General features: G+C 66.6%; 55 protein-coding genes (2 of these 55 cut by a window edge). 24 read left to right on the top strand and 31 right to left on the bottom strand.

Annotated features, from left to right (window positions below; translation table 11 throughout):
* The 8 genes from METLW4_RS0100805 to METLW4_RS0100770 all read right to left on the bottom strand — a co-directional run.
* Nucleotides 1–451 carry the 5' portion of an HK97 family phage prohead protease gene (locus METLW4_RS0100805; RefSeq protein ID WP_018264295.1) on the bottom strand. It extends 152 nt beyond the left edge of the window, so the window shows 451 of its 603 coding nt (coding positions 1–451); its start codon is at nt 449–451; its stop codon lies off the left edge, out of view.
* Nucleotides 451–621, bottom strand: a complete 171-nt coding sequence (locus METLW4_RS27500; protein ID WP_018264294.1) for a hypothetical protein — start codon at nt 619–621, stop codon at nt 451–453. The genes METLW4_RS0100805 and METLW4_RS27500 overlap by 1 nt, the downstream gene beginning before the upstream one ends.
* On the bottom strand, nt 622–807 hold the full coding sequence (locus tag METLW4_RS0100795; protein WP_018264293.1) for a hypothetical protein: 186 nt from the start codon (nt 805–807) through the stop codon (nt 622–624).
* A 61-nt stretch (nt 808–868) separates the two neighbouring features.
* Nucleotides 869–2,035 (bottom strand): phage portal protein, encoded by a 1,167-nt coding sequence (locus METLW4_RS0100790; RefSeq protein ID WP_018264292.1) that lies wholly within the window; start codon nt 2,033–2,035, stop codon nt 869–871.
* A gap of 75 nt (nt 2,036–2,110) precedes the next feature.
* The gene (locus tag METLW4_RS0100785; RefSeq protein ID WP_051079650.1) at nt 2,111–3,409 is read right to left on the bottom strand and encodes a DNA-packaging protein; all 1,299 of its coding nucleotides are present in this window, start codon (nt 3,407–3,409) and stop codon (nt 2,111–2,113) included.
* The gene (locus METLW4_RS0100780) at nt 3,393–3,938 is read right to left on the bottom strand and encodes a hypothetical protein (protein ID WP_018264290.1); all 546 of its coding nucleotides are present in this window, start codon (nt 3,936–3,938) and stop codon (nt 3,393–3,395) included. The genes METLW4_RS0100785 and METLW4_RS0100780 overlap by 17 nt, the downstream gene beginning before the upstream one ends.
* Nucleotides 3,939–3,989: 51 nt before the next feature.
* Complete coding sequence (locus METLW4_RS0100775; protein WP_018264289.1) at nt 3,990–4,400, bottom strand: hypothetical protein; 411 nt, start codon at nt 4,398–4,400, stop codon at nt 3,990–3,992.
* A gap of 118 nt (nt 4,401–4,518) precedes the next feature.
* Nucleotides 4,519–5,016 (bottom strand): YcgN family cysteine cluster protein, encoded by a 498-nt coding sequence (locus METLW4_RS0100770; protein ID WP_018264288.1) that lies wholly within the window; start codon nt 5,014–5,016, stop codon nt 4,519–4,521.
* A 154-nt stretch (nt 5,017–5,170) separates the two neighbouring features.
* Here METLW4_RS0100770 and METLW4_RS23560 point away from each other — a divergent pair, with 154 nt between their 5' ends.
* From METLW4_RS23560 to METLW4_RS0100755, 3 genes are read left to right on the top strand one after another with little or no spacing between them, the layout of a single operon-like run.
* Nucleotides 5,171–7,363 (top strand): transglycosylase domain-containing protein, encoded by a 2,193-nt coding sequence (locus METLW4_RS23560; RefSeq protein ID WP_018264287.1) that lies wholly within the window; start codon nt 5,171–5,173, stop codon nt 7,361–7,363.
* Nucleotides 7,364–7,373: 10 nt separating this feature from the next.
* Nucleotides 7,374–7,946, top strand: coding sequence for a DUF1214 domain-containing protein (locus tag METLW4_RS0100760; RefSeq protein WP_018264286.1), 573 nt, complete (start codon nt 7,374–7,376; stop codon nt 7,944–7,946).
* Nucleotides 7,943–8,536, top strand: coding sequence for a DUF1254 domain-containing protein (locus METLW4_RS0100755; protein ID WP_018264285.1), 594 nt, complete (start codon nt 7,943–7,945; stop codon nt 8,534–8,536). Before METLW4_RS0100760 ends, METLW4_RS0100755 begins: the two co-directional genes overlap by 4 nt.
* A 63-nt stretch (nt 8,537–8,599) precedes the next feature.
* On the opposite strand, the gene METLW4_RS0100750 is transcribed toward METLW4_RS0100755, so the two are convergent.
* A complete protein-coding gene (locus METLW4_RS0100750; RefSeq protein WP_083919166.1) occupies nt 8,600–10,849 on the bottom strand; it encodes a TonB-dependent siderophore receptor in 2,250 nt (749 codons plus the stop codon).
* Nucleotides 10,850–11,247: 398 nt separating this feature from the next.
* Between METLW4_RS0100750 and METLW4_RS0100745 the strand changes: the two genes are divergently transcribed.
* On the top strand, nt 11,248–11,541 hold the full coding sequence (locus METLW4_RS0100745) for a hypothetical protein (protein WP_157234738.1): 294 nt from the start codon (nt 11,248–11,250) through the stop codon (nt 11,539–11,541).
* Between the two features lie 116 nt (nt 11,542–11,657).
* Here METLW4_RS0100745 and METLW4_RS0100740 read toward each other — a convergent pair whose 3' ends face one another.
* A complete protein-coding gene (locus METLW4_RS0100740) occupies nt 11,658–12,740 on the bottom strand; it encodes an alkene reductase (RefSeq protein WP_018264282.1) in 1,083 nt (360 codons plus the stop codon).
* A gap of 121 nt (nt 12,741–12,861) precedes the next feature.
* Between METLW4_RS0100740 and METLW4_RS0100735 the strand changes: the two genes are divergently transcribed.
* Genes METLW4_RS0100735 through METLW4_RS0100725 form a run of 3 tightly spaced genes read left to right on the top strand, consistent with a single transcriptional unit; the run spans nt 12,862 to nt 14,839 of the window.
* A complete protein-coding gene (locus METLW4_RS0100735) occupies nt 12,862–13,803 on the top strand; it encodes a polyprenyl synthetase family protein (protein WP_026191141.1) in 942 nt (313 codons plus the stop codon).
* Between the two features lie 8 nt (nt 13,804–13,811).
* Complete coding sequence (locus METLW4_RS0100730; RefSeq protein ID WP_026191140.1) at nt 13,812–14,519, top strand: DUF1345 domain-containing protein; 708 nt, start codon at nt 13,812–13,814, stop codon at nt 14,517–14,519.
* Nucleotides 14,516–14,839, top strand: coding sequence for a plastocyanin/azurin family copper-binding protein (locus METLW4_RS0100725; protein ID WP_018264279.1), 324 nt, complete (start codon nt 14,516–14,518; stop codon nt 14,837–14,839). The genes METLW4_RS0100730 and METLW4_RS0100725 overlap by 4 nt, the downstream gene beginning before the upstream one ends.
* A gap of 17 nt (nt 14,840–14,856) precedes the next feature.
* Here METLW4_RS0100725 and METLW4_RS26155 read toward each other — a convergent pair whose 3' ends face one another.
* From METLW4_RS26155 to METLW4_RS0100690, 7 genes are read right to left on the bottom strand one after another with little or no spacing between them, the layout of a single operon-like run.
* Nucleotides 14,857–16,074, bottom strand: a complete 1,218-nt coding sequence (locus METLW4_RS26155; protein WP_018264278.1) for a BatD family protein — start codon at nt 16,072–16,074, stop codon at nt 14,857–14,859.
* Complete coding sequence (locus METLW4_RS23550; RefSeq protein WP_018264277.1) at nt 16,074–16,949, bottom strand: tetratricopeptide repeat protein; 876 nt, start codon at nt 16,947–16,949, stop codon at nt 16,074–16,076. The genes METLW4_RS26155 and METLW4_RS23550 overlap by 1 nt, the downstream gene beginning before the upstream one ends.
* The gene (locus METLW4_RS0100710) at nt 16,946–17,857 is read right to left on the bottom strand and encodes a vWA domain-containing protein (protein WP_018264276.1); all 912 of its coding nucleotides are present in this window, start codon (nt 17,855–17,857) and stop codon (nt 16,946–16,948) included. The genes METLW4_RS23550 and METLW4_RS0100710 overlap by 4 nt, the downstream gene beginning before the upstream one ends.
* Complete coding sequence (locus METLW4_RS0100705) at nt 17,854–18,813, bottom strand: VWA domain-containing protein (protein WP_018264275.1); 960 nt, start codon at nt 18,811–18,813, stop codon at nt 17,854–17,856. Before METLW4_RS0100705 ends, METLW4_RS0100710 begins: the two co-directional genes overlap by 4 nt.
* Nucleotides 18,810–19,259, bottom strand: a complete 450-nt coding sequence (locus tag METLW4_RS0100700; protein ID WP_018264274.1) for a DUF4381 family protein — start codon at nt 19,257–19,259, stop codon at nt 18,810–18,812. The genes METLW4_RS0100705 and METLW4_RS0100700 overlap by 4 nt, the downstream gene beginning before the upstream one ends.
* Nucleotides 19,243–20,160 carry a DUF58 domain-containing protein gene (locus tag METLW4_RS0100695; protein ID WP_018264273.1) on the bottom strand — a complete coding sequence of 306 codons (918 nt, stop codon included), beginning with the start codon at nt 20,158–20,160 and terminating at the stop codon, nt 19,243–19,245. The genes METLW4_RS0100700 and METLW4_RS0100695 overlap by 17 nt, the downstream gene beginning before the upstream one ends.
* The gene (locus METLW4_RS0100690; protein WP_018264272.1) at nt 20,157–21,149 is read right to left on the bottom strand and encodes an AAA family ATPase; all 993 of its coding nucleotides are present in this window, start codon (nt 21,147–21,149) and stop codon (nt 20,157–20,159) included. Before METLW4_RS0100690 ends, METLW4_RS0100695 begins: the two co-directional genes overlap by 4 nt.
* Nucleotides 21,150–21,516: 367 nt before the next feature.
* On the opposite strand from METLW4_RS0100690, the gene METLW4_RS23545 reads away from it, so the two are divergent.
* From METLW4_RS23545 to METLW4_RS26150, 3 genes are read left to right on the top strand one after another with little or no spacing between them, the layout of a single operon-like run.
* A complete protein-coding gene (locus METLW4_RS23545) occupies nt 21,517–24,927 on the top strand; it encodes a response regulator (RefSeq protein ID WP_018264271.1) in 3,411 nt (1,136 codons plus the stop codon).
* Nucleotides 24,924–25,754 carry a CheR family methyltransferase gene (locus METLW4_RS0100680; RefSeq protein WP_026191138.1) on the top strand — a complete coding sequence of 277 codons (831 nt, stop codon included), beginning with the start codon at nt 24,924–24,926 and terminating at the stop codon, nt 25,752–25,754. The genes METLW4_RS23545 and METLW4_RS0100680 overlap by 4 nt, the downstream gene beginning before the upstream one ends.
* Nucleotides 25,751–27,361: a hybrid sensor histidine kinase/response regulator gene (locus tag METLW4_RS26150; protein WP_018264269.1), complete on the top strand. Its 1,611-nt coding sequence runs from the start codon at nt 25,751–25,753 to the stop codon at nt 27,359–27,361. Before METLW4_RS0100680 ends, METLW4_RS26150 begins: the two co-directional genes overlap by 4 nt.
* Before the next feature lie 16 nt (nt 27,362–27,377).
* Here METLW4_RS26150 and METLW4_RS0100670 read toward each other — a convergent pair whose 3' ends face one another.
* Nucleotides 27,378–28,358, bottom strand: a complete 981-nt coding sequence (locus METLW4_RS0100670; protein ID WP_018264268.1) for an LLM class flavin-dependent oxidoreductase — start codon at nt 28,356–28,358, stop codon at nt 27,378–27,380.
* A 152-nt stretch (nt 28,359–28,510) separates the two neighbouring features.
* Between METLW4_RS0100670 and METLW4_RS0100665 the strand changes: the two genes are divergently transcribed.
* Both METLW4_RS0100665 and METLW4_RS0100660 read left to right on the top strand, forming a co-directional pair.
* Nucleotides 28,511–29,107: a nucleotidyltransferase family protein gene (locus METLW4_RS0100665; RefSeq protein ID WP_157234736.1), complete on the top strand. Its 597-nt coding sequence runs from the start codon at nt 28,511–28,513 to the stop codon at nt 29,105–29,107.
* Between the two features lie 95 nt (nt 29,108–29,202).
* Nucleotides 29,203–30,144 (top strand): hypothetical protein, encoded by a 942-nt coding sequence (locus METLW4_RS0100660; protein WP_157234734.1) that lies wholly within the window; start codon nt 29,203–29,205, stop codon nt 30,142–30,144.
* On the opposite strand, the gene METLW4_RS0100655 is transcribed toward METLW4_RS0100660, so the two are convergent.
* Both METLW4_RS0100655 and METLW4_RS0100650 read right to left on the bottom strand, forming a co-directional pair.
* Nucleotides 30,094–31,185, bottom strand: a complete 1,092-nt coding sequence (locus tag METLW4_RS0100655) for a glycosyltransferase family 4 protein (RefSeq protein WP_018264265.1) — start codon at nt 31,183–31,185, stop codon at nt 30,094–30,096. The genes METLW4_RS0100660 and METLW4_RS0100655 overlap by 51 nt on opposite strands.
* Nucleotides 31,185–32,030: a UDP-2,3-diacylglucosamine diphosphatase gene (locus METLW4_RS0100650; RefSeq protein ID WP_026191137.1), complete on the bottom strand. Its 846-nt coding sequence runs from the start codon at nt 32,028–32,030 to the stop codon at nt 31,185–31,187. The genes METLW4_RS0100655 and METLW4_RS0100650 overlap by 1 nt, the downstream gene beginning before the upstream one ends.
* Nucleotides 32,031–32,195: 165 nt before the next feature.
* Here METLW4_RS0100650 and METLW4_RS0100645 point away from each other — a divergent pair, with 165 nt between their 5' ends.
* Together METLW4_RS0100645 and METLW4_RS0100640 are read left to right on the top strand one after the other, a co-directional pair.
* Nucleotides 32,196–32,813 carry a helix-turn-helix domain-containing protein gene (locus tag METLW4_RS0100645; protein ID WP_020493697.1) on the top strand — a complete coding sequence of 206 codons (618 nt, stop codon included), beginning with the start codon at nt 32,196–32,198 and terminating at the stop codon, nt 32,811–32,813.
* Between the two features lie 4 nt (nt 32,814–32,817).
* Nucleotides 32,818–34,068, top strand: coding sequence for an MFS transporter (locus tag METLW4_RS0100640; RefSeq protein ID WP_018264262.1), 1,251 nt, complete (start codon nt 32,818–32,820; stop codon nt 34,066–34,068).
* A gap of 70 nt (nt 34,069–34,138) precedes the next feature.
* Here the strand turns inward: METLW4_RS0100640 and bfr are convergent, their stop codons facing one another.
* Nucleotides 34,139–34,615 (bottom strand): bacterioferritin, encoded by a 477-nt coding sequence (gene bfr / locus METLW4_RS0100635; protein ID WP_018264261.1) that lies wholly within the window; start codon nt 34,613–34,615, stop codon nt 34,139–34,141.
* A 34-nt stretch (nt 34,616–34,649) separates the two neighbouring features.
* Entirely contained in the window at nt 34,650–34,886 is a 237-nt protein-coding gene (locus METLW4_RS0100630) for a (2Fe-2S)-binding protein (RefSeq protein ID WP_018264260.1), read from the bottom strand.
* Between the two features lie 288 nt (nt 34,887–35,174).
* Here METLW4_RS0100630 and METLW4_RS0100625 point away from each other — a divergent pair, with 288 nt between their 5' ends.
* Both METLW4_RS0100625 and METLW4_RS0100620 read left to right on the top strand, forming a co-directional pair.
* A complete protein-coding gene (locus tag METLW4_RS0100625; RefSeq protein WP_018264259.1) occupies nt 35,175–36,059 on the top strand; it encodes an alpha/beta fold hydrolase in 885 nt (294 codons plus the stop codon).
* Nucleotides 36,056–36,913, top strand: coding sequence for a patatin-like phospholipase family protein (locus METLW4_RS0100620; protein WP_018264258.1), 858 nt, complete (start codon nt 36,056–36,058; stop codon nt 36,911–36,913). The genes METLW4_RS0100625 and METLW4_RS0100620 overlap by 4 nt, the downstream gene beginning before the upstream one ends.
* Here METLW4_RS0100620 and METLW4_RS0100615 read toward each other — a convergent pair.
* A complete protein-coding gene (locus tag METLW4_RS0100615) occupies nt 36,898–37,338 on the bottom strand; it encodes a nucleoside deaminase (protein WP_018264257.1) in 441 nt (146 codons plus the stop codon). The two genes, METLW4_RS0100620 and METLW4_RS0100615, sit on opposite strands and share 16 nt — an antisense overlap.
* Before the next feature lie 157 nt (nt 37,339–37,495).
* A complete protein-coding gene (locus METLW4_RS0100610) occupies nt 37,496–38,797 on the bottom strand; it encodes a UDP-N-acetylglucosamine 1-carboxyvinyltransferase (RefSeq protein WP_018264256.1) in 1,302 nt (433 codons plus the stop codon).
* Between the two features lie 182 nt (nt 38,798–38,979).
* Here METLW4_RS0100610 and METLW4_RS23535 point away from each other — a divergent pair, with 182 nt between their 5' ends.
* From METLW4_RS23535 to METLW4_RS0100580, 5 genes are all read left to right on the top strand, one after another.
* Nucleotides 38,980–41,322, top strand: a complete 2,343-nt coding sequence (locus METLW4_RS23535) for a pseudouridine synthase (protein ID WP_020493696.1) — start codon at nt 38,980–38,982, stop codon at nt 41,320–41,322.
* Between the two features lie 3 nt (nt 41,323–41,325).
* Nucleotides 41,326–41,880, top strand: coding sequence for a 16S rRNA (guanine(966)-N(2))-methyltransferase RsmD (gene rsmD, locus METLW4_RS0100600; RefSeq protein ID WP_020493695.1), 555 nt, complete (start codon nt 41,326–41,328; stop codon nt 41,878–41,880).
* A 114-nt stretch (nt 41,881–41,994) separates the two neighbouring features.
* Nucleotides 41,995–44,211, top strand: coding sequence for a TadE/TadG family type IV pilus assembly protein (locus METLW4_RS0100590; protein WP_157234730.1), 2,217 nt, complete (start codon nt 41,995–41,997; stop codon nt 44,209–44,211).
* Nucleotides 44,208–44,696 carry a TadE/TadG family type IV pilus assembly protein gene (locus METLW4_RS26145; protein ID WP_018264254.1) on the top strand — a complete coding sequence of 163 codons (489 nt, stop codon included), beginning with the start codon at nt 44,208–44,210 and terminating at the stop codon, nt 44,694–44,696. Before METLW4_RS0100590 ends, METLW4_RS26145 begins: the two co-directional genes overlap by 4 nt.
* Nucleotides 44,693–45,223: a TadE/TadG family type IV pilus assembly protein gene (locus METLW4_RS0100580; RefSeq protein WP_018264253.1), complete on the top strand. Its 531-nt coding sequence runs from the start codon at nt 44,693–44,695 to the stop codon at nt 45,221–45,223. The genes METLW4_RS26145 and METLW4_RS0100580 overlap by 4 nt, the downstream gene beginning before the upstream one ends.
* 21 nt (nt 45,224–45,244) lie before the next feature.
* On the opposite strand, the gene METLW4_RS0100575 is transcribed toward METLW4_RS0100580, so the two are convergent.
* The 5 genes from METLW4_RS0100575 to METLW4_RS0100555 all read right to left on the bottom strand — a co-directional run bounded on the left by METLW4_RS0100575 (nt 45,245) and on the right by METLW4_RS0100555 (nt 48,422).
* Complete coding sequence (locus METLW4_RS0100575; protein WP_043331608.1) at nt 45,245–45,877, bottom strand: DUF1134 domain-containing protein; 633 nt, start codon at nt 45,875–45,877, stop codon at nt 45,245–45,247.
* Nucleotides 45,878–45,995: 118 nt separating this feature from the next.
* Nucleotides 45,996–46,820 (bottom strand): 3'(2'),5'-bisphosphate nucleotidase CysQ, encoded by an 825-nt coding sequence (gene cysQ / locus METLW4_RS0100570; protein WP_018264251.1) that lies wholly within the window; start codon nt 46,818–46,820, stop codon nt 45,996–45,998.
* A 5-nt stretch (nt 46,821–46,825) separates the two neighbouring features.
* Nucleotides 46,826–47,113: an acylphosphatase gene (locus METLW4_RS27335; protein ID WP_018264250.1), complete on the bottom strand. Its 288-nt coding sequence runs from the start codon at nt 47,111–47,113 to the stop codon at nt 46,826–46,828.
* On the bottom strand, nt 47,110–47,976 hold the full coding sequence (gene panC / locus METLW4_RS0100560) for a pantoate--beta-alanine ligase (RefSeq protein WP_018264249.1): 867 nt from the start codon (nt 47,974–47,976) through the stop codon (nt 47,110–47,112). The genes METLW4_RS27335 and panC overlap by 4 nt, the downstream gene beginning before the upstream one ends.
* Complete coding sequence (locus METLW4_RS0100555) at nt 47,973–48,422, bottom strand: gamma-glutamylcyclotransferase family protein (RefSeq protein WP_018264248.1); 450 nt, start codon at nt 48,420–48,422, stop codon at nt 47,973–47,975. Before METLW4_RS0100555 ends, panC begins: the two co-directional genes overlap by 4 nt.
* A 735-nt stretch (nt 48,423–49,157) precedes the next feature.
* On the opposite strand from METLW4_RS0100555, the gene METLW4_RS0100540 reads away from it, so the two are divergent.
* From METLW4_RS0100540 to METLW4_RS0100530, 3 genes are read left to right on the top strand one after another with little or no spacing between them, the layout of a single operon-like run.
* Nucleotides 49,158–51,515 carry an Orn/Lys/Arg decarboxylase N-terminal domain-containing protein gene (locus METLW4_RS0100540; RefSeq protein WP_018264245.1) on the top strand — a complete coding sequence of 786 codons (2,358 nt, stop codon included), beginning with the start codon at nt 49,158–49,160 and terminating at the stop codon, nt 51,513–51,515.
* Complete coding sequence (locus METLW4_RS0100535) at nt 51,512–52,081, top strand: GNAT family N-acetyltransferase (protein ID WP_018264244.1); 570 nt, start codon at nt 51,512–51,514, stop codon at nt 52,079–52,081. Before METLW4_RS0100540 ends, METLW4_RS0100535 begins: the two co-directional genes overlap by 4 nt.
* 38 nt (nt 52,082–52,119) lie before the next feature.
* Complete coding sequence (locus tag METLW4_RS0100530; RefSeq protein ID WP_018264243.1) at nt 52,120–52,869, top strand: phosphodiester glycosidase family protein; 750 nt, start codon at nt 52,120–52,122, stop codon at nt 52,867–52,869.
* Nucleotide 52,870: 1 nt separating this feature from the next.
* Here METLW4_RS0100530 and METLW4_RS0100525 read toward each other — a convergent pair whose 3' ends face one another.
* Both METLW4_RS0100525 and METLW4_RS0100520 read right to left on the bottom strand, forming a co-directional pair.
* Nucleotides 52,871–53,182: a hypothetical protein gene (locus tag METLW4_RS0100525; RefSeq protein WP_018264242.1), complete on the bottom strand. Its 312-nt coding sequence runs from the start codon at nt 53,180–53,182 to the stop codon at nt 52,871–52,873.
* A 108-nt stretch (nt 53,183–53,290) separates the two neighbouring features.
* On the bottom strand, nt 53,291–53,577 hold the 3' end of the coding sequence (locus METLW4_RS0100520) for a histone deacetylase family protein (protein ID WP_018264241.1). It continues 676 nt past the right edge of the window; the window shows 287 of its 963 coding nt (coding positions 677–963); its start codon lies off the right edge, out of view; it ends in the stop codon at nt 53,291–53,293.

Below are 53,577 nucleotides of genomic sequence, written 5' to 3'. Positions count from 1 at the left end.
CAGGAAAGGTGACGATCGATATTTCGATGAGATCGATCTCGAGCAATCGTCGCGCGCCACTCTCGGCGTCGCTGGCTGCGCGAAGCGTGCGAAAGCCGATCGACAGGCCGTCGAGCGCGCCCGCGCGGATCAGCGACAAGGCCTCGCGCGCCCGCACGACCGAAAGATCGAGCCGACCGCGCACTTTCAATCCGCGCGCGTCTTCGGCGATCTCCGTCCATACGCCGATCGGCTCTTCGGCGCGATGCTGCCACAGCATTTTGACGCTTGCGGCGCCGCGTCGGCGCAGGCTCGCGGCGAAGGCGCCGCGCTCGACGATATCGCCGCAAGCGTCCCGCACGCCGAAGAGGCTCGCATATCCGTCGAAGGCGCCGTCGGCGCCGATCGCCGCGGGAAGCGGCGCGCGCTTCGTCTCCAGCCTCGGCTTTGCAATGCGAATGTCTCGCGCCATCAGGCCGTCTCCCGCGTCGCGCCGATCGCGGCGGGACCGCCGCCGCGCTGCGGCTCACGCAGGCGCTGCAAGGCCCGCACAAAAGTCTTGAACACGACTTCGGGCTCGAGGCGCGGCGGCTTGCGCGCGCGGCGCTTCACGAAGCGGAGAGGCGACACGGACTGGCTCATTCATTCGCTCCCATAACGGCGGTTGAAGCGCGCGAGCTCGCGGACGAAGGCGTCGAGCCGCCGCGTCGCGGCGCCCAGCTCGCGCAAGGCGCGCAGCGCGAAGGCGGTCGCGGCGCTCGCCCAGAGAAACAGCGCGAGATGGGCGAGATCGCCGCGCTCGATAATGGAGGTGACGATCTCGGACATTGGACGCCTTTCAGAGGCGATTGCGCGCAGGGATTCGTTCGATGCTTTGCCGATCCGGCGACTATTTCGCGGGCTTGCCCATCGGGCCGTAGCCCGCGGCCTCGCGCTGCTCGTCGACGGTGAGAAAGGCGGCGCCGCCGATGCGGCTCCACTCCACCGCGCGCTCTTGCGCCAGCGCGTCGATGCGATCGGCGTCATAGTCGAAGCGGAAGGGCGCGAAGCCCGGCTGCGCCCAAGCGTGAAACGCCTTCTGCAAGCGCCGCACGAGCGGAATGATCGTCTGGCGCCAGAAGGCGCGATTGGCCTCCTCGTAATTGCGAAAGGTGTTGTCGCCCGGCAGGCCGATCAGCAATGGCGGCACGCCGAAAGCGAGCGCGATCTCCCGCGCGGCGGAGGCTTTCGTCTCGGAAAAATCCATGTCTTTCGGCGAGAGCGACAGCGCCTTCCAGTCGAGCCCGCCTTCCAGCAGCAGCGGGCGGCCGGCGTTGAAGGCGCCGGAGAAATTCTCCTCCAATTCTTGCTTCAAGCGCTCGAACTGCTCATCGGTGAGATGTCCGCCCTCCGGCCCGGCATAGACGAGCGCGCCGGAGGGCCGCGCGCTATTGTCGAGCAGCGCCTTGTTCCAGAAGCTCGCGGCGTTATGCGTGTCGACCGCCGTCTGCGCGGCGGCGAGCGGCGCGAAGCCGTAGATATCGTCGAGCGGATTGAACAGGCGAATATGCAGGATCGGCTCGATGCCGCGCCCCTGAATGTCATAGCGCACGCTGTCGCCGGCGACGGAATAGACATAGGCCGAGGGCCAGCCATTGCGTCCCGCGACGACGCTCATCCGGTCGGGACGCAGACAATAGGCCTCGCGCAAGAGCCCATCGACGGAAGCGCCTTCCACATAGGCGTCGCCATAGAGCAGCAGATTGGAGATCAGCGCCTCGAGAAAGGAGACGCTCGTGTCGGAAGGATTGGGGCGCTCGATCAGGCGCAGCAGCGGATGCTCGGGAGTCTCCGCACGACCTTCATAAGCGAGCCAGGGCACGGAGGCGGCGCCTTCCGCCACCATGCGCACGGCGCGATAGCAGACCGCGTTGCGCTCATAGCCGGCGCGGGTGAGCGCGACATTGTTGCGCGCGGTCCATTGCGGCGCGGCCATGGACTGCAGCGAGAGCATGGCGCGCGAGGATTTGCGCTCCGGCGCGCGCGCGCCGAGGAGACGGGAGAAGAAAGAGGGCATGGGATGTCCGTTGGAAAGGCAAGAAGCGAGTAGCGAATAGCAAATAACGAATAGAGGCCGGAGGCTCTCTGCTCGCTACAATCGTCGCATGCGCGGCTCGCTCGCGCGCGGCGCCAGCGTCAGCGAATGGATCGCCCAGACCAGCGCGTCGAGGCGATCCGGGCTTCTCCCCGTCGACAAGCCGTCGATGGCGAAATCGCACATCTCGTCTTCGAGCGCCGGAAAGGCGCCGACATGGCGCACGCGTCCTTGCTCGTAGAGCTGCGCCACCGGGGCCGCGCGCAAATATTTGCCGCGCGTCGCGCGCACGTCTCGCACAGCGACGCTCGGATCGGCTTCGTGAATGACGGCGCGCACCATCTCGCCGCCCTGATTGACCTCGGCGATCAGCGCATCCGCCTCGAGCCGGTGATAGAGCGCGACGGCGGCGCGCGCCCATTGCGCCGGACGCGCCGCGGCGAGCGTCGCATCCTGCAGCACGAAGACGATTCCATGTGCCACTCCTGCGGCGATCACGCCGCAACGATCAGCGCGCCTGCCGGAGGAGGCCGGCGGATCGATGGCGACCACGATGCGCTCGAGCGCCGGCGCCTCCGCCACACGCGCAGTCTCCAACATATCGCGGGTCCAGAGGGCGTCGGCGCGCTCCTCGACAAACTCGCCGTCGAGCTCCTGGCGCCCCAATCGCGTGCCGGCATATTGCGCGACGACGCTCTCGAGAAAGGATGGCGCGAGATGCGCCGCATTCTGTCGCGTGGTCGCGCGCGTCGTCGCGACGCCGGGCTCGCTCATCAGACGTTTCAGCAGAGGAATCGCGCGCGGCGTGGTGGTGACGATCTGGCGCGGCCAATCCCCCAAACGCAGCCCGAATTGCAGCATGTCCCAGCTCTCCTGCGCGTAACGCCATTTCGCCAGCTCATCGCACCAGGCGGCGGAAAATTGCGGGCCGCGTAGGCTCTCTGGATCCTCCGCGGAGAAGGCTTGCGCGACGACGCCATTGTCGAAAGTGAGGCGCTTGCGCGACGGCTCCCACAAAGGTCGCTCGCGTCGCGGATGCACGGCGAGAATTCCAGAGACGCCTTCGATCATCACATCGCGCACATGCGCCGCGCTCTCGCCGACGAGCGCGATCGGCGACAAGGGACGCGTCGCGAACTGCGGCCGGCCGCGCGCAATGGCGCGCACCCATTCGGCGCCGGCGCGCGTCTTGCCGGCGCCGCGCCCGCCCAATATCAGCCATACGCGCCAAGGCGCGCCATTCGACGCGAGCATGGGCGGCCATTGATCCTCGCGCGCGCAAAACTCCCAATCCGCGAGCAATGTCTCGAGTTCGCGCGTGGAAAATCCGTCGATCAGCTCATTCAGGCGGCCCATCGCCGCACATGCGCTCGAGCCGGCGAGCAAGCTCCTCGCGGAGCTCGGCCAATTGGCGGGGAGGCTCGTCGTCGAAAACGTCTCGGACACGCAAGTCCTCCTCTCGCGTCGAGCCGACGTCGCGATTCATGCGCTTCAATTCCGCGAGGCTGCGCACCAGGCTCGCGAGCACGCGAGCGCTCGTCTCCATCGTCTTCGGCGCCGCCTTTGCGCCGCATGTCACGAGGACCGCTTCGGCGCGGACGAATTCGCGCTCCACCGCCTCTTCCAGCCGGGCGATGAGGCTGCGCGAGTCCTTCTGCGTCGGCGGCGCGCCCTGCCGCTTCGACATAGTGGGCGTTTCGGCGCTCTTGCGCTTGATCGGCGACGGCCGCATGGGCCAACCCTCGTTTTCGCGAAAGCGGTGGAAGGCGCGCTCGCTCATGCCGAGCATCGCCCGCACCTCGGCGAGCGGCGTCACGCCTGCGTCATAGAGCAGCTTCGCCTGCGATAGGATGTCGCGCGAGCGCGCGTCTGGCTTTAGCGCCATGCATCGGCCTTTCGTGAGATTCTCGGAAGTGTCGAGCGAGGGCGGGCGCGCTCAGAAAAAGCGATCGAGGAACGCCGCGGTTTCATTCGAGACGCCGATGATCTTATTCGTCGCCTGACGATAGAATTTGAAATTGAGCTCGGTCTGCGGCCGGCCGTCGTTCCAGTCGTCGAACGCCTTCAGCTCGGAACGGCCGAGCGGGCGTTTCGCCAGCGCGTCGCGTCTTATCGCGACGCTCACTCGCGGCGTCTGCCGCTCGACCCCGGCCTTCTTTGCGACTGGCTCCGTGGAGACGACGACCCCACGCGCGACGAGCCCGCGGCCGCCTTCATTCTCGCTCGCGAAAAGAAACACTCGGTCGCCGACGGCAATCGTCTTGCCGCCGTACATCGTCTTCTGCGCAGTGAAGACGAAGGTCTCGGCGCGAGCATCGGCGATCTCGGTTTTGATCGCGAAATCCATCTCGAAACTCTCTCCGAGAAGCGGGCCGCGAGCCCCTCGCCCCAAGCGCAATTCTGGAGCATGGGACTTGTCTATAGGACCAGCGTCCCGCTGTCAAGGAATAAAATCATATTCCGCCTCACGCCGCCCGCCCCTTCTTGCGCCGCGGCCAGCGCTTGGGCCACAGCACGATGAAATTGGGGAGATCGTCGGTCTCCACCTCCTGCTCATGGGCCGCCACACGGCCGCGTACGGAGACGCCGGCCGTGTGGACGCTGGCCGGGTCGCCGGTCAGCAGCGGGTGCCAATCGGGGAGCGGCTTGTCTTCCGCGCGCAGGCGATAGGCGCAGGTCGGCGGCAGCCAGGGGATGCCGGCGAGCGCCTTCAGGGTCAGCCGAACGCAGTCGGGCACCTTGGTCTGGCGGCCGGCATAGTCGCGGCAGCGCCCGGTCTCCCCGTCCAAAAGGTCGCAGCCGACGCTCGTATGATAGATTTCCCCACTATCTTCGTCCTCGAGCTTGACCAGGCAGCAGCGTCCGCAGCCGTCGCAGAGCTTTTCCCATTGCGCCCGCGTCAATTCGCTCAAGGGCCTCATCCAGAACGGTTCGCCCGCTTCTTTTTCGTCATTCCTCGCCATGCTCTGTCTTCGGCCCTCGTCCTTCGCGCCGCGCGCGCTTTATTCATCCTGCCGGCGATCCTGCGGGCCGGCCATCGTCAAGGCGGCTCGAGGAGTGCTATCATCCGCCTCCTGGTTCGCATAATCACCCGGATGGGCCAAGGGAGCGGCGCAATTGCTCGAACCTATTCGATCCTCGCGCTTATACAAGCGGGCCGCAAGGCTTCTGCTGGCGCTCGACGCCTATATCGACTCGAGCCTCTTCGACTCGAGCCGCGGCGCGCGCGAGGCCTATGAGAATTTCTCGGCCTTCATGAACCGCTTCCAGGTGCGCGGCCTGCGCCGGGTCGCGGTGGAGATCGGCTGCGAATCGCTGACGCTGGCGCTCGCCGGCGGCATGGCCGCGCTCGCGCTGTCGGTCTCCGCCATGCGCATGACCAGCGACGATTGGCTGAAGAAGCAGGATCTCTCGATCACTTTTCTCGATCGCTATGGCGCCGTCGCCGGACAACGCGGCATCAAGCATGACGACGCCGTGCCGCTCGATCAATATCCAGATTATGTCATCAAAGCGGTGCTGGCGACCGAGGATCGGCGCTTCTACGAGCATTTCGGCATAGACATCATCGGCACCGGACGCGCGCTCACGGTGAATGCGCGCTCCTCCGGCGTGGTGCAGGGCGGCTCCTCCATCACGCAGCAGCTCGCCAAAAACGTCTTCCTCTCCAATGAGCGCACCCTCACGCGCAAGATCAACGAGGCCTTTCTCGCGCTCTGGCTGGAGGAGCGTCTCACCAAGCAGGAGATTTTGAAGCTCTATCTCGACCGCGTCTATATGGGCGGCGGCGCCTTCGGCATTCAGGCGGCGGCGGAATTCTATTTCGGCAAATCGGTGCGCGACGTCTCGCTGTCCGAGGCCGCCATGCTCGCCGGCCTGTTCAAGGCGCCGACCAAATACGCCCCTCATGTCAATCTCCCCGCCGCGCGCGCGCGCGCCAATGACGTGCTCGACAATCTTGTCGACGCCGGCTTCATGACGCAGAGTCAGATCGTCGCCGCGCAGCGCAATCCGGCGACGCCGGTCGAGCGCAAGCGCGACCAGAGCCCGGATTGGTATCTCGACTTCGCCTTCAAGGAGGCGCAGCGCCTCGCCGAGGCCGGCAAGTTCGGCGACGATCGCGTGCTCGTCATTCGCACCGCGCTCGATCCCAATGTGCAGAAGCGCGCCGACGAGGTGGTGGAGGAGAATCTCCGCGAGAGCGGGCGCTCCTATCACGCCAAGCAGAGCGCCTCCGCCTTCATGGATCTCGACGGCGCCGTGCGCGCGCTGGTCGGCGGGCGCGATTATGGCGCGAGCCAGTTCAATCGCGCGACGGAGGCGGCGCGTCAGCCGGGCTCCTCCTTCAAGCCCTATGTCTATCTCACCGCGCTGATGAGCAATAAGTTCAAGCCGACGACGGTGGTGACGGATCGCCCGACCTGCATCGGCAATTATTGCGTCCACAATTACAGCGGCGGCTACGCCGGCTCGCTGCCGCTCTCGCTCGCGCTCGCCAAATCGCTCAACACAATCGCCATTCAATTGTCGATCGCCATCGGCAATGGCGATTCACATGCGGGCCGCGCCAAGATCATCGAGACATGCCGCAAGCTCGGCATCACCACGCCGCTCGAGGACACGCCCTCTCTGCCCGTCGGCCAGAGCGACGTCATTCTCATCGAGCACGCCGCGGGCTACGCCGCTTTCGCCAATGGCGGCAAGAAGACGACGCCCTATGCGGCCACGGAGGTGCGCAACAGCCGCGGCGATATTCTCTACCAGCATGATCGCGATGCGCCGCCGCAGGAGCAGGTTCTGCCTTTCGAGAAGGTCGCCGAGCTCGACACGATGATGAAGCGCGTAATCGACGAGGGCACCGGCGGGCGCGCCAATCTCGGCCCTGGAATCGACGTCATCGGCAAGACCGGCACCACCAATGGCTATAAGGACGCCTGGTTCTGCGGCTACACCGGCAATATGGGCGGCTGCGTGTGGTATGGAAACGACGACAATGAGGGCATGTCCAACATGACCGGCGGCACCTTGCCGGCGAAGACATGGCACGACATCATGGCCTATGCGCATCAAGGAATCGCCATCAAGCCGATCCGCGGACTCGCCACGCCCGCCACGCTCGCAGCGGCGGCCGCCGCTCAGCCCAAGACGCTGGAGCTCGGCGCGCCGGCGCGTCCCGCGGCGCTCTCGCGCGGCGCCGTGGAGGCGCTCGGACAAATCGAGTCGAAGATGAAGCTCGACGGTCCCGAGCGCCCCGCCGCCGGCTCGCCGCCGCAGACGCGTTCCACCGACAAGCGCGCCGATCGGCGCTGACGGATTTCGCATGACCAATTATCTGAGGGCTTTCGTCGTGATGATCGCGGGCCTGCTGCTGGGCTTTGCGATGACCGCCGTCTCGCTCGGGCTCGGCCGCGGCTTCGGCGCGCTGCATGTCGGACCATGGACCGCCTGGCCACGCCATGGCGGCGCGGAAATCGACCCTTATGCGCGCGCCGTGCTCGCGCGCTCGGGCGAGGCGCCGCTCGGGCGCGATCAAGGCCTCGCCTTTTTCGCGCATACGGATTCGAGCGGCGCGCCGCTCGATGGACGCTGCGACTATCGCGTCTCCGACACCACTCCCGCGGCGCGCTTCTGGACGCTCGGCGCGACCACCGTCGCCGGTCGGCTCATCGACAATCCCGCCGATCGCCACGCTTTCACCTCCAGCGAGATCGCGCGGCGCGAGGGCGGCGCCTTCGAGATCGACATTGGCGCGCAGGCGCGGCCCGGCAATTGGCTGCCGGTGTCGAAAGAGCCTTTCGTGCTGACGCTGCGCCTCTATGACACGCCGCTCGACCTCGAATCCGCGCCCGACCCTCAGACATTTCCGAAGATCGTGAAGCTGCATTGCGCATGAAGATTTCTCGCGACTATCTCGACTGGCTGCCCTGGGCGCTCGCGACCCTCTGCGTCGCGGGCTCCGTTCACATCGTCTCCGTGCTGCTGATGCCGGAGGTCGCGCCGCGCAACGCCTATGCGCGCCTGCTCGCCGCGGCGCAGAACGCCGAGACGACCGCGAATGGCGTCGCTCTGCTGCCGCGCGCCGCGCCCGGCGCGGAGGTCACGCCTTTCGAAGATTCGGCTTTCGTCGAAGGCGTCTGCCTCTTCGATCTTTCCAAAGGCCTGCTGCGCGTGCGCGCCGACACCGACCCGGAAGATCTGCTCGCGCTCTCCTTTCATGCGCGCACCGGCCGCATCTTTCATTCCGCCACGGATCGCTCGGCGATCAAGGGCAAGATCGACGTTCTGGTCGGGGATGCGCGCCAAATAGAAGCCGTCGAAGGCGAGGATGAGGAAGCGCCGCCGAGCCAAGTCCATGTGACAGCGCCTTCGATGCGCGGCTTCGTGCTGCTGCGCTCGCTGGCCAAGCGCGCCAGCGATCGCGAGCGCGCCGAGCAGCGCCTGCGCGCGGTCTCCTGCGAGACCGTCGCCGAGCCGGAGAGCTGAGGCGCCTCACGCAAACGAAGCGATCCAACGACTCGCCATGGATCGCTTCGTCTTAGGCGCCGATCAGAATGTCACTTCGAGGCGCAAGGTCGCGTTGAGCGGCTCGGAGGGAAACAGCCATGCGGAGCTGGGGCTCGCCTCCCGGTAATGCGCGTCGAAGAGATTGCGCACATTCACGCTGAGCTTGGCGTTCTCGTATTTGTAATAGGCGAGCGCGTCGAAGGTCGCATAGGCTCCGAGCGTCGCGACGAGATTGGGCGTCGTCTGCGAGACGAGATTGGTGGTGCGCGAGCCCACGAATCTCATGCCGCCGCCGAAGCCGAGCCCAGCGAAGTCGCCGGACTGCACCTCGTAGACGCTCCACAGACGCAGCGTATCCTGCGGCACGAAAGGCGTGCGCGAGCCGACGACATAGGTCGAATCGGCGACGACGCGCACATCTGTGTGGCCATAGGCGAGCAGGAAATTCCAGCCCGGCGCGATCTTATAGCTCGCGTCGATCTCGACGCCACGGCTACGCTGCTTGCCCGTCTGCACCTTGTAGCCATTGGTCGCGCGCGTCGGATCGGGGTCAGCCGTCGTCACATTGTCGAGCTCGATCTGATAGATCGAGGCCGTGCCGCTGAGCTTGTCATTGAGATCGGCTTTCACGCCGATCTCGATTTGATCGCCCTTCAGCGGATCAAAAGTCTGTATCGTCCCGTCATTCGTCGTGTTCGGATATTGCGGCTTGAATGTGGTCGAGTAGCCGGAATAGGCGGTGAAGCCCGGCAGAAAGTCATAGAGCAGGCCGACGCGCCAGCCGACTCCAGAACCGTGCGACTTGGAGCTGGACATTTTCAGCGGATTCATGCCCGATTCCGAGAAAGAGCGATATTGCGTCAGATTTGCGCCGGCGGAGACGCGCAGCTGGTCGGTGATGGAAACGACGTCGTTGAGATATTCGTTGAACTGATGCGTGTCGGAATCGCCGAACATATATTGATAGACGTTCAGCGCCGGCACGCCCCAATTGGGATAGTTCGGGTCGTAGAAATAAAAGCTCGAGAAACCGTTGGTCGGCTTGCGCATGTCCATCTTGTACCATTGGTCGGCAAAGCGCCCGCCGAGCACGAGGTCATGCGAGAGTCCGAAAGTCGAGAAGCGGCCATGCAGCATCTGGTCCGTATCCACCGCATAGACAGGCCCCATGCGAATCTCGGAATAGGATTGCGTGAATTTCTCGGCCCCGCTGGAAAGCAGGCTCGGCGTCGCGGTGATCGACACCGTATCGCGCGATGTCAGTGTGTATTGCGCCGATGATTTGATCGACCAGTCTTCGTCGAATTTATGCTCGTAGACGGCGCGCAAAGCGTCGCTGCGATAACGATAGGTGGAACGCGGATCATAGAGATTCGTGTCGCGCGAGGTCGGCGCGAGCGGCGCGAGAATCGCCGAGACTCCGCTGCCCACTGTGACAAAGCCCGGCTGGCCGCTGTAAGGATGCGTGTTCTGCCAACGATATTCGGCCTCGAGGGTTATGGCGTCCTGCGATGTCAGCTGTCCCTGGAGCATGCCGGAGATGTGACGCTTCTCGAAGAATGTGTCGTCGGCGAAAAGCCTGTGGCCGCCCTCGTGCATGTTGAGCCGCACGAGCCAATCCTTATTGTCGGCGAGCGGCGTCGAGAGGTCGGCGGAAACCGCATGCGTTCCAAAGGTGTCGAACTCCGAGGAGATCGTCGCATGCGGATCGGAAAGCGGCTTCTTCGTCACGAGATTGAGCGCGCCGCCGACATCGCCGGAATAGGCGCCGTAGAGCAGAGCGGACGGCCCCTTGAGAACCTCGACGCGCTCGAGATTGCCGATCCAGGCGTTGCCGAATGGCGTCGGGTCCCAAAGACCATCGCGCAAGGTCGTGCTCACTTGAAAGCCGCGGATATAGAGGCTGGTGAGCTGATCGAGCGGATAATAGCTCGGATAAGGGCTGCTGACGCCGGAGACATTCTGCAACGCTTCCGTGATGGTGCGCGGGGCCTGCTCCTCGATGATCTTGTGGGGGATGGTCGTCACATGCTGCGGAACGAAAGAGTTCGGCAGCTCGGCCTTGCTGCCCGTCGAGCTGCGCGTGATGAGATAATCCTTATGGCCTTCCGGCAGGCCTTCGCCGATCATCGACTGCACGGCCGATGGCGCGGAGACATCGATCGGCGGCAGCTCCACTGGTTGAGCGTGGGCGCGCGCCGGAAGCAGCAGAGCGCAGCCGCCGAGCAGCAGCGCACGCTCATTGGAGCGCAGAGTCGGACGAGCGAATCGAAAACGTGGAGTAGACGGCATAGGAGAGCCCCGCGTGTTGAGGTTCGGTCCCGGATCGGACCGGCCGTCGTCGCGCCTCACCGCCTAGAGGCCCGCCATGCGGCGGGATCGCTATATAACTGTACTATATTTATACGAATAGGCCGGGCTCGGCCAAATGCGCCAGCTTGTCGTAAATATGAGCCGAATGCCGATCCATCGGTCAATTGAGACACCGGAGAGAAATGAACTGATCGAGAAACGAGCGCCGATTCCATAATATAGCGCAGGAATCACTTGATATAGCGCAGGACTCGCTTTCGCAATCTCGATGCGCGCCGACAGCGCGCTATGTCGGGGTCGGACATGTCGCCGCATTGCATTCGCGCCTGCCGGCGACCACTTCCTATGGAGATGCCGGCGATAGCGAGGGCGATGCGATGAAAAGAATCATTCCCACACTGGCGGCGGCTCTTCTGACGGCGACGATCGCGCCGGCGCTCGCCGAGACCACTGTCGAGACCAAGCCGACAGCGCCTCAGGAGGAGCATGGCGACCATGGCGGCGGATGCTGCAAGATGATGCAAGAGATGCGTCAAATGCATCAGATGCATGATCAGATGATGATGGATCACATGAAATCCATGCATCAGGGCCATGGCGCGGGCCATGATGGCGGACATGAGAGCGGCCATGACGGCCATGCGCCGGACGCGGCGCCCAAGGCGGAATAGCGCTCTCGATTCTCGCGTGGGAGCGAATTCTGATCGATCGAACGATTCCGTTCGATCGGAAAGCGCTCTAAGCGGGCTCGTTTCCCGCGAGGAGAAACGAGCCCTGCCCTTTCGGCTCACGCCGTCAGAGTCGGATAATCCGTATAGCCTTTCGCGCCCGCTCCATAGACGGTCTCGAAATCGACATCGGCGAGCGGCGCGCGGCGACGCAGGCGCTCGACGAGATCGGGATTGGCGATGAAGGGCCGGCCGAAGGCGATGAGATCGGCGCGCCCGCTCGCGAGCGTTTCCTGCGCGAGCTCCAGAGTATAGGCGTTATTGGCGATATAGGCGCCGGGGAAGCTCTTCCGCAGCGCGAGATAATCGAAAGGCGCGACATCGCGCGGGCCTTGCGTCGCGCCTTCTATGACATGGAGAAAGCCGAGCTTCCTCTCCGCCAGCCGCTCCACGAAATAACCGAAGACGCTCTGCGGATCGCTGTCCGACATGTCGTATACGGGGCTCACCGGCGATATGCGCACGCCGACGCGGGACGCGTCCCATTCCGCCAGCACGGCGTCCACGACCTCGAGGCCGAAGCGCGCGCGATTTTGCGGCGCGCCGCCATAGGCGTCCTCGCGCTTGTTGGAGCCGTCACGCAAGAACTCGTCGATGAGATAGCCATTGGCGCAATGCACCTCGACGCCGTCGAAGCCGGCCTCTTTCGCATTGCGCGCGGCCTTGCGATAATCGGCGATCAGCCCCGGAATCTCGGCGAGCTCCAGCGCGCGCGGCGCGGAGCAATCGGCGGCGCCGCTCTCGATCGCCACCTGCTTCGTCGTGGCGATGGCGGAAGGCGCGACCGGCGCCCCGCCGCCGGGCTGCAGAGAGACATGCGAGACGCGCCCGACATGCCAGAGCTGCAGGACGATACGCCCGCCCGCCGCATGCACGGCCTCCGTCACTCGGCGCCAGCCGGCGACCTGCTCGGGCGAATAAATCCCCGGCGTGTAGGCGTAGCCCTGCCCCTGCTGGGAAATCTGCGAGGCCTCGGCGATGATGAGCCCGGCCGAGGCGCGCTGGCGATAATGCTCGGCCATCAGCGCATTGGCGGCGTTGGTCTCATGGGTGGCGCGACGGCGCGTCAGCGGCGCCATGACGATGCGATTGGCGAGCGTGAGATCGCCCAGCCGAAAGGGTTCGAACAAAGAAACGGTCATGGTCTCGGATTTTCCTCTCGGGCCGCGCCCCTGCGCGCCCCCTTCCCCTCGCCACTTGGGGATTGATCGCAAATTTGTTAGGTCCGAGCCAGATGGAATGATTTTCTCGGGAAAGGGTCCCATGACCGGCGACGCAGCCAAGACCACCGACGACGTTTTCCGCCGCCGCCTCGACGAGGCCGCCAGCGCGACCGAGGCGACGCTGGGCGCCCTGCTCGGCGCGGAGCCGCTTTCGGGCGAGATCGCCCGGCCGGCGCGGCTGCTGGAGGCGATGCGCTATGTGGCGCTGGGCGGCGGCAAGCGGCTGCGGCCGTTTCTGGCGCTCGAATCGGCCCGCCTCTTCGGCGTCGAGGGCGAGAGCGCGCGGCGCGCCGCCGCGGCGATCGAGATGATCCATTGCTATTCGCTCGCCCATGACGATCTCCCGGCCATGGACGACGACGATCTGCGCCGCGGCCGCCCCACCGCCCACAAGGCCTTCGACGAGGCCACCGCCATTCTCGCCGGCGACGGGCTGCTGACCTATGCGTTCGATGTTCTTGCCGATCCGGCGACCCATGCCGACGCGCAAATCCGCGCTCGTCTGGTGCTGGCGCTGGCCCGCGCCTCCGGGCTCGGCGGCATGGTCGGCGGGCAGGCGCTGGACCTCGAGGCCGAAAAGGCGACCAGCCCACTCTCGCAGGAGGAGACGCTCCGCCTCCAGGCCATGAAGACCGGCGCGCTCTTGCGCGTCTCGGTCGATTTCGGCGCCATTCTCGGCGGCGCCTCGGCTCCCGTTGCGGCGGCGCTCGGCCGCTATGGCGATGCGCTCGGCGCCGCATTCCAGATCGCCGACGATATTTTGGACGCAGAGGGCGACGAGGCCGCGCTCGGCAAGCGCGCCGGCAAGGACGCCGAGCGCAACAAGGCCACTTTGATCGGCCTGCTCGGCATGGACAAGGCGCGCGAGCGGCGCGACGCGCTGGTCGAGGCGGCCATAGCCGCGCTCGCCGAGACGGGCCTCGGCGCGGCGACGGACGTGCTCGCGCAGGCGGCGCGCTTCGTCGCGCTGCGCAGCAATTGAGCGCGCCGATGAGCCACCCCGCCGAGACTCATGCGCGCCATCGACGCCCGCTGCTGTGGCGCATCGCCAGGGCGCGGGCGCGGCTGCTCTTCTGCCTGCTCGCGGGCGTAGCGGCGGGCCTGCTGCTGCCCGCGAGCTGGCGCGAGGTCACGCGCGCGCTCGTCGGCTGGGACGTCTTCGTGACGCTCTATCTCGCGCTCTCGGCGGAGATGATGGCGCGCTCGACGCCGAGCTCCATGCGCCGCCGCGCGCAATTGCAGGACGAAGGCCGGCTCGTCATTCTGGTGATGACCATCGCCACCGCCTGCGCCTCCATCGGCGCGATCGTCGCCGAGCTCGGGCCGGTCAAAAATCTCGAGGGATTTTCCAAGCACGCGCATATTTCTCTCGCCGTGCTGACCGTCGTGCTCTCCTGGCTGTTCGTGCATCTCACCTTCGCGCTGCATTACGCGCATGAATATTATCTCGAGCGCGGCGCCGCGCCGGACCGCCCCGCGGAGCAGCGCGGCGGGCTGATCTTTCCGGGCGCGCAGCAGCCCGGCTATATGGATTTTCTCTATTTCGCCTATGTGATCGGCGTCGCCTCGCAGACGGCGGACGTCTCCACCGCCTCCACGACGATGCGCGCGGTGGCGCTCGTGCAAGGCGTGCTGGCCTTCTTCTTCAACACCGCGATACTGGCGCTCACCGTCAATATCGCCGCGGGCTTCGTATGAGACGACGCGCTTTCGCGGCCTTGCTTCTCGCAATGTCGCTCTCGCTCGGCCCCGGCCTCGCGGCCGAGGTGCGCATAGAGAATTTCGCCTTCGCGCCGGTCCATCTCACCGTGCGCGCGGGCGAGACCGTCGTTTTCGTCAATCACGATCAGGCGCCGCATTCCATCATCGGCGCGATGGGCAAGGACGAAATCTTCCACTCTCCCGAGCACGTCGACGAGGACGAGAGCTTCGACGTCACGCTGACGCGTCCGGGCGAGGTGGCCTTTCGCTGCGGATTGCATTCTCACATGAGCGGGACGATCACCGTTATTCCGTGAGGCGGCGGCTTTCGCTGCTATTCGCCGCCGCTCGGCGCCCAAGCGGCGGCAATGGCGCGCGCCAGCGGCGCGAGCGCCGGAGCGGCCTGCGGCTCGCGCCCATAGAGCGAAGCGTCCAGCGCGGCCAATGGCGCGCCTATGTCCTCGCGCGCGACGATCCTCGCCCAGGCTTTGCGGTCGGCCTCCGCCAATCGGCGCGCGGCATGGCGAAAGGCGACGGCGTCCGCGGCGCGAGCGGCGCGCTTCAGAGCGGCGAGCGCCGCCGGCCGCCGCGCGCCGATCCGCCCCCGCATGGCGACGATGAGACAGACGAGAGCGGCGGCGGCGACGAAGCTCGCCAGCGCGGCGATGATCGGCTGCGGCGCCGCGAGGCCCGGACTCTCGCGCAGCCGCGCGGCGGCGCGCTCGCGCGGCGCGTCGCCGAAAGCGATGCGCCGCTCGGGCGCGACCGCCTCGCGCATCCGCCGCGTCGCGACATCGAACCAGGCGATGCGGATCGCCGGCGCATAGGCCGAGACCGCGGACACGGGCCGCACATTCCAGCGATAGACCGCATGAGCGACCGGCCCCTGATCGGTCACGATCGTTTGCCGCTCCACCGGCGCGGCGAAAGTGATGATTCCCGGCGCGCGGAAATTGGGCAGCGGCGGCAGGCGATCGGCGGTGACGCCTTCGGCCTCCACAGTGACGGTGCGCCGCGCCGTCTCGCCGAAGGGAATCCTGTCCGGCTCAATGTCCCAGACGTCTGTGATGCGCAGGCTCCGCGCCGGCAGAAAGCTCTCGCCCGGCGGAACCAGCCCGTCGCGGGCGCGCGCCTCTATCTGGAGAGGCGCCGAGACGAATTCGGCCTCCACCCTGCCGCTCTCGTCGATGCGATAAGTGATGCGGCGCTTGAAGGGCGGAATCGTGAGCCGCCCGGCGCGCAGCGGATAGATCATCAGCACGCGCTCGACCACCGGCGTCCAAAAGCCGTCGATCATCTCCTCGCTGGAGGAGTCGACGCCGAATTGCTGCCAGTCGAAATCGAGCAGCGAAGGCTGGATGATATGATCCAGCAGCACGCGGCCGCGTATGGCGGAGCGGATCACCAGCCGCAGCGGCTCGCCGACATAAGGCGTCTCGGATGGCGCTTCGACGCGGAGCTCGACGCGGCCGAAGGGCGGCTCCTCCTGCGCCAGTGCCTGCGCGAGAGATTGCAGCAAGAAGAACAGAAGAAGCGCGAGCCGGCGCGACATCAATCATCCTCCTCCAGCGCGCCGCCGCCGGCGCGCAAGCGACGCGCCTTCTCGGCGGCGATGCGCAGCTTCAGAAAGCGGCCGGGATCGTCGTCGAGGCTCTGCAACCAATCGGCGCTCGCATGAATGGCGCGCGCCTCGAGACGCCGGCGCACGCGGCGATCACGCTCATGCAGCAGAGCGGCGACGTCGATCCTCTGGCCGCCGGTGCGGCCCGCGCCTTCCGAGGCTCCGACCGCGCCGGTCGCGCCGGCGCCGCTCTCCTTCGTCTCCTCCTGGCCCTTGCCCTGCTTGGACGCTTTGGCGCCGCCGCGATCGCCGGGCCGCGAGCTGGTCTCGCGCTCGCCCGCCGCGCCTTCCCCACCGCCGCCCTTGTCATCGTCGAGACTGCCGAGCGCGCGCTGCTGGCCGGTCGCGGCCGAATTGGCCTTGGCGTCGCCGCCGGCGCTCTCGCGCTCGAGCAGACCGAGCAGAAGAGATTTGTTAAAGGCGGCGTCCTCATCGTCGGGATCGGCGCGCAGCGCCCGATCATAGGCGGCGACCGCCTCGCGATAATGGCCGGCGAGCGCCAGCGCATTGCCGAGATCATAGAGGCTGTCGCTCTCGCGCGCGAAGGTGGCGGCGGCCTCCTCCCATCGGCCGGCCGCATAGAAGGCGGCGCCTTTCCAGACGGGATCGGCGAAGACTTGCGCGGCGATGGATGGCAGGCCGAGCGCCAACAATGCGCGGCCGCCGAGCTGCGGCCCGAGAGTCCATAATGCGCTCACGAGCGACAGGATAAGGAGAATAAGGGCGAGCCTGAAGGCTCGCGGTCCGAGACGCGCGCTGGACCGCGAGCCTTCAGGCTCGCCACTCATGCGATGATGCGGAATCATGCGCCCCTCCCGCGCAGCGCGAGCAGCAGCGGCGCCGCCGCGAGCAATAGGATAAAGCGCCCATAGTCGCGCCATTCCAGCGCGCGCAGCTCGCCTTCTGCAATATGCGCGACGCCGCGCGCTTCGATCGCGCGCGCGATCTCGGCGGGATCGGCCGCGTCGCCGGCGCGTCCACTCCCAGCGGCTGCGAGCGCGGCCATTGCGGCGCGGCGCACGGGCTCGAGCGCATCGGCGCCGCCGCGCGCCGAGACGAAGAGACTATGCACATGGCGTCCTTCGCGCGCGAGCGCGGCGGCGAGACGCTCCGCGCGCGGATCGAGCCCCTCGCCATCGGAGATAATGGCGATATCCGCCGCTGCGATATCCGCCTCGCGCAGCAGACGCCGGGCGAACGCGAGCGCGCGATCCGGCTTGGTTCCGCCATCGGGCACGGTTCGCTCGTCTATGGCGAAGAGCAGAGATTCGAGCGATTTCGCATCATCCGTCAGCGGGCTCGCGAGATAGGCGTCGCCGGCGTAGAGCGCGAGGCCGATCTGCCGCGCGCCCGAGCGCTCGAGCAGAAATTGCGCCGCCGCGACCGCCTGCCCCAAACGCTCGGCGCGCGACACGTCGAGCAGGATCAAAGTGGCGTCGAGATTGCGGAACTGCTCGGCGCCGCGCATTTTCATCGCCGGCCCGCAGAGCGCGAGCGAGATGAGCGCGACGCTGAAAAAAAGCGGCGCATCGCTGCGAGAGGCGCCGGCGCTCGCGCTTCGGCGCAGCATGATGGCGAGCAGCGCCGGATCGACGATGCGGCGCCAATCGCCGAGCGCATCGCGCCGCCGCGTCATGGCGACGAGCACGGCCAACGCCGGCGGAGCCAGCAGCCACAGCGGACGCAGCAGAGCGAAATCGCCGATCTCGATCATCGTCTCTCTCTCGTCGCGAGCGCGAGCGCCATAGCCGCCAAGAAAGCGACCGCGCCCGGATAGATCCACAGCTCGCGATAGACGATCGTCGGCGGCGCCGGCGTCGGGCCGGCGATGAGCCCCTCTATGGCGCGCGTCGCGGCGTCGAGCTCTGCGCCCGTGCGTGCGCGAAACGCCGCGCCGCCGCCGATCTCCGCAATATGCTGCAGAGCGACGAAATCCACCGCATCGGTATCGTCTGGATTGGCGAGCGTGTCACTCACGCCGAGGCCGATGGTGAAGATTTTCACGCCCATGTCGCGCGCCAGCTCGGCGACCGCGCCGGGCTCGCTGACGCCGGCGTTATTGGCGCCGTCGGAGAGCAGAATCACGAGACGCGCCGGCGCGGCGGAATCGGACAGACGCTTCAGCGCGAGGCCGAGCCCTTCGCCGATCGCGGTGGAGCGGCCGACGAGGCCGATCTCCATTTCCTCGAGCGTCGCGCTCACCGCGCGCAGATCGAAGCTCAGCGGAGCCGCGGCGAAAGCCGTCTCGGCGAAGACGACGAGGCCGATGCGATCGCCGGCGCGACGGCGGATCAGCTCCGCGCCGAAATGTTTCAGCACGGCGAGTCGGCTGGCGACGGCGCCGTCCAGCTCGAAATCCGTCTTCGTCATGCTGCCGGAGAGATCGAGCGCCAGCATGATGTCGCGCCCGGTCGCCGGCAGCGCCGCGACGGCGCCGGCGACGCGCGGCCCGGCGAGCGCGAGCACAATTCCAATCCAGGCGAGCGCTGAGACGATGATGCGCCAGGAAAAACGCAGGCCGCCGGATGCGGCGCCGGCGCCGAGCCGATGACGAATGGTCTCCGGCAAGGGCAATCCGCCGCCCGCCGCGCGCCCGCGCAGCGCGCGCAACAGCAGAGGCGCCGGCAAGAGCGCGAGCGCGAGAGGCGTCGCCAATTCGAGGCCGTTCATCGATCGAGCCTCGACAGCAATTTTTGCAAAGCGCGATCGAGCCTCTCGCTCGGATCATCGACGCGCGGACGATAGAGCGCATCGCCGAAAGCGCGCCCCTCGCCTTCGCTGAACAAGTTCGTCGCGAAGATCGCGTCGAGCCGCGTCAGCCAGGATTCGCCTTGCGAATGCGCGACGCCGCCCTCGAGCGCGCCGACGAGATCGCGCAGCATTCTCGCCTGCGCGGCGAGCCGTTCCGTCGCCGGCAATGCGCGCGCCGACGCCAGCGCGGAAAGCGCGGCGCGTCGCAGAGGACGGCGGCGCGCGCGCCAGAACAGAATAGCGAGCGTCAGCAGAGCGCCGGCGCCGCAGCCGATGAGCGCCATGAGCAGAATATCGGCCGCTCCGTCCGGCGGCGGCGCGCGCAACGGCCGCAATTGCTGGAGCAGATCAGACGGATCGGCCATCGAACCGCTCCATGTCCAAACGCTCTAGAAGAGGCGCAACCGTCTCCGCGTCGAGCCCCGCGTCGATCTCGAGCGCGCGCGCGCCGAGCCGGCGCAGCCGCGCCAGCCGCTCGTCGGGCGCCGTCCGCGCGCCATGCGCGATGCGCAGCAGGCCTTCTTCCATGCGCGTGCGAAACGGATAGAGGCCCGGCGCAGGCGTCAGCTCGAACCGATCGGCGACGAGCAGCACGCTGAGATCGCGCCGACGCGCGATGCGCGTCGCAATGACGTCGAAAGCTTCGCCCGGAGAATCCAGCGCGCTGGCGAGCGTGAGCGCCGATGTTCCGCCGACGCTCTCCATTTCCTCCAGCGCCGCGGCGAGCGACGGCTCGGCGGCTTCCGCTCCTTCTGCGAGCGCTATGCGATGCGCCTCGGCGAGCGCGACGAGCAGCGGCGGAAAGCTGCGCGCGCCCACGGCGAAGCCGAAGCAGCGCGCGCCCGCCGAGCCTATGGCGGCGAGGCCGACGCGGCCCTGCGAATCGATGACGCGCCAGGCGGAGGCGACCGCGCCCTCCGCCGCAGCGACGGAGCGAAAGGCGCGGCGCGTGCCGAACAGCATGGGCGCACGAAAATCGACGACAAAGAGCACGGAGCGCTCGCGCTCGTCGTGAAAGGTGCGCACATGCGGCGCGCCGGTGCGGGCGGTGACATTGCGATCGAGGCTGCGCATATCGTCGCCGTCCGACCAAGGGCGAACGTCATAGGTCTCGGCGCCGCGCCCGCGTCGGCGCCGCGCCACGCCGCCGAGCGGCGCAGCGGCCGCGGCTCGGCGCGCGCCGCTGCGCGCCGACAGCAGCCGCAGACGCATCAAGGATTCGACATCGAGATCGACGCCGGGGACGAGCGCTTCCGACGCGCTCATGCAGGCGGAACCGCATCGAGATAGGCGCGAATGACGTCGCGCGGAGTCTCGCCCTCGGCGAGCGCGCGCCAGCCGAGAATGGTGCGATGGGAGAGAACGTCCACCGCGAGCGCGCTCACATCCTGCGGCGCGACATAATCGCGCCCGTCGAGAAAGGCGCGCGCCTTGGCGGCGGCGGCGAGCGCCAGCGTGCCGCGCGGCGAGGACGGATGCGCGATCTTCGCCGCCAGCTCCGGCGCGACGCTCGCATCGCGCGGCGCGGTGACGAGTCTCACAATATAATCCTTGATCGCGGCGGAGAGAAAAACCGATCGCGCCGCATGGCGCGCGGCGGCGATCTCCTCCGCCTGCAGCGCCGCGGGCGGCGCGGCGGCGGCGCCCTGATCCTCGCGCTCGACGAGATCGAGAATGCGCCGCTCCGTCGCGGCGTCCGGCAGCGCCAGCTCGACATGCAGCATGAAGCGATCGAGCTGCGCCTCCGGCAGCGGAAACGTGCCTTCATGCTCGATCGGATTCTGCGTCGCCACGGTCATGAAGGGATCGGGCAGCGCATGAGTCGCGCCGGCGATGGTCGCCTGACGCTCGGCCATGGCCTCGAGCAGCGCCGATTGCACCTTGGGCGGCGCGCGATTGATCTCGTCGACGAGCAGCAGCGAATGAAAGATCGGCCCCGCCGAAAATTCGAAGACGCTCTTGTCCTGACGCCAGATCGACGTGCCGGTGATGTCCGCGGGCATGAGATCGGGCGTGCATTGAATACGCGCGAAGGTGAGATTGGAGGCGCGGGCGAGCAGCTTGACGGCGCGCGTCTTGGCGAGGCCGGGCGCGCCCTCGAGCAGCACATGGCCGTCGGCCACGAGGCCGATCAGCAGCCGCTCGACCAGCGTATCGGCGCCGATGAGACGCTCTTGCAAAAACATCCTGATCTCGCCGAGCCGCGCGCCGAGATCGACGGCGCGGTCCGGGGAGAGAAAGCGAAGCGGTTCCATCGGGTTCATGCGAAGGGCCCCAAGCCGGCGATTGCGCGGCGGCTCCGAAGTTTCGCCTCTGCGCCCCGCGCTGTCGAGGGACAATCGTCTAAAAAAATCGGGCAATTTTCCCGTTTTATCATGGAATTCCGTCCATGCGACGGAGAGCGGGCCCCACTTTCGGGACGAAGGCGGGCGAATTCGGCCTATTGACGGCGCCACGCCACATTTATACCAATCGATCCGGCGCGGACGTCTCGGGCGCACGCTCGGCCTGTTGTTTTAAAGCATTAACCCTTTATCAACCTATGCGGACACAGCCGATGCGCGACGATCTCGAAAGACTCTGGCGCGCCTCGGCCGGCGCATTCGCACGGGAGGGACGCTGATGTCGCCCGGCGAGACCAGCGCAGCCTTTCTCGTCGATCACGACTCGCTGCGCGCCTCGCACGGGCTCGACGAGTCCACCTTCGCGGATGTCCGCTTCGTCGGCGAGACGCTCTCGGCGCGCGTGCCCGAGCTGATCGAGGATTTCTACGCCTGGCTCCGCGGCTTCTCCGATTTCGCGCGCTTCTTCGCCGATCCGCGCATGCTGCAGCGCGTGAAGGCGCAGCAGAACGAATATTGGACCGATTTTCTCGCCGCCAATGTCGACGACGCCTATGTGGAGCGCCGACGCATCATCGGGCGCACGCATGCGCGCATCGAGCTCGGCCTGCTCATCTATCTTCTGGCCATGGAATTCGTCTCCGCCTGGCTGCGCCGCGCGATCGAGAACGACGAGCGTCTGCGCGCGCGGACGACCGCCGCTCTCTCCGTGCGCAAGCTGATCGCCTTCGACTCGGCCGTCGTCGTCGACACCTATGGCGCGCTCACCGCGCAAAATCTCGAGGATCATCGCGAGCGGCTGCATCATGTCGCCAGCGTCATGCGCGCGGTGACGGAGGGCGATCTCGAGCGCCATATCGATCTCGCCGGCCCCAGCGACATTCTCGGCCTGTCGCTCAATGATCTCGTCGACAGCCTGCGCGGCGTCGCCCGCGAGATGGAGGCGATCGCCGGCGGCGATTATTCCGCGCAGCCTTCGCCGCGCAGCGACAAGGATCAGCTCGGCAAATCCTTGCAGGCGATGACGCGCGCGCTGCGCGAGGCCGCCGAGCGCAACGACCGCCAAATGTGGCTCGCCGAGCAGGAGACCGCGCTCGCGCAGGCGATGAGCGGCAATCCGACGATGCGCGAGCTGGCGCAGCGCGTGCTCGCTCTGCTGTGCCGCGCCTTGAGCGCGCAGGTCGGCGCGCAATATGTGGCCGAGGACGGCGGCGCGACGCTGCGGCTCGCCGGAGCCTATGCCGGCGCTTCCGGCATGCGCGAGCAATGGCGGCTCGGCGAGGGGCTGGTGGGACAGGTCGCGCTCGACAAGCGCCGCATCGTCGTGACCGACATTCCCGAGGATGGGCTCGCCATTCATTGGGGGCTCGGGCAGACGCCGCCGCGCCATCTGCTGATCTTTCCGCTGCTGCACGAAGGCGAGACGCGCGGCGTCATCGAGCTCGGCGCGTTGCAGCCCTTTTGCGAGCGGCGTCTCGCGATCCTCGACTTCGTCTCGAGCGGCGTGGGACAGGCGATCAGCTCCGCCGAGGCGCGCGGCCGCATAGAGCAATTGCTCGAGGAATCGCGCGCGCAAGGCGAGGAGCTCACCGCGCAGCAAGAGGAGCTGCGCCAAGTCAACGACACGCTGGAAGAGCACACGCGGGCGCTGGAGCTGCAGAAGGAAAATCTGCTGGCGACAGAAACCGCCTTGCGACAGAAGGCCGTGGAGCTGGAGCGCACGAGCCGCTACAAATCGGAATTTCTCGCCAATATGTCGCATGAGCTGCGCACGCCGCTCAACAGCTCGCTCATTCTCGCCAAGCTGCTCGTCGACAATCGCGACGGCAATCTCGCGCCCGAGCAGATCAAATATGCGCAGAGCATCTATTCGGCCGGCAATGATCTGCTGGCGCTCATCAATGATATTCTCGATCTCTCCAAGATAGAGGCCGGCAAGATCGAGCTCGACATGGCGCCGATGGCGATCTCATTGCTGCTCGCCGATCTCGAGCGCCGCTTCGAGCCGCTGGCGGCCGAGCGGCGGCTGCAATTCTCCCTCGCCGTCGAGCCCGGCGCGCCGGATATGATCGAGACCGACCGCCAGCGCTTGCAGCAGATTCTCTCCAATCTTCTCGCCAACGCCGTGAAGTTCACCGAGCGCGGCGGCGTGCGCCTCATCGTGCGGCGCGAGAGCGCGCAGCACATCGCCTTCATCGTCGAGGACACGGGCATCGGCATAGCGAAGGACCAGCAGGAAACGATTTTCCAGGTGTTTCGCCAGGCCAATGGCGGCATCAACCGCAAATTCGGCGGCACCGGCCTCGGCCTCTCCATCTCGCGCGAGTTCGCCGAGCTGCTGGGCGGCGCGCTCAGCGTGAGCAGCACGCCGGGCCAGGGCAGCGCATTCGCCCTGCTGCTGCCGCTGCGCGCCGATGGCGTGGCGGCGACCGCTCTGCGACGCGAGGAGCCGCCGCCGGCGCCTGCGGCTCCGACGCCCGCGCCGATTTTGGACGATCGGCACGAGATCGCGGAATCGCGTCGCGTGACGCTGATCGTCGAGGATGATCCCGCCTTTGCGGAGATATTGCGCGATCTCGCGCGCGAGCTCGGCTTCAAATGCATTGTCGCGGGCTCGGCCGGCGACGCGCTGACGCTGGCGCGACGCTTCCGTCCGCAAGCCGTGCTGCTCGACATCGGCCTGCCGGACCAGTCCGGCCTCACCGTGCTCGAGCTGCTCAAGCGCGATCCGGCGATCCGCCATGCGCCGATTCATGTGGTCTCGGTGCATGATTATCAGAAAGTCGCGCGCGAGATGGGCGCCGCCGGATACATATTGAAGCCGGCCAAGCGCGAGCAGCTCGTCTCCGCCTTCCGCCTGCTGGAGGAGCAGCTCGATCGCGACAAGAAGTCGATCCTGATCGTCGAGGACGATGGCGTGCAGCGCATGGCGCTCATCGAGCTCTTGTCCTCCGTCGGCGTCGAGATCGTCGCGGTCGCGACAGCGGAAGACGCCTCGCGCGAGATCGACGCGCGTCCGTTCGATTGCGTGGTGCTCGACCTCATGCTGCCCGGCGTCAGCGGCTTCGAGCTTTTGGAGCGCATGAGCCGCGACGAGACGCGGGTCTCGCCGCCGGTGATCGTCTACACCGCGCGCTCGCTCAGCATGGACGAGGAGCAGAAGCTTCGGCGCCTGTCGAAATCCATCATCATCAAAGGCGCGCGCTCGCCGGAACGGCTGATAGAGGAGACGACGCTCTTCCTGCATCAGGCGGAATCGAAGCTGTCGCCCGAGCAGCAGCATATGCTCGAGATCGCGCGCAGCCGCGACAGCGTTCTCGACGGCCGCCGCCTGCTGCTGGTCGAGGACGATGTGCGCAATATATTCTCGCTGACGGCCGTGCTCGAGCGTGAGGGCGTGACGGTGCAGATCGCTCGCAACGGCCGGGAGGCGCTGGAGCGCATCGATCGCGATCCGACCATCGATCTCGTGCTGATGGATCTGATGATGCCGGAGATGGACGGGCTCGCCGCCATGCGCGCGATCCGCGAGCGCGAGGACAAGGCCGCTCTGCCGATCATCGCGCTGACCGCCAAGGCCATGCCCGACGATCGCGCGCAATGCCTTGCGGCCGGCGCCAATGATTACATCTCCAAGCCGATCGACGTCGAAAAGCTCCTGTCATTGATCCGCGTATGGATGCCGAAATGATCCTTCTCGACTCCGATGAGAAAGCCGCGGTCGAGCTGGACCTTCTGCTGGAGGCCATATACCGGCTCTATCAGCATGATTTTCGCGGCTATGCGCGCTCCTCCCTGCGCCGCAGCGTCGCCCGCGCGCAGATCGCGCTGCGATGCGCGACGATCACCGATCTTCTGGATCGCATCGTCCACGACAAGGACGCATTCGCGGAAGCGCTGCGCCATCTCACCATACAGGTGAGCGATCTCTTCCGCGATCCCGCCTATTTCCGCGGGCTGCGCGAGACGGTCGCGCCGCATCTCGCGACCTATCCTTCGCTGCGCTTCTGGGTGGCGGGCTGCGGAACCGGCGAGGAGGCCTATTCCCTCGCCATTCTGCTGCATGAGGAAGGGCTGATCGAGCGCTCGCTGGTCTATGCGACCGACATAGACAGGGAGAGCATGGCCGTTGCGCAGGCCGGCGGCTATGAGCTCTTTCGCATGGGCGGCTTCGCTGAAAACTACCGCGCCTCCGGCGGGCGCGCGGCGCTCTCCGACTATTTCGTCGCGCGCGGCGCCTATGCGACCGTCGCGCCTTTTTTGAAGCGGCGCATTCTGTTCTGCGACCACAGCCTCGCGACCGACGCCGCCTTCGCCGAGATGCACCTCATCTCGTGCAGGAATGTGCTCATTTATTTCGACCGAGCGCTGCAGGATCGCGCGATCGGCCTGTTTCGCGAGTCTCTCTGCGCGCGCGGCTTCATCGGCCTCGGGCCGAACGAATCCCTCGCCTTCTCGCGTCATGCGTCTTCTCTCGAGATCCTTTCGGCTGACGAGCATATCTATCGGGTGAAATGATGAGAGCGATCGAAAACTCCTCGAACCCGTCCGGGCGTCGGCGGTCGTCGACGGCCGATTTCGACTCGGGCCGCACGTCCAAGCTCCCGGTCGTTCTCATCGTCGATGATTTCGCGGAGAATCTGATCGCGATGGAGGCGCTGCTGCGCTGCGACTCGTTCGATATCGTCACCGCGCAATCGGGCCGCGCCGCGCTCGACATTCTGCTCGATCGCAGCGTCGCGCTCGCCATCATCGATGTGAACATGCCGGAAATGGACGGATTCGAGCTGGCGACGCTGATGCGCGGCGTGGAGAAGACGCGCTATGTGCCGATCGTCTTCGTCACCGCCCATTCGCCCGACGTCTCGCGCATGTTCAAAGGATATGAGGTCGGCGCCGTCGACTATCTGTTCAAGCCGATCGACGAGCAGGTGCTGCGCAGCAAGGTCGATGTCTTCGTGACTCTGGAGCGGCAGCGCCAGCAGCTGCTGCAGGTGGAGCGCACGCGCGAGATGTTCGTCGGCATTCTCGGGCATGATCTGCGCAATCCGCTGCAGAGCATTCTCACTTCCGCCGAGCGCTCGCTGAGCAATGCGCAGGACGATGATCTGCGCAAGGCGCTGCAGCTCATTCGCCAGAGCGGCCACCGCATGGCGCGAATGATCGACCAGATTCTCGATCTGACGCGCATCAGAATGGGCGGCGGCCTCGCCATCCGTCCCGCCGCGGCGAATTTCCGCCGCGTCGTCGAGCAGATCGCCGATGAGTTCAGCGGACGCGGGCGCGCGCTGCGTCTCGCTTTCGACGGCGACATGGACGGCGCCTGGGACATCGACCGCATTCTGCAGCTGCTGTCCAATCTCGTCGGCAACGCCGTCGAGCACAGCCCGCCGGGCGTGGCCGTGACGCTGCGGATCGATGGCGGCGCGACGGAATTCATCGTGATCCACATCTGCAATGGCGGGCGCGGCGTGCCGAGCGCGCTGCGCGACGCGTTGTTCGAGCCCTTCGCCAGCAGCGACCGCATGCGGGGGCTCGGCCTCGGCCTGTTCATCTGCCGGCAGATCGTGCTGGCGCATGGCGGCGCCATCGAATTCGAATCGGATGATTTGCGCGGCACATGCTTTCACATTCGGCTGCCGCGCCGCTGCGCGGCCGAGACGCCGCGCGGCGTCGATGCGCGATGGCCGGAGGCGCCGCGCTGCGAGGACTCGCATTTCAGCGCCGGCGCGCGGCCGTCGCGCAAAGGCGTCATTCTGGTCGTGGACGATGATCCCGATGTGCGCGACTCGCTGGAGCTGCTGCTGACGACAGAGGGGCATGACGTGCTGGCCGCCGCCGACGGCGACGCCGCGACCAAGATCGTCGTCGGCGATCGCGCCCGGCCCGACATGGTGATCATCGATTATCATCTGCCCAATGGCGTGGTGGGGCCGCTCGTCGTGCGGCGGCTGCGCGAGCTGCTCAATCGCGACCTTCCCGCGCTCGTGCTCAGCGGCGCCGCCGCCGACGAGGACAGCGCCCGCATTCCGCTGCAGAACAGCGAGCAGCTCGGCAAGCCGGCCGACATAGAGCGGCTGCTGGAAACGATACAGAGATTTCTCGCCGACAGCGCCGCGCCCTGAGCCGAGCGCGCTCCGCTCAGGCGAGCGCGGCTTCTATGCGCGGGCGAATCTTCGCCGCGAAATCATCGAGGCTCGCCAGCGCGAGCGTTTCATTCGCCGTCGCCGGCTTCAGCAGCAACGAGCCCAGGCCGAGCCGCCGATGAATATCGACGATCTTCTCGGCGAGCTCCTCATAGCTTCCGATGAGCGAGCGCTCGACGATCTCCTGCGGATCGAAAGAGGCCGGCGCGTTTTGCGCCAGAAAAATGCCGCGCATGCGATCGGCGAAACGCGCGATGAAGGGCAGCGCCTCGGCCATCGCCTTCTCGCGCGTCTCGGCGGCATAATAGAAGCGCGCCAGCGCGAGACGCGGATCGGCGCCCGGCCCCGTCGCGCGATAGGCGGCGACCGTCTGCTCGATCTTGGCGATCGGCGCGGGCGAGGCCGCCATAATGCCGAAGCCCTTATGCGCCGCATATTCGACCGCCGCCGGCGTCGATGTGGCGATCCATGTGGGGATCGGCTTTTGCAGCGGCTTGGGGCAGAGCGCGAGATCGTCGACCTGAAAATGCGCGCCCGAGAAAGTGACGCGATCCTCATAGAAGAGACGCTCGATCAGCTCGAGCGCCTCCAGCGTGATATCGCGCGATTCGTCCTTCGCCGCGTGAAAATGCTTGTTCTGCGCGGGAAACGGCCCGCCCCTGGCGACGCCGAAATCGAAACGGCCATTGGAGAGAACGTCGATGGTGGCGACATCCTCCGCCACCTGGATCGGATTGCGAAAGGCGAGCAGAACCGCCGCCGAGCCGAGCCGCACGCGCGAGGTGACGCCGGCGAGATAGGACAGCAGCGTCAATATGGACGGGCTGACGGCGTCATCGTCGAAATGATGCTCGGCGACCCAGGCCTCCTCGAAGCCCACCTCCTCCGCGCGGCGCACAAGGCGCGTCTGCGCGTCGAAGCAGGCCTTATAGTCGCGAACCGGGTTCTCATAGGTGCAGAACACGCCGATGCGCATGGACAAAGCTCCTCCCCGGCGCGTTATATAGGATCGCTATATAGCTTAGGCCGCGGTCGCGCCGGCGGCAAGTCTCGGCCAGGACCATGGACGCGCCGAGCAGCGCAGCGAGCTGCGCCTGCGGAATTGCCCCGGATTGGGAGCCCTGGAAGATGACGTCTCGCCTCGAACCAGCGGCGCCAGAGGCGCAGGAGCGCTTCGTTGCGGCGATCCAGCGCAATCCGCACAACGCCGTCATCCTCGAGCGCCTGCCGAGCCTTTGTCTCGCGGACGCCTGGCTCGTCGCCGGCTGCCTGTTCCAGACGGTCTGGAATCTCGACTGCGGCCGGCCGGCGACGCAGGACATATTCGACTACGACATTTTCTATTTCGACGACGATCTCTCCTATGAGGCGGAGGATCGCGCCATTCGCCGCGCCCGCGCGCTCTTTTCCGATCTTCCGATCCGCGTCGATCTGAAGAATCAGGCGCGCGTGCATCTTTGGTATGGCGAGCGCTTCGGTCCGGGATATCCGCAGCTGCGCAGCAGCGCCGATGGCGTCGATCGTTTTCTCATCGAATGCACGCGCGTCGCCGCGCGCCGTGTGGACGGCGCGCTGGAGCTCTATGCGCCAGCGCGTCTCGACGATCTCTTCGCCGGCGTGCTGCGCCCCAATCCGCTCAATCTACGGCCGGAGCTGTTCGCGGCGAAAGCCGCGAGCCTTCGCGCGCGCTGGCCTTTTCTCACGCTTGCCGAAACGCCTGCGTGATGCGTGCGAAAGCGTTTTCGCGCTTGCATAAAACGCCGTCGCAGACTTTCCTTGAACATGCGCTGATTCGGCGCTTTGTCCCGCAAGGACCGCCTATGAACCTACCGGCCCCGCCCACCGGACTCTATCCTGAAGACTATGAGAGAATCGAAGCCGCGGTGATGGAGACCGTGCGCGGCCGCTGGTTCCTGCTCGAATATGCGCGCCGTCAGCGCGCCGAGGAGACCGAGCGGCTAGTGCTGGCGGTGGATCGTCTGGAGCGCGTCGCCGCGCGCGCGGAGGAGCAGGAGGCTGCGGCCGATTGGCGCCTGCCGCACCGCCTCGTCGAGCGCGCGCAGGAATTCGCGCGCACGCTGCGCGCCAGCGGCGTCGAGGAGAAGCTCTGCGCGCAGGCGGATGCGCTGGTCGAGCAATTCTCCAAATTGCTCGACGCGCCGGCCGCGGAGCCGGAAGAGGCGCCGCGCGCGATCCTCGAGGCCGCGGCGATCGAGATCGTCGACGAGCCGCATGACATGGAAGACGAGCGAGTCGAGCCGGTTCTCGAGATCGCGCCGGCGGATGAGCCGATAGAAATCGCCGAGGTCGAAACTCTCGCGGAGGCGGAGGCGGTCGAGCCGGAGCCGATCGACGCCGAGCCGGTCTCGGTCGAATCCTTCGAGGCGGAAGCTGTCGTCGCCGAGCCGATCGAGCTCGAGGCTGTCGCTTTCGAGCCGGAGCCGGTCGCGCAGATGGCGGAGCCGTCGCAGGCGGAAGAGATCGCCGAGCCGGCGTCCAATGAGATCGTGTTCGAGGAATTCGTCGCGCGCGCGATTCTGCCGGAGGAGAGCGCGCCACCCGCGCTCGACGCGCTCGAGTTCGACGCGCCCCGCATCGATGCGCCCAAATTCGACTTGCGCGCATCCGTCTCGCCCGAGATCAGCCTGCCGAAGCGCGCTTCGGCGCAGGCCGAGCCGGAGGGGCCGGTCGATCCGCGCCTCGCGGCGCTGTCACGGCTCGATCATCTCTCCCTGCACGAAAAGCTTCGGCTGTTTGGCTGAGCAGGCCTTGCCGGCGGCCGCCTGAGCCGCCGCCTCGACGCCATTCTGATGCGCGAGCGCGACATTGCCGAGGAACTGCTGCGCGCTCGCCTCCCAAGTGAAGGTCAGCGCATGGGCGCGCGGCGCGTCGGCGGGAATCTCCGTCGCCGCGAGACAGGCCGCCTGCAAGTCCTCGCTCAGCACGCCGGCGCCGCTCACGCCGACCACATCCAGCGGCCCGGCCACCGGAAAAGCCGCCACCGGCAGGCCGCAGGCCATCGCCTCCAGCAGCACCATTCCGAAAGTGTCGGTGCGGCTCGGAAAGACGAACACATCCGAGCTGGCGTAGAGCGTGGCCAGCTCGGCGCTGGTCTTCACGCCGAGAAAGCGCGCCTGCGGATAGGCCGCCTCGAGCGCCGCGCGCGCCGGCCCATCGCCGGCGACGAGCTTGGTGCCCGGCAGATCGAGCGCGAGAAACGCCTCGATATTCTTCTCCACCGCGAGCCGTCCGGCATAGAGATAGAGCGGCCGCGGATAGCCGAGATCGACCGCTTTATCGGGGTGAAAGAGCTGGTGATCGACGCCGCGCGACCAGCGCATCAGCCGCCGGAAGCCCCGCGCGGACAGCTCCTGCGCCAGGGTCTGCGTCGAGACCATCGTGCCGGCGCCGCTATTGTGGAACCGGCGCAGCAGCGCATAGGTCACGCCGACCGGAAAGCGCGTGCGGGCGTGAATATATTCGGGAAAGCGCGTGTGATAGCTGGTCGTGAAGCGTCGTCCCTGGCGCAGGCAGCAGGCGCGCGTCGCCATGCCCACCGGCCCTTCGGTGGCGATATGGACGTGGTCGTAACCTTGCGCCAGACGCTTCGCCACCGCTCCCGCCGAGGCGAAGGCGAGCTGGATTTCAGGATAGGTCGGCATGGGGATGGAGGAGAAATCCTGCGGCGTCAGGAAATCGATCGACGCGCCGAGCGCGCTCGCCGCGCTCGCCATCGCCTCCAAGGAACGCACGACTCCGTTGACTTGCGGACGCCAGGCGTCCGTCGCGATCAATATCCGCATCAGGCGGCGGCCCTCGCCTGCGGCAGGGCCGGCGGCTGCTGCGCGGCGGCTTCGGCCGCGGCCTCCTGCTCCTTGGCGGTCTTGCGCCAATAGAGAATCTCGAAGCGGCCGTCGGGATGCTCGGCGATCGCCGTGCAGCTCTCGACGAAATCGCCGGTGTTCACATAGAGCATCCCCTCTATGTGGCGGATCGTCGCGTGATGAATATGGCCGCAGACGACGCCGTCGACGCCGCGCCGCGCCGCTTCCGCCGCCAGCGTCTGCTCGAAATCGCCGATGAAGTTCACCGCGTTCTTCACCTTCAGCTTGGCCCAGGCGGAGAAGGACCAATAATCGACGCCGAACAGGCGGCGCACGCGATTGGCCCAGGTGTTGGCGAAGAGCGCGGCCTCATAGGCCCAGTCGCCGAGAAAGGCGAGCCAGCGCGCGTGCCGCACCACAATGTCGAACTGATCGCCATGGATGACGAGCATTTTCTTGCCGTCGGCGGTCTCGTGAATGTCGGTGTCCGCGACCTCGACGCCGCCGAACTCCATGCCCGTATAGTCGCGGGCGAATTCGTCGTGATTGCCGGGCACATAGACGACGCGCGCGCCCTTGCGCGCCTTGCGCAGCAGCTTCTGCACGACGTCATTGTGCGCCTGCGGCCAATACCAGCCGCCCTTCAGGCGCCAGCCGTCGACGATATCGCCGACGAGATAGATGGTGTCGGCGTCGTGATGCTTCAGAAAATCGAGCAGAAGCTCGGCTTGAAGCCCTCGCGTGCCGAGATGGAGATCCGAGAGGAACAGCGTCCTGAAGCGCTTGGCGCTCTGCGAATCGGCCAATGAATCGTTTGCGGTCATATCGACGCGCTCGCCTCTTTTTGTGCCGCAGCGTCTCCTTCCCACCAGATTCTTGTTGCGTAACGATGACACCGCGCGCGGCGCGCGGCGCTGCGGCGAATTTCCCGTTCGATATTTCGAACGAATTCGATTATCAACGCGATCATGTCGAAAGGAGCGGGCGTCATGGGCGTGGAAGGCCGGGAAAAGCAGAAGATACTGGAAGCCGGAGCCTTGGCCTTGTCCGGGCAGCTCGGCGCGACTGTCCAGCGTCTGCGCAAGGCCTATAATCTGTCGCTGTCGGAGCTCTCCCAGCAGTCCGGCGTCGCCAAATCGATCATCAGCCAGATCGAGCGCAACGAGACCAATCCGACGCTCGCCACCATCTGGCGCCTCGCCCAGGCTCTCGATGTCTCCATCGAGCGTGTGCTGCAGACCACGGAGGACGAGCCCTTCCTCGAGAAGACCAGCCGAGCGGACACGCCGATCCTGGTTTCCGACGACGGCAAGTGCCGGCTCGAGATCATCGGTTGGATCAAGACCGTAGAATGGCTGCAATGTTATGAATTCTCCGCCGATCCGGGGGGGACTCTCGAATCCGAGGCGCATCAGCGCGGCTCTGTCGAGAGCCTGTCCATGCGCGAGGGCGAGCTCGAGGTGGAGGTCGGCGGCGCCAAGGAGATCGTGCGCGCGGGCGAGACGCTGCGCTATCGCTGCGACCGCCCGCATGTGATCCGCAATCTGGGGCGGAGCGCCGCCCATGGAACCATGGTCTGCATTCTCAAAGCGGCCGCGATGGAGTGACCATTTGACGAAACTGCCGAGCGCCGAGACGGCGGCCGGGCGCCATGCCGAGCTGAGGCTATCGCTGCTGCAGGCCTCCATCTACGCCATTGTCGGGGTCCAGCTGCCCTTCTTCTCCATCTGGCTGTCGGCGCGTGGGCTCGACGCTTTCGAGATCGCCGCCGTTCTCGCCGTGCAGCCGGTCATCCGCATCGGCTCCATGCTGCTCGCCTCGCGCCGGGCGGATCGGCGCGGCGATCATGGCGCGCTGCTCGTCGGCTGCATGGCCGCCGTGGCCGCGGCCTATGCGGTCATGGGCCTCTCCTCCGGCTTCTTCGCCCTGCTCGTCGCCGGCGCCATGGTCGCGCTGGCGCAGGGGCCGCTGGCGCCGCTCGCCGATGGCGTCACCTTCGGCGAGGCGCGGCGCCGGCGCGAGGCCGGCCTGCCGCAGCTACATTATTCTTGGGTGCGCGGCTGGGGCTCCATGTCGATCCTGGTCTTTCTCGCCGCGAGCGGGCCGGTCGCCGGCGCGCTGGCGGTGGAGGATATCGTCTGGCTGCTCACCGCGGTCGGAGCCTTCGCCTGCCTCGCCTGCATGGGCTCGCTGATCGGCTTCGGCTCGTCTGGAGCGAGAGAGGAGCGCCAATCGGCCGGGCGCATCGCGCGGCCGGAGCTGGTGGCGCTGGTCATCGTCGCCGCGGCGCTGGTGCAGAGCTCGCATTCCATGGTGAACACATTCGGCGCGCTGCATTGGAAAGAGCAAGGCCATAGCGACACTTTCGTCTCTTTCGCCTGGGTCGCCGCGCTCGCCACCGAGGTCGTCGCTTATTTGATGGCGGCGCGCTGGTTCGGCGGCGAGTCGAAAGCGAGCGCATTTCTGCTCGTCGGCGCGATCGGCGCCGTGCTGCGCTGGCTGCTGATGTCGGCTGATCCCGGCACCTATGGGATTTTCTTCGCCCAGGCGCTGCATGGCGCCTCCTGCGCGGCGGTGCAGATCGGCCCCGCCTATCTGCTCGCCGAGCTCGGCGGCAAGGAGCGCCTCGCGCAATCGCAAGCTTGGCTGGCGGCGGCCATCGCCGGCGGCAACAGCCTGCTCACCTTCCTGTCCGGGCCGCTCTATGCGCAGGCGGGGGAGCGCGCCTATCTGGCGATGGCGGCGGTGGCCGTTCTCGGCCTGCTGCTCTCTTTCGCGGTGGCGCATCTTTGCGCCGGCCGTCACGCGCGGATGGAAGCGGCGCGGAACGCCCATGCCGAGCCCGAGCATTCACGCGCCTGACCAGCGGGCTCGTAGGGGCGAGACGCCCGCGCCGGTCTTTCCCGGCTCGGGCGTCGACGCCGATCTCTCCTTACGAGAGGTCGCCCATGTGCTTTTGCGAGTAGAGCTGCACGCCGAGCTGCTTGATCAGCTCCAGCTGCGTCTCGAGGAAGTCGATATGGCGCTCCTCGCTCTCGACGACCTCTTCGAACAGCAGCTTGCTGACGCGATCGTTGATCGACAGCGCATAGGCCGCCGCCTCGAGATAGAGCGCGCGGGCGTCGACTTCCGTGGCGAGATCGAGACGGATGATCTCCTCGACGGACTGGCCGATGCGCAGAGGATCGAGGCTCTGCATGTTCGGGAAGCCTTCGAGGAAGAGGATGCGATGCACGAATTTGTCGGCGTGCTCCATCTCCTCGATGGATTCGTGCCGCCACTTCTTGCCGAGCTCCTTGAAGCCCCAATTATCGAGGATGCGATAATGCAGCCAATATTGATTGATCGCCGTCAGCTCGGCGCGGACGCCGCGGTTCAGATATTCGATGAGCTTCGCGTCACCGCGCATGGTTCCCCCTTCCGCCCGGCCAGAGCGGACCGGGTCATGCAGCCAATTCGTCGGCCCGACAATTATCGCATTCGCCGGCTCCGCTGCAATGATCGGAGGGGATCGCCGCATGCTGATCGACGATCGCGCTGATGTTGCGCGCGCATCGGCCGCAGCGCGGCTCGCACCCCATATGCCGGAAGATCGCGCCGACGCTTGGGCGATCCGATCTTCCTCCGAGAACCTCGCGGACTTGCCCGTCCGAGAGCACATTGCAAGAGCAGACGATCATCTCCGCACCTAGTTTGGAAGGGTTGTAAACTAGCTGTGATTTCAGTAGCTTAACGTACCGTTCCGGTTCTGGCTAGAGGCCTTTGTCGGTTTTCCGACAGCAGCCTCGGGGATCACGGAGACTTCGCAAATCGCGCGCCACGGCCGCTCGGCCGCGCCAGATTATTTGTTGTGGATAAGAGAGGCGGCAAGACCTGGAGCATGCTCGCGCCCGCCTCTTTTGAAAATCTTTCGCGCGAAGAAAGACCCTGGACGAATCTTCGCGCCTTAAACGGAAGGGCAAGGTCCGATGTCAGATCTCGCTGATCTTTATCCCGGCTTCGCCTCGCATTGGATCGATGCGCCGGCCGGCTCCATTTTCGCCCGCTCCGGCGGCTCCGGTCCGCCGCTGCTGCTGCTGCACGGCTTCGGCGAAACGCATGTCGCCTTCGCGAAGATCGCGCCGCGGCTCGCCGAGCGCTTCTTCGTCGTCGCCATGGATCTGCGCGGCTATGGCTGGTCCTCCGCGCCCGCGAGCGAGAAGGGTGAGGCCTATACGAAGCGCGCGCAGGGCGAGGACGTCATCGTCGTGATGGAGCAGCTCGGCCATGTGCGCTTCTCGCTCGTCGGCCATGATCGCGGCGCGCGCGTCGGCTTTCGCCTGGCGCTCGATCATCCGGGCCGGCTGGAGAAGCTGGCTCTGCTCGATATAGCTCCGCTCGAGGAATCGCTCGGCGACGCAAATCTCGCGCGCCTCGGCCGCGCACGCCTGTTGTCGCAGCCGGCGCCCAAGCCCGAGCAATTGATCGGCCTCGATCCCAAAGGCTTTCTCGCCGACGCGCTGGCGAGCGGAACCAAGAGCGGAACGCTCGACGCTTTCGATACGCGGGCCTTCGCCCATTATCTCGCCGCCTTCGACGAGCCCACGCGCATTCACGCCTTTTGCGAGGATTTTCGCGCCGGCGCGGGGCCGGATCGCGCGCTCGATCTCGCCGATCGCGCGGCGGGAAAAAAGATCGTCGTTCCCACTCTGGCGCTATGGGGCGCGACGAGCTTTTCCGGCCAGGGCGACGCTCTGCTCGCGCAATGGCGCGAATGGGCGGACGATCTTCGCGGCGCCGAGATCGACAGCGGCCATTATCTCGCCGAGGAGGCGCCCGAGGCGACATTCGCCGCGCTCGACCTCTTTCTGTGAGCGAATTTCCCTTCCGCGTCGCCGTGGCGCTCGGCGGCGGCGGCGCGCGCGGACTCGCCCATATCTCCGTGCTGGAGGCGCTGGACGAATTGGGCGTGCGTCCTTGCGCCATCGCCGGCACGTCGATCGGCGCGATCATCGGCGCCGCTTACGCCGCCGGCTTTTCCGGCGCGCAATTGCGCGCCCATGCGGAGGCGGCGTTCCGCAATCGCATGCGCCTCGCGCGGCGCCTGCTGCGCTCGCGGGCGCGACGGCGGGCGCGCACCTTCTCCGATCTCGCGCATCCGGCGCTGATCGACGCCGAGCGTTTCCTCGACGCCTTCTGGCCGCAGGGCATGCCGGAGACATTCGAGGCGCTGCAAATTCCTTTCACCGCCGTGACGACGGATTTTCGACTGCGCCGCGAGGCGGCGATCTCGTCCGGCTCGCTGCGTCCAGTGGTCGGCGGCTCCATGGCGATTCCGGGCCTAGTGCGGCCGGTCGCCTATGGCGACAGCTTTCTGATCGACGGCGGCCTCGTCAATCCGCTGCCTTACAATCATCTCGTCGGCCGCGCCGATATCGTGCTCGCCGTCGATGTCTCGGGAACAGCGAGCGGACGCGCGCGCAATCGTCCACCCTCCCCGATCGAGACGATCATCGTGGCCAGCCAGATCATGATGAACGCCATCAGCGAGCGCATGATCGAGGAGAGCCCGCCCGACATTCTGATCTCGCCCGCGGTCAATCAATATCTCGCGCTGGATCTCTTCAAGGCCAAGCGTATCTTCGAGGCCGGCGACGCCTGCCGCACCGAGGTGATCGAAGGATTGCGGAGCGCCGCCGCGCGGCTTTCGCTTCAGCGCCGCGCCTGAAAAAAGGCGCGCAGCAATTCGGCCGCCTCGCTCTCGCGCAAGCCGCCGTAGACCTCAGGGACATGATGGCAGGTCTTCAGCGAGAAGAAGCGCGCGCCATGATCGACGCCGCCGCCCTTCAAGTCTTCCGCCGAATAATAGAGCCGGCGAATGCGCGCGAAAGAGATCGCCGCCGCGCACATGGCGCAGGGCTCGAGCGTGACATAGAGATCGCAATCGACGAGCCGCTCGCTCCCGAGCGTCGCGCAGGCGGCGCGAATGGCGAGCATCTCCGCATGAGCCGTGGGGTCCTTGTCGCGCAAGGTGCGATTGCCGGCGACGGCGATGATCTCGCCATTGCGCGCTATGGAAGCGCCGACGGGGACCTCATTGGCGGCGAAGGCTTCGCGCGCGGCGTCGAAGGCGGCGGTGAGGGGGTCGGTCATCGCGCATGGCCGTGCGCCCCCTCCCTCACCCTCCCCCGCTCTGCGGGAGAGGGGAGCGGCGGACGTTTCGCATCATCTCGATGAAGCGCGCAATCTTCTCCCTCTCCCGCGAAGCGGGGGAGGGTTGGGGAGGGGGCGCGCAGGACGCCTTCTCCCCTCAATCCCCGCCGGTCCATTCCACCTCCGCGCCGAGCATGCGCAAATTCTCGACGAAGCGCGGATGCGCGCGCTTGATCGGCGTGGCGTTATGGATCATCGAGCGCCCTTCTATGCTCGCCGCCAGCATCAGCAGAGCGATGGCGACGCGGATGATATAGGGGCTCTCCACCTGCGCCGGGACCAGCGGCTTGCCGCCGAAGGCGATGAGCCGATGCGGGTCCGACAGAAACACATGCGCGCCGAATTTGGAGAGCTCGCCGGTCCAGCCCAGCGCGCCGTCATAGACCTTGTTCCAGAACATCACGCTGCCCTCGGCCTTGACGCCGAGCGCGATGAAGATGGGCAGAAGATCGACCGGCAGATAGGGCCAGGGCGCCGCCTCCACCTTCTGCAGCACATTGCGGGTGAAGGGCTCGGCCACTTTCAGCGGGCCATTGGCCTTGGTCTTGGACCAGCCGTCCTCATGGACGACATGCACGCCGAATTTCGCGAAGGTGCGGTCGATCAGCGGAAACTGATCGGGCGCGGAATTCTTCACCTCGACGCCGCCGCCGGTAATCGCGCCCAGCGCCAGAAAGGTCGCGACCTCGTGGAAGTCTTCCGTCAGATGGAACTCGCCGCCGGAGAGCGAATCGACCCCGTCTATGGTGAGCTGCGAGGTGCCGATGCCGGAGATGCGCGCGCCGAGCGTCTCCATGAAGGCGCAGAACTCCTGCACATGCGGCTCGGAGGCGGCGTTGTTGAGCTTGGACTGGCCGCTCGCCAGCGCCGCGCACAGCACGAAATTTTCCGTGGTGGTGACGGAGGCGTAGTCGAGCCAATGCCGCGTCGCGCGCAGCGGGCCGTCGGAGCGGATGACGAGCGAATCGTCGCTGCGCTCGATCGTCGCGCCGAAGGATTTCAGCACTTCTATATGCGGGTCGATCTCGCGCGCGCCGAGCGTGCAGCCCTTCACATCGTCCTCTATGCGGGCGACGCCGAAGCGCGCCAGCAGCGGCGGCGCCAGCATGATGGAGGAGCGCATCTCCGCCGGCAGGCGATGGATCGACGGATCGAAGCGCGTGTCCTCATGGCGCAGCTCGAGCAGGCCGGTCGCAAAATCCATCCGCACGTCGCTGCCGAGCGTGCGAAACAATTCGAGGATCTTCTTGACGTCGGTGATCTCCGGCACGCCATGGATGCGCAGCGGCTCTCTGGTCAGCAGCGTGGCGCAGAGAATGGGCAGCACGGCGTTCTTATTCGCGGAAGGGATGATCCTGCCGCTGAGCGGACGTCCGCCATGCACGATCAGATGAGCCATACCGCCTCCAGACGTCTGTTGCTTCTATGCGCCGAAATAGGGGACCGCGGCCGGCTTTCGCGGGGCGGCGGGGGACTCCCTACGTGGATTCGAGGCCATAACTCGGATTCATGGCGAATGACGAGTGAAAAAGCGGCCGTCGCGCCTTTCTCTTTGGCCCCGCGACCTGCTATCAGGGCGTGATGACCGACAAAAAGCCAGAAAGACCCGCCCGCCGTAAGGACGGCGGCGACCAGCCGCCGCGTCGCCGCGCCCCGGCCAAGAAATCGCCCTCGGCGGAGCCAGAGGCCGCCGCCAGCGCCTTCGAGGGCGAGCGCATCGCCAAGGTCATGGCGCGCGCGGGCGCCTGCTCGCGCCGCGACGCCGAGATCTGGGTCGCGGAAGGGCGCGTTTCCGTCAATGGCCGCGTGCTGGACAGCCCCGCTTTCAATGTGCAGGAGGGCGACCGCATAGAGGTGGACGGCCAGCCGCTCGCCGAGCGCGAGCCGACGCGCTTGTTTTTGTTCCACAAGCCCGCCGGCCTCGTCACCAGCGCCAAGGACCCGGAAGGGCGAGAGACCGTCTTCGGCTTCCTCGAGGAGCGCTTTCCCGATCTGCCGCGCTTGGTGAGCGTCGGGCGGCTCGACATCAATACGGAAGGCCTGCTGCTGCTGACCAATGACGGCGGCCTCGCGCGCACGCTCGAGCTTCCGGCGACGGGCTGGACGCGGCGCTACCGCGTGCGCGCCCATGGCGAGATCGACCAGGCGCAATTGGACGCGTTGAAAAAGGGCGTCACCGTCGACGATGTCGATTACGCGCCGATCGACGCCAAGCTCGATCGCGTCCAGGGCGCCAATGTCTGGATCAGCATGGCGCTGCGCGAGGGCAAGAATCGCGAGATCAAGCGCGTGCTCGAGCATTTGGGGCTCGACGTCAATCGGCTGATTCGCATCTCCTTCGGTCCCTTCCAGCTCGGCGAGCTGGAGGAGGGCGTCGTCGAGGAGGTGCGGCTGAAGACCTTGCGCGAGCAGCTCGGCAAGGGCTTGGCCGAGCTCGCCGGCGTCGATTTCTCGTCGTCGCGCCGCGACTCGGACGAGCCGCCGCATGTCGCCGCCGAGGAGGCGCGTCAGCGCGCCAAGACGCGCACGCGCAAGCATGTCACGACCCTGCGCGCCGAACGTGAGGAAACGCGCGGCAAAGGCCCGCGCGCCCGCATAGAGCGCGCCGCCACCAGCGACCGCAAGGGCCGCGCCGTGTCGGTCGAGAAGATCGTGCCCGTGCGCCGCGCCGAGGAGCCGGCGACGACGCGCAACGCCCGCCGCTTCCGCGCCGAGCGGACCGAGGGGGAGGAAAGGCCCGCGCGCGTTTCCGGCGAGCGCAAGGAGCGATTCGAGCGGAGCGAGCGCGCCCCTCGGCGCGATGGCGAGGGACGCCCGCCACGTCGTGAGGGCGCTGCTGCGCGTCCGCGCGCCGGCGAGCGGACCGAGCGTTTCGATCGCGGCGAGCGTCGCGGGTCGAGCTTCGGCGCCGGCGAAGGGCCGCGCCGCGAGCGCGCGCCGCGTCGTGAGGGCGAGGGTCGCCCGCCGCGGCGGGAAGGCGAGAGTCGTCCGCCCCGGCGCGAAGGAATGCCGGCGCGCGCCGCATCGGGCGAGCGGACGGAGCGTTTCGATCGTGGCGAGCGTCGTGGGTCGAGCTTCGGCGCTGGCGATGGGCCGCGCCATGAGCGCGCGCCGCGTCGCGAGGGCGAGGGTCGTCCGCCGCGTCGCGAAGGGGCGGAACAGCGTCCGCGCACGGGCGAACGGACGGAGCGTTTCGATCGCGGCGAGCGTCGTGGGGCGAGCTTCAGCGCTGGGGATGGGCCGCGTCGCGAGGGCGAAGGTCGTCCGCCGCGTCGCGAGGGGGCGGAACAGCGTCCGCGCACGGGCGAGCGGACAGAGCGTTTCGATCGCGGCGAACGTCGTGGTTCGGGCTTCAGCGCCGGCGATGGGCCGCGCCGCGAGCGCGCGCCGCGTCGCGAGGGCGAGGGTCGTCCGCCGCGTCGCGAGGGGGCGGAACAGCGTCCGCGCACGGGCGAACGGACGGAGCGTTTCGATCGCGGCGAGCGTCGCGGGTCGAGCTTCAGCGCAGGAGACGGGCCGCGCCGCGAGCGCGCGCCGCGTCGCGAGGGCGAGGGTCGTCCGCCTCGTCGTGAGGGAGCGGCCGCTCGTGCGCCTTCTGGCGAGCGCGCCGAGCGCAAGAGCTTCGGCGCCGGCAAGAGCTTCGGCGAGCGCAAGAGTTCCGGCGCGGGCAAGAGCTTCGCGGGCAAGGGCGCCGGCAAGCGTTTCGACTCCGGCGATGCGCCGCGGGGCGAGCGCGCGCCGCGCAAGGCGGGCGAGGGTCGCCCGCCGCGTCGTGATGGGGACGCGCGTCCGCCGTCGGGCGAGCGTCGCGGTCCGCCACGGAGCGGCGCGGGCAAAGGTCCGGGTAGAGGCGGGCCGGGCGGCAAAGGGCCGGCGGGCAAAGGGCCGCGCAAGCCCGGCGGCGCGCCGCGCAAGCCGCGCTAGCCCATGCGCATCGTCGCCGGCAGCTTTCGCGGCCGCGTGCTGAAGACGCCGCAATCGCAGGCGATCCGTCCCACTTCGGATCGCCTGCGTGAATCGGTCTTCGACATTCTCGCCCATGCCTATGACGATCCGGTTCCGGGCGCGCGCGTCGTCGATCTCTTCGCCGGCACGGGCGCGCTCGGCCTCGAGGCCTTGTCGCGCGGCGCCGCGAAAATTCTCTTCATCGACGACGGAGCCGAGGCGCGCGCGCTGCTGCGCGCCAATGTCGAGGCGTTGGGCGCGGGCGGCGTGACGCGCGTCTTTCGGCGGGATGCGACCAAGCTCGGCCTCGCACCGCCGGGCGAATTGTTCACACTCGCTTTTCTCGATCCGCCCTATGGGCGCGACCTCGCCACGCGCGCGCTGCGCTCGCTCGTCGAAGGCGGCTGGCTCGCCGAGCGCGCGCTGATCGTCATCGAGGAGGCGGCGGACGCCCCTCTCTCTCTGCCCGAGGGAATCGTCGAGGACGAGCGCCGCCGCTACGGCGACACGCAGATCGTCATCGCGCGGCGTTCATAAAAAGCTTAGGCTTTTTCGTAAGAAGCACCCCAACTCGAGGGGGCCGATTCAGCCTTCCTCAAGGTTTCGGCCGCCTTCTCTACGTAGATGCGTATTGCTGCGTAGAGGGTGCGTGTGACGACGAAGAGACGGCGGGGCGCATCGGCGCGCGCGTTTTTCCGAAACGACGCCGGCCAGGTGGCGATCTTGTTCGGTCTCATGGGCTTCGCGATTCTGACCGGCGTCGTCGGCGGCGTCGATCTCATGCGTCTCTATCAAGCGCGGCAGAAGCTCTCCGAGACGGCGCTGATGGCCTGTCAATTCGCCACGCGGCCGAGCGTCGTCGCTCTGGTGAGCGGGAGCAACGTCACCGCCTACAACAGCAAGGTGAACGCCTATATCGCCAATGCGATCGGCGCGCAGAAGCTCGGCGTCGCGCTCACCAACACGGCGCCTTTCTCCTATACGGGAAGCGGCGCGTCCGATGTGACGCTGTCGACCAATGTGAAGACCGTCTTCTCGAAATTCTTGAACGCGACGCAGTTCAAAATCTCGGCGACCTCGCATTGCTTCGACACCATCGCCACCATCGATCAGCCGCCGTCCAGCACGGCCTCGGCGACGGTGCTCACCGAGACATTCGGCGTGACCGGCTGCACCGGCAGCAGCGCATGCGGCTATCTCTATGCCGCGCCCGGAACCAAGGTCGCGGTCGGCTCTTGGGGATATACCGTCACCACGCCGACGAATGTGTCGTCCTCGACAGTCGGCTACACGGGCTCGACCGGCGTCAAATGGGTGATCCTCGGCTATTGCCTCGAGGTCGACTCCAAAGTCTATACGAACGCCGTGCCGGCCGGCTCCTTCAACACGGCCGAGCTCGATTGCGACAATGGATCGGCCACAGGCGGCAATTCGTCCATTTCGACGATGCAATATCTCACCGGCGGCAATTACGAGCTGCGCTATTTCTACAGCTCGCGCGTGAAATATCCCGACTATGATCCGACCTATATCTGCGGATCGACGGCGAGCGACGTCTCCTTCGCGACGAGCACGAACTCCACCTATATCAGCAATTCGACGACGACGACCTCGAGCGGCAAGCTGCGCACCAATCAGATCAACGTCTATCTCGACGCCAACACGAGCGGAACGCCGCCCCTCCATCAGACCATCGACGGAACGCAAAATCTCGGCGGCTCCAATCTCATCGACGTCTGCGTCTATTCGGGCAATTTCGACTGGGTCGAGCGCAGCGTGCGCATCTATGTCAACACGCCCGGCAATTATTGGCTGAGCTTCGCCGCCGACGGCGCCGCCGATTCCTATGGCGGCGCCATCGCCGACGTTCGCCTGTGCACGGGCACATGCTCCGGCTCGGTAACGGATAATTTTCCATGGACGGCGTCGACGGTCCTGTTCGAGGACAAGTTCGACAGCCCGACCTACACATATTCGACCACCGGCGCCGGCGCCTATATCAATACGACCGGCAATATGACGAGCAGCGCGGGCACGAGCGGCTCCTCCAGCGGCTGGCCCAATCAGACGGCGAGCGGATGGGGCGCGGCGCCGATCAATCAGCTCGATTATGTGATGAAATCGGCCGTCGTCGGCGCGCAGGCGGTGGAGCTGGGCGGGACCGGAACGACGGCGCGCAGGCTCATCAGTCGCGGCTTTCTACTCGATCCGGGCTATTACAAGGTCTCGTACTATTACATCTCCGACGCGAAGCTGCCGTCGCTCCCCACGCCGCTCGCCGATCCTTACTGCCTGTCCATGCCGCAGACCGGCAGCTGGAGCCTGCCATCTGGATCGGTGTCGAATGTGACCTCGCGCATAAACACCACGATTCCGTCCAGCAGCGTGGATGCGAGCAGCAGCTATGTCGGCGTCTTCATGTCGCACGGCCAGCTCGCGAGCACGCCCGTCATCGGCGGCGCGCTGTCCTCGACCACCACTTACACAAATCCCGACGGAACGACGACGACGACGACGACCGTCGCGCCCGATGGCGTCAGCCTCACCGCCTATAATTCCGCGCAGGTCAATCCGCTCATCGACCTTTGCGCCTACGCCACCTCCTGGCAGACGCGGACCGCCAATGTGCTCGTCACCAAGCCGGGCTTTTATTGGCTGACCTTCTCCTCCATCGGGACGACGACAGAGAAATTCGGCGGCGCTCTGGATGATGTGAAGCTCACGGCGCTCGGCGGCCCTTCGATGAGCGGCGCGCCTTCCTCCTATGTGAAATTGCCGACGCCGAGCGTCACGCCCGGATCGATCTCGACATTCTCGGGATTTCAGATCGTGAACGATCCGATCACCGTGCCGGCGTCGACGCTATGAGACGGCGGCTCCTTCGCGATGCGGCGCGCGATTTCGCACACGCGCGCTCCGGCGCGACGGCCGTGGAGTTCGCCTTTGTGGCGACGCCCTTTCTGCTTCTGGTGCTGTGGATCGCGCAAGTGTCGATCTTCTACATCACGCAGACTTCGCTTGACGCGGGCGTCAACAGCGCCGCCGATTATCTGCGCAGCAGCTTCGCGCAGGCGACGCCCACCTATATCGACGCCGCCACATTGAAGGGAAAGGTCGTCTCCGGCGGCGGCGGGCTGGTGAAGAACAATACGAATCTCCTCGTCGATCTTCGCCCATTGTGGCGGCTCGACTCGGGCGCCGTCGCGGTGACGGATGAGACGACGCCGGATTATGGCGCCGCCGGCGATCCGCTGGTGCTGCGCGCGCAGGCGCCGGCGATCGTCTTCGCGCCGGGATTCGGCTCGCTCGCCAATGTGCGCTCCAGCGCCATCGTCAGGCGGAAGAGCCAATGAGCATTCGACGTCTCATCGCGCGCTTTTCGGATCGGCGCGGATTCGCCGCTGTGGAATTCGCGCTGCTCGCGCCGGTCATCATCATGATCATCGCCGGCGTCACCGAATTCGGCCGCGTCTATGTCGTCTACAACACGGTCAATCGGATCGCGACGCAATATGCGATCGCCTGGGCCGATTGCGCCGATTCTCCGGTGGGAGCCTGCTCCACGGAATTGTCGCTCTACACGCCGTCCTATGCGCTCGGCAATGTCGCCCCGCAGATCAAGGCCTCCAGCCTCACTCTGCAAATGTTTCAGATCACCATGGGCGCGACCTCGCCGACGATCGTCTACGCCTATCCGACCGGCGCGACGCTCTCCACCGCGCAGACCAATCTCATCAAGGCGACCTTCTCCAACGGACAATCCGCCGTTCTGGTGACGGCGACCTATGCGCATACGCTGGCGTTCTTCCCAAAATCGATGAACGCTCTGCTCTCCGGCCTGCTGACGCCGAGCTATACGGCGCTGCAGCTGAAGTCGTGAAGCGTCAGAGCAGATTCCAGATCAGAACGGATTCCACGTCGCTTCCGGCGTGAATTTCAAATAGCCGAGATTGAGGCCGAGGCGCGCGCCGAGCCCGGCGCGGATCGGCGCGACGACGACGCCATCGGCCGAGAGCTCGGTGAAGCCCAATCCGCCGACCAGATAGGCCGAGCCGGCGACGCCGCCGAAGCGCGTGTAGATGGCGTCCACCGAGGGCAGATTATAGATCAGCATCATGGTGCGGTCGCCATCGGCGCCGGCGTCGAAGCCGAGCGAAGGACCTTGCCAATAGACGCGCCGCTGGCCGGCGTTACGCGTGTACATCGTCCCCTCGCCATAGCGCAGGCCGCCGACGAAGGCGCCGGAGCCCTCCTGGCCGAGCACATAGGCGTTGGGCCGCCCCCAGCGCCGCGCCAATTGCTCGACGCCCTGGGCGAGGTCGCGCGCTATGGCGCCGAAGAAGCGATGGCCGCTCTGCACCACCTCGTCGCCGGACATGGGCTCGGGTCTCGGCTCCGCCCGCACGCCATAGGCGGCATGCGCCGGCGCCAGCGGAGACAGCGCGGCGCCGGCGGCGAGGGCCAGCATCTCTCTGCGCGTCGCTTCTCTGCGCGTTGCGCGCGTCTCTCGGCGAGTTGAATCTGCGGCGCGCATGGCGAGGCTTCCCTATTGGGCGTTTGCGAATCGGTCTGCTGAAGTTTGGATGCGATCGTGTCGCGCCTGTGGCGCCGCGACGGCTCTTCTTCGTGAAAGGAAGAATCTCGCCGCGTTCTTAATAAAGTCTTGCGGCGGCGGGATCGCCGAAAGCGATGAAAGGCCCGTTACGATAGGCTTCGCCCGCCTTGCCGTAGAGAAGCGGGCGGCCCGTGGGGTCGACGACGCCGCCGCCGGCCGCGCGCAGCACTGCGTCGCCGGCCGCCGTGTCCCATTCCATCGTCGGGCCGAAGCGCGGATAGAGATCGGCCGCGCCCTCCGCCAGCAGGCAGAATTTGATCGAGGAGCCGACATCGCGCGTCGCGGCGACGCGATGCGTCTCCAGAAAGGCCGTGGTCGCCGCGTCGAGATGCGAGCGGCTGACCAGCGCGGTCGGCCCTTCCGCCGGCAGGGCGCGCACGCGCAACGGCCGCCAGGCCGCGGGCGGCGGCGCCGGCCGGCCGGGGAGGGCCTCGGCGGCGAAGGCGCGCGCGCCGGCGAACCACAATTGCCCGAGCGCCGGGGCGAAGACTGCGCCGGCGCGCGGCGCGCCCGCGACGATGAGGCCGATATTGACGGTGAACTCGCCACTGCGCGCCAGAAACTCCCGCGTGCCGTCGAGCGGATCGACGAGCAGGAAAGTGTCGGCGCGGGCGAAAGCGGCGCCCGCGGCGGCGGCTTCCTCCGCGACGATGGGAAGGCCGGGCAGCAGCTCGGCGAGACGCGGCGTCAGAAAGGCCTCGATCCTCTCATCCGCCTCGCAGACCGGGCTGGCGTCCTTCTTCGCCCGCGCGTCGATCGTGGGCGCGGCGAGCACATCCATGGCGATGACGCCCGCGCGCGTCGCCAGATCGGCGAAAGCCGCCGCCAGCGCGTCGAAATCCTCGTCGCTCTCGAGCCCCACGCTTTTTAGAACTCCAGATCGCCGCGCCGCTCGACGAGAGCGGCCTCGTTCGTCTCTTCCGCGCGCAGATCGTCGACACGCCCCGCGGGCGGTCCGCGCCGCGCCGCATCCACCAGCGCTTGCAGCGCGCCCTGCGGCCCGGCGGCGACGATCTCCACCGCGCCATCGTCGCAATTGCGCGCCCAGCCGGCGAGCGCGAGGCGCCCGGCCTCCCGCGCGACAAAGGCGCGAAAGCCGACGCCCTGCACGCGCCCGCGCACGATGATGCGGAAAACGCGGCGCGTCTCGCTCATTGCGCCGCCTCCACGGCGACATTGTCGATGAGCCGCGTCGCGCCGAGCTTCGCCGCGACCAGCAGGCGAATCGGCCCCTCGTGACGCCGCGCGACGCGCGCCAGAGTCTGCGCGTGGCGCGCCTCGAGATAATCGATGAGGAAGCCCTCGGCGGCGATACGCTCGCGCGCCTCCGCCATCACATGGCCGATCGGCTCGCCCGCGGCGATACGCTGCGCCGCCTCGCTCAGCGCGCGATAGAGCGCCGGCGCGACGCGCCGCTCCTCGGCCGAGAGATAGATGTTGCGCGAGGACATTGCGAGACCGTCCGCCTCCCGCAAAGTGGGCGCGCCGACGATCTCCGCGCGCAGATCGAGATCGCGCGCCAGGCGCTTTATCACCAGCAATTGCTGATAATCCTTCTCGCCGAAGACGGCGACGTCGCAATCGGCCTGATTGAGCAGCTTGGCGACGACGAGAGCGACGCCGGCGAAATGCGTCGGCCGGAAATGATCCTCGAGATCGGCGACCGCCGGCCCGCCCACCGCGACCGTGGTGGAAAAGCCCGGCGGATACATCTCCTCCACCGCCGGCGCATAGCAGAGATCGGCCGCAACGCTCGCGAGCTTCTCGACATCGGCGGCGAGCGTGCGCGGATAGCGGTCGAAATCCTCGCCTGCGCCGAATTGCGTCGGATTGACGAAGACCGAGACCATCACGCGATCGGCGCGCCGGCGCGCCTCCTCCACCAGAGCGAGATGGCCCCGGTGCAGCGCGCCCATTGTGGGGACGAAGCCGACGCGCTCGCCGCGCGCGCGCCATTGCGCCACGCGCTCGCGCAGCTCGGCCAGCGTATGGACGGTCGGAACCGGAACAGCGCTCATCTTCGGCTCATCCTCTGCTGCGCATTGGGCGCATGGCTCTCCAGAAAAGCGATATAGGCGCCGGGCAGGCCGAGCGCGCGCGCCGAGGCGACGATATTCTCGACATAGCCGGGCGCCGCCGGCCCCTCGCGCGTCGCGGTTCCGATATAGACGAGCGCCCGCGCCGAGCCCACCGGCGCGCGCAGCACCGGCTGCACGACCTTGCGGTAGAGCCGACGGCCGATCTCCTCGTAACGGTCGAGCGCCGGCACATCCGCCACGGCGAGGTCATAGAGCAGGCCGTGGACCTGCGCCCGCGCGTCCGGCACGACCGTGGCGTAGCCCGTCTCCAGAATGGCGAAGCGATAGCGCGCCAGCCGGCCGAGGCCGAGCGGCCGCGAATGCGGACAGCGGACGGCCATTGCGGCGACGTCCATATTGGCGCCATAGGCGAAATAGAGAGGCATGAGGTCCTTCCGAGCGGCGGGCGGACCTTAGCGCATGGCGCCGCCGCGAGCGAGGCGCCGCCGGCGACCCGCTCGAAAAGAAAAAGAGCCCGGCCTGCGCCGGGCTCCCAACCGAGAGCGGCCCCTGGGAATTAACCGCCCTCGAGGCTATTCTCAGCGTTGGATGCAGCTTTAGAAATGCGTCGAATCGACGCGACGGCGAGAAAGGAAGAGGGAATGGAGGAGTTCGAAGGCAGCTTTCTGCGTAATACGGCGATCGGCCTCGTCCTGGCTCTGGCGGCGGCGATCGTCTATGTCTGGTTCCGCTAGGCGCGCGGAGCTCCCGAATCCGGGTCGATGAGCTTCAGCCCCCGAGGCGATAGCGGCGGCGTGGCTCAGATCGACGGCGCGACACCCGACCGACCGCCATGTTGCGCGCGCCGCGGATGTGCGACGCGCCAGGGCGCGCGCGGATCGTCGATTTTCGAGAAATGGTCGAGAAACGTCCTCAGACGCGACGTCTCTTCGATAACGGCGAAGGCGAGGCTCGTCACGGCGGCTCCAGAATCGCTCCGCCGACAGGAAATCCCGCCCCGCGCAATTCGTTGACCGCCGTTGACCCGAATTCTCAGTCTCGGCCGCGAGCGGCGGATGCGGGAGTCTCACAAGGGCGCGCGCTGTCACGATTGTGTCATGGAACAAGGCTGTGAGTGCGGGGCCCCTCCTCTTCCCCGTCAGCGTCACAGGCCGATTCGAATGGACTTCTCCCGCCGCTTCACTTTCCTCTTCTCCGCGCCCAATTTCGAGGCCGACGACCTCGAGGGGCTGCGCGTCAATCAGATCATCGCCGCGATCGAGAGCATGGGCTTTCAGGTCGTGCGCGCGCGCCGGGTGGAGGACGCCGAGATCGTCGTGCAGACCGACGCCGCCATCGGCTGCCTGGTCGTCGATTGGGGCAAGAAGGGCCTCGAGGGCAAGACCGCCTCGCTCATCGATCTCATGCGCAAGCGCGGCCTCGACATGCCGATCGTGCTGCTCATTCGCCGCAAGCGCTTCGAGGATATTCCGGTGGAGGTGCTGGATTTCATCGACGGCTATGTCTTCCTCGCCGAGGAGACCCCGGAATTCATCGCCAAAAATCTCGTCTCGCGCCTCAAGCAATATGCGGAGACGTTGAAGACGCCCTTCTTCGGCGCGCTGGTCGATTATGCGGAGGAAGGCAATCAGCTCTGGACCTGCCCCGGCCATAATGGCGGCATTTTTTATAGCCGCAGCCCGATCGGCCGCATCTTCATGGAGCATTTGGGCGAGGCCGTGTTCCGCGACGATCTCGACAATTCCGTCGTCGAGCTCGGCGATCTTTTGACGCATGAAGGGCCGGCGCTCGCCGCGCAAAAGGCGGCGGCGGAAATCTTCGGCGCGGAGAAGACTTACTTCGTGCTCAACGGCACATCCTCCTCCAATAAGGTCGTGCTCACCAATCTGGTCGCCGAGGGCGATCTCGTGCTGTTCGACCGCAATAATCACAAGGCCGCGCATCATGGCGCCCTGCTGCTCGGCGGCGGCGTGCCGATCTTTCTGCCAACGACGCGCAACGCCCATGGCCTCATCGGCCCGATCGAGCACGAGGCCTTCGACGAGGAGAAATTGCGCGAGCGCATTCGCGCCAATCCTCTGGTGAAGGACAAGGACGCCTGGCGCAAGGAGCGGCCGTTCCGCGCCGCCGTCATCGAGCAATGCACTTATGACGGCACGATTCACAACGCCGAATGGATCGTGGGCAAGATCGGACATCTTTGCGATTACATTCTCTTCGACGAAGCCTGGGCCGGCTTCATGAAATTCCATCCGCTCTATGAGCGGCGCTATGCGATGGGGCTGAAGAATCTCACCGAGGCCTCGCCCGGAATCGTCGCAACGCAATCGACGCATAAGCAGCTCGCCAGCTTCTCGCAGGCCTCGCAAATCCATGTGCGCGATCGCCACATCAAAGGCCAGCGTCGGCGCGTGGAGCATCGCCGCTTCAATGAAGGCTTCATGCAGCACGCCTCCACCTCGCCCTTCTATCCGCTGTTCGCCTCGCTGGATGTCGGCGCGCAGATGATGAAAGGCCGCTCCGGCGAGCTCTTGTGGGACGACACCATCCGGCTCGGCATAGAGCTGCGCAAGAAGCTGCGCGCGGTGCGGCGCGAGTTCGAGGCCAAGGAGCAAGACCCGGCGCGGCGCTGGTTCTTCGATCCTTTCGCGCCCGATTGGGTGTCCATACCCGACGCGGCGCGCGAATCCGGCGCGCATCGCGTTCCCTGGGAGAGCGTCTCCACCGATCAGCTCGCGCGCAATCCTGATCTCTGGGCGCTGGCGCCGGATGCGCGCTGGCATGGATTCTCCAATATGGCGCCGGGCTTCGCCATCACCGATCCGGCCAAGCTCACTCTGCTGACGCCGGGTTTCGATCGCGAGAGCGGCGCCTATGCCGATCATGGAATCCCGGCGCCGATCGTCGCGCAATATTTGCGCGAGAACCGGATCGTGCCGGAGAAGAACGACCTCAACTCTCTGCTCTTCCTGCTGACGCCCGGCGTCGAATCCAGCAAGGCCGGAACGCTGGTCTCCTCGCTCGTCGCCTTCAAGCGCCTGCATGACGACAATGCGCTGCTGCAGGATGTCATTCCCGAATTCGTCGCGCGCCGCGCCGCGCGCTACAGAGGCGTGCGGCTGCGCGATCTCTGCGCCGACATGCATCGCTTCTTCAAGGAGGCGAACGCCAGCGCGCTGCAGCAGGCGCAGTTCCGGCAGGAGCATCTTCCCGAAATGGCGATGACGCCGCGCGAGGCATATCTGCGCCTCGTGCGCAATGATGTGGATTTCCTGCCGATCGACGAGATAGAGGGCCGCATAGCGACGACGCTCTTCGTCATCTATCCGCCGGGCATTGCGACGATCGTACCGGGCGAGCGGCTGGGCGCGCAGGCGCGGCCCATGCTCGACTATTTGCGCATGTTCGAGCGCAGCGCCAATCTCTTCCCAGGCTTCGATTACGAGATCCAAGGCCTCTATAAGCAATGGAACGGCGAGGCGAAGATGCGGCTCTATACTTATGTGGTGCAGGAATGAGCATGATCGAAGCGAGCGCCGAACGCGCGGCCATCCTCGTGCGCCCCTCGCGCGACGAGGATGTCGACGCCATGCTGGCGATCTATCTCCAGCATGTGCGCAAGGGGCTCGACCCTGCCGATGCGCCGCTCTACGAGCCGCCGCAGAAGGAGGATTTGAAGCGGCGGCGCAAGAATATGGGCAATCATCGGCTGCCGCATCTCGTCGCCGAGCATGAGCGCGCCGTGCTCGGCTACGCCTATGTCGTGCCCTTTCGTAAGCGTCCGGCCTATCGCTATGTGGTCAAGCATTCGATCTATGTCGATCCGCGCCATCTGCATCGCGGCGTCGGCCGGCTGCTGCTGCAAGCGCTCGTAGACGCCTGCGCGGCGGCGGGCTTTCGGCAGATGATCGGCTATGTCGACGCCGCCAATGAAGCGTCGCTGAAGCTGCATGAGGCGATCGGCTTTCGGCAGGCCGGCTATCTCTCCGGCGTCGGATATAAATTCGGCAGCTGGACGGATTCGGTCATCATGCAGCGCTCGCTCGGCCCCGGCGCGGCGACGCCGCCCGATGCGCGCGGCTGACGCTGCGGACGGCGCCGCGGTCATGCTATGATCGGCGCATGATTCCGCTTCGTCGCCTCCTCTGCCTCGCTCTCCTCCTCTTCGCCTCGCCCGCCGCCGCGGCGGCGCGCAATCCTTGCCAGGATGTGGAGGATGCGGGCGCGAGCTACACCGTCTGCGTCTTCGATGCGCGCAGCGATTCCATCCGTCTCTTCCTCGCCGATGCGAAAGACGAGGTCTATGGCTCCTTCTCGGCGCTCGACGCCGCGCTCGCGCAAAGAAACGAGAAGCTTCTCTTCGCGATGAACGCGGGAATGTATGACGAGCGCCGCCGCCCTGTCGGACTCTATGTCGAAGGCGGCCATATGGAGAAGAGCGCGAACACCAATTCCGGCGCCGGCAATTTCCATATGAAGCCCAATGGAATCTTCTGGGTGGAGGGCGCGCGCGCCGGCGTCGCCGAGACGCAGCGCTTTCTGAAAGAGCGGCTGCATCCCGCCTATGCGACGCAATCCGGGCCGATGCTCGTCGTCGGCGGACGCATCAATCCGCGCATTCACGACACCGGCACGTCGATGAAGATTCGCAATGGCGTCGGCGTGCGCGACGGCCATGTCGTCGCCTTCGCCATCGCCAATCAGCCGGTGACATTTCATGCTTTCGCTCAGCTCTTTCGCGAGCGTTTGAAATGTCCAGACGCGCTCTTCCTCGACGGCTCGATCTCGGCGCTCTATGCGCCGACGCTCGCGCGCCACGATCGCTTCCGCCCCATGGGGCCGATCGTCGGCGTCGTCGAGCGGACGCGATGATCTACGCCGCTTCGTTGACCGTGAAGGCGCCGACGAAATCCGGGTCCGCGAGAATCTCGCCCGTCTCCCACAGAAGATAATCGCCGGGGCCGGCGACGCGGAAGCGGCCGAGATCCGGCGGCAGGCGAACCTTGCGGCCGGCGTCCTTGCCCTCGAGCTCTATGTGGACGCCGGTTCCGTCGATCGCGGCGATCGTGCCGAACATTTGGCGCAGCACCTTGCCGTGCGGCGTCACGCGGGTGAGACCGATGAGCGCGCGCTTGCCGATCATATGCGCGCGAGCCTCGCTCCATTCGCTCCTGCCGAAGTCCATTGTCCTCTCCCATCGCAATTGTTGCACGGCGTCTCTATGCGCAGAGATGCCATGATCTCGCTTCGTTCGGATGTGCGCCCACGCACGCGCCGGGCGAGGACGGAATTCTCACGCCCCCATCAGCGCGCCGATGTGAGCGGCGACGCAGGCGGCGAGATCGTCCGGCCGATAGCCGCCCTCGAGCATCGAGACGATGCGCCCGCTACAGCGGCGCGCGGCGATCTCTGCGAGGCGCAGCGTAAGCTCGGCGAAGTCCTGTCTTTGCAGGCGCAAGCCGCCGAGAGGATCGTGCAAATGCCCGTCGAAACCGGCGCAAATGAGGAGGATGTCCGGCGCAAAATCGTCGAGGCGCGGGAGAATCGCCTGCGTCCAAGCTTGCGCGAACTCGTGGCCGC

This window comes from Methylosinus sp. LW4 (assembly GCF_000379125.1).
In the GTDB taxonomy this organism is placed as follows: Bacteria; Pseudomonadota; Alphaproteobacteria; order Rhizobiales; family Beijerinckiaceae; genus Methylosinus.
The sequence above is the reverse complement of the archived record's forward strand: the minus strand, read 5'-3'. Positions and strand labels throughout refer to the sequence as shown.

Excerpts from the sequence above, each read along its gene's own strand:
- METLW4_RS27500 (WP_018264294.1), bottom strand. The coding sequence starts at position 621 with ATGAGCCAGTCCGTGTCGCCTCTCCGCTTCGTGAAGCGCCGCGCGCGC.
- METLW4_RS0100795 (WP_018264293.1), bottom strand. The coding sequence starts at position 807 with ATGTCCGAGATCGTCACCTCCATTATCGAGCGCGGCGATCTCGCCCAT.
- METLW4_RS0100790 (WP_018264292.1), bottom strand. The coding sequence starts at position 2,035 with ATGCCCTCTTTCTTCTCCCGTCTCCTCGGCGCGCGCGCGCCGGAGCGC.
- METLW4_RS0100785 (WP_051079650.1), bottom strand. The coding sequence starts at position 3,409 with ATGGGCCGCCTGAATGAGCTGATCGACGGATTTTCCACGCGCGAACTC.
- METLW4_RS0100780 (WP_018264290.1), bottom strand. The coding sequence starts at position 3,938 with ATGGCGCTAAAGCCAGACGCGCGCTCGCGCGACATCCTATCGCAGGCG.
- METLW4_RS0100775 (WP_018264289.1), bottom strand. The coding sequence starts at position 4,400 with ATGGATTTCGCGATCAAAACCGAGATCGCCGATGCTCGCGCCGAGACC.
- METLW4_RS0100770 (WP_018264288.1), bottom strand. The coding sequence starts at position 5,016 with ATGGCGAGGAATGACGAAAAAGAAGCGGGCGAACCGTTCTGGATGAGG.
- METLW4_RS0100760 (WP_018264286.1), top strand. The coding sequence starts at position 7,374 with ATGACCAATTATCTGAGGGCTTTCGTCGTGATGATCGCGGGCCTGCTG.
- METLW4_RS0100755 (WP_018264285.1), top strand. The coding sequence starts at position 7,943 with ATGAAGATTTCTCGCGACTATCTCGACTGGCTGCCCTGGGCGCTCGCG.
- METLW4_RS0100750 (WP_083919166.1), bottom strand. The coding sequence starts at position 10,849 with ATGCCGTCTACTCCACGTTTTCGATTCGCTCGTCCGACTCTGCGCTCC.
- METLW4_RS0100745 (WP_157234738.1), top strand. The coding sequence starts at position 11,248 with ATGAAAAGAATCATTCCCACACTGGCGGCGGCTCTTCTGACGGCGACG.
- METLW4_RS0100740 (WP_018264282.1), bottom strand. The coding sequence starts at position 12,740 with ATGACCGTTTCTTTGTTCGAACCCTTTCGGCTGGGCGATCTCACGCTC.
- METLW4_RS0100735 (WP_026191141.1), top strand. The coding sequence starts at position 12,862 with ATGACCGGCGACGCAGCCAAGACCACCGACGACGTTTTCCGCCGCCGC.
- METLW4_RS0100730 (WP_026191140.1), top strand. The coding sequence starts at position 13,812 with ATGAGCCACCCCGCCGAGACTCATGCGCGCCATCGACGCCCGCTGCTG.
- METLW4_RS0100725 (WP_018264279.1), top strand. The coding sequence starts at position 14,516 with ATGAGACGACGCGCTTTCGCGGCCTTGCTTCTCGCAATGTCGCTCTCG.
- METLW4_RS26155 (WP_018264278.1), bottom strand. The coding sequence starts at position 16,074 with ATGTCGCGCCGGCTCGCGCTTCTTCTGTTCTTCTTGCTGCAATCTCTC.
- METLW4_RS23550 (WP_018264277.1), bottom strand. The coding sequence starts at position 16,949 with ATGATTCCGCATCATCGCATGAGTGGCGAGCCTGAAGGCTCGCGGTCC.
- METLW4_RS0100710 (WP_018264276.1), bottom strand. The coding sequence starts at position 17,857 with ATGATCGAGATCGGCGATTTCGCTCTGCTGCGTCCGCTGTGGCTGCTG.
- METLW4_RS0100705 (WP_018264275.1), bottom strand. The coding sequence starts at position 18,813 with ATGAACGGCCTCGAATTGGCGACGCCTCTCGCGCTCGCGCTCTTGCCG.
- METLW4_RS0100700 (WP_018264274.1), bottom strand. The coding sequence starts at position 19,259 with ATGGCCGATCCGTCTGATCTGCTCCAGCAATTGCGGCCGTTGCGCGCG.
- METLW4_RS0100695 (WP_018264273.1), bottom strand. The coding sequence starts at position 20,160 with ATGAGCGCGTCGGAAGCGCTCGTCCCCGGCGTCGATCTCGATGTCGAA.
- METLW4_RS0100690 (WP_018264272.1), bottom strand. The coding sequence starts at position 21,149 with ATGGAACCGCTTCGCTTTCTCTCCCCGGACCGCGCCGTCGATCTCGGC.
- METLW4_RS23545 (WP_018264271.1), top strand. The coding sequence starts at position 21,517 with ATGTCGCCCGGCGAGACCAGCGCAGCCTTTCTCGTCGATCACGACTCG.
- METLW4_RS0100680 (WP_026191138.1), top strand. The coding sequence starts at position 24,924 with ATGATCCTTCTCGACTCCGATGAGAAAGCCGCGGTCGAGCTGGACCTT.
- METLW4_RS26150 (WP_018264269.1), top strand. The coding sequence starts at position 25,751 with ATGATGAGAGCGATCGAAAACTCCTCGAACCCGTCCGGGCGTCGGCGG.
- METLW4_RS0100670 (WP_018264268.1), bottom strand. The coding sequence starts at position 28,358 with ATGCGCATCGGCGTGTTCTGCACCTATGAGAACCCGGTTCGCGACTAT.
- METLW4_RS0100665 (WP_157234736.1), top strand. The coding sequence starts at position 28,511 with ATGACGTCTCGCCTCGAACCAGCGGCGCCAGAGGCGCAGGAGCGCTTC.
- METLW4_RS0100660 (WP_157234734.1), top strand. The coding sequence starts at position 29,203 with ATGAACCTACCGGCCCCGCCCACCGGACTCTATCCTGAAGACTATGAG.
- METLW4_RS0100655 (WP_018264265.1), bottom strand. The coding sequence starts at position 31,185 with ATGCGGATATTGATCGCGACGGACGCCTGGCGTCCGCAAGTCAACGGA.
- METLW4_RS0100650 (WP_026191137.1), bottom strand. The coding sequence starts at position 32,030 with ATGACCGCAAACGATTCATTGGCCGATTCGCAGAGCGCCAAGCGCTTC.
- METLW4_RS0100645 (WP_020493697.1), top strand. The coding sequence starts at position 32,196 with ATGGGCGTGGAAGGCCGGGAAAAGCAGAAGATACTGGAAGCCGGAGCC.
- bfr (WP_018264261.1), bottom strand. The coding sequence starts at position 34,615 with ATGCGCGGTGACGCGAAGCTCATCGAATATCTGAACCGCGGCGTCCGC.
- METLW4_RS0100630 (WP_018264260.1), bottom strand. The coding sequence starts at position 34,886 with ATGATCGTCTGCTCTTGCAATGTGCTCTCGGACGGGCAAGTCCGCGAG.
- METLW4_RS0100625 (WP_018264259.1), top strand. The coding sequence starts at position 35,175 with ATGTCAGATCTCGCTGATCTTTATCCCGGCTTCGCCTCGCATTGGATC.
- METLW4_RS0100615 (WP_018264257.1), bottom strand. The coding sequence starts at position 37,338 with ATGACCGACCCCCTCACCGCCGCCTTCGACGCCGCGCGCGAAGCCTTC.
- METLW4_RS0100610 (WP_018264256.1), bottom strand. The coding sequence starts at position 38,797 with ATGGCTCATCTGATCGTGCATGGCGGACGTCCGCTCAGCGGCAGGATC.
- METLW4_RS23535 (WP_020493696.1), top strand. The coding sequence starts at position 38,980 with ATGACCGACAAAAAGCCAGAAAGACCCGCCCGCCGTAAGGACGGCGGC.
- rsmD (WP_020493695.1), top strand. The coding sequence starts at position 41,326 with ATGCGCATCGTCGCCGGCAGCTTTCGCGGCCGCGTGCTGAAGACGCCG.
- METLW4_RS26145 (WP_018264254.1), top strand. The coding sequence starts at position 44,208 with ATGAGACGGCGGCTCCTTCGCGATGCGGCGCGCGATTTCGCACACGCG.
- METLW4_RS0100580 (WP_018264253.1), top strand. The coding sequence starts at position 44,693 with ATGAGCATTCGACGTCTCATCGCGCGCTTTTCGGATCGGCGCGGATTC.
- METLW4_RS0100575 (WP_043331608.1), bottom strand. The coding sequence starts at position 45,877 with ATGCGCGCCGCAGATTCAACTCGCCGAGAGACGCGCGCAACGCGCAGA.
- METLW4_RS27335 (WP_018264250.1), bottom strand. The coding sequence starts at position 47,113 with ATGAGCGAGACGCGCCGCGTTTTCCGCATCATCGTGCGCGGGCGCGTG.
- panC (WP_018264249.1), bottom strand. The coding sequence starts at position 47,976 with ATGAGCGCTGTTCCGGTTCCGACCGTCCATACGCTGGCCGAGCTGCGC.
- METLW4_RS0100555 (WP_018264248.1), bottom strand. The coding sequence starts at position 48,422 with ATGCCTCTCTATTTCGCCTATGGCGCCAATATGGACGTCGCCGCAATG.
- METLW4_RS0100540 (WP_018264245.1), top strand. The coding sequence starts at position 49,158 with ATGGACTTCTCCCGCCGCTTCACTTTCCTCTTCTCCGCGCCCAATTTC.
- METLW4_RS0100535 (WP_018264244.1), top strand. The coding sequence starts at position 51,512 with ATGAGCATGATCGAAGCGAGCGCCGAACGCGCGGCCATCCTCGTGCGC.
- METLW4_RS0100530 (WP_018264243.1), top strand. The coding sequence starts at position 52,120 with ATGATTCCGCTTCGTCGCCTCCTCTGCCTCGCTCTCCTCCTCTTCGCC.
- METLW4_RS0100525 (WP_018264242.1), bottom strand. The coding sequence starts at position 53,182 with ATGGACTTCGGCAGGAGCGAATGGAGCGAGGCTCGCGCGCATATGATC.